At 63.0% G+C, this 53,895-nt stretch carries 50 protein-coding genes, 1 tRNA gene and 2 pseudogenes; 28 read left to right on the top strand and 25 right to left on the bottom strand.

Features of this window, described 5'->3' with window-relative positions:
* The first annotated feature begins 452 nt into the window (after positions 1-452).
* Entirely contained in the window at positions 453-1,094 is a 642-nt protein-coding gene (locus tag BQ8482_RS20005; RefSeq protein ID WP_123149190.1) for a peroxiredoxin-like family protein, read from the top strand.
* A 578-nt stretch (positions 1,095-1,672) separates the two neighbouring features.
* Here BQ8482_RS20005 and BQ8482_RS20000 read toward each other — a convergent pair.
* The 7 genes from BQ8482_RS20000 to BQ8482_RS19970 form a co-directional block, all read right to left on the bottom strand.
* Positions 1,673-2,551, bottom strand: a complete 879-nt coding sequence (locus BQ8482_RS20000; protein ID WP_029348585.1) for a 3-hydroxybutyryl-CoA dehydrogenase — start codon at positions 2,549-2,551, stop codon at positions 1,673-1,675.
* Between the two features lie 117 nt (positions 2,552-2,668).
* Complete coding sequence (locus BQ8482_RS19995) at positions 2,669-3,598, bottom strand: electron transfer flavoprotein subunit alpha/FixB family protein (RefSeq protein WP_123149189.1); 930 nt, start codon at positions 3,596-3,598, stop codon at positions 2,669-2,671.
* A 156-nt stretch (positions 3,599-3,754) separates the two neighbouring features.
* The gene (locus BQ8482_RS19990; protein ID WP_023797241.1) at positions 3,755-4,504 is read right to left on the bottom strand and encodes an electron transfer flavoprotein subunit beta/FixA family protein; all 750 of its coding nucleotides are present in this window, start codon (positions 4,502-4,504) and stop codon (positions 3,755-3,757) included.
* Positions 4,505-4,816: 312 nt separating this feature from the next.
* On the bottom strand, positions 4,817-5,617 hold the full coding sequence (locus BQ8482_RS19985; protein ID WP_123149188.1) for a rhomboid family intramembrane serine protease: 801 nt from the start codon (positions 5,615-5,617) through the stop codon (positions 4,817-4,819).
* A 25-nt stretch (positions 5,618-5,642) separates the two neighbouring features.
* The gene (locus BQ8482_RS19980) at positions 5,643-6,224 is read right to left on the bottom strand and encodes a cob(I)yrinic acid a,c-diamide adenosyltransferase (protein ID WP_123149187.1); all 582 of its coding nucleotides are present in this window, start codon (positions 6,222-6,224) and stop codon (positions 5,643-5,645) included.
* A gap of 28 nt (positions 6,225-6,252) precedes the next feature.
* On the bottom strand, positions 6,253-6,444 hold the full coding sequence (locus BQ8482_RS19975; RefSeq protein ID WP_123149186.1) for a twin transmembrane helix small protein: 192 nt from the start codon (positions 6,442-6,444) through the stop codon (positions 6,253-6,255).
* A gap of 23 nt (positions 6,445-6,467) precedes the next feature.
* On the bottom strand, positions 6,468-7,334 hold the full coding sequence (locus BQ8482_RS19970; protein ID WP_123149185.1) for an SDR family oxidoreductase: 867 nt from the start codon (positions 7,332-7,334) through the stop codon (positions 6,468-6,470).
* Positions 7,335-7,391: 57 nt separating this feature from the next.
* Here BQ8482_RS19970 and BQ8482_RS19965 point away from each other — a divergent pair, with 57 nt between their 5' ends.
* Positions 7,392-8,243 carry a YihY/virulence factor BrkB family protein gene (locus BQ8482_RS19965; RefSeq protein WP_095493464.1) on the top strand — a complete coding sequence of 284 codons (852 nt, stop codon included), beginning with the start codon at positions 7,392-7,394 and terminating at the stop codon, positions 8,241-8,243.
* On the opposite strand, the gene BQ8482_RS19960 is transcribed toward BQ8482_RS19965, so the two are convergent.
* Positions 8,213-9,115: a DMT family transporter gene (locus tag BQ8482_RS19960; protein ID WP_123149184.1), complete on the bottom strand. Its 903-nt coding sequence runs from the start codon at positions 9,113-9,115 to the stop codon at positions 8,213-8,215. The two genes, BQ8482_RS19965 and BQ8482_RS19960, sit on opposite strands and share 31 nt — an antisense overlap.
* A 634-nt stretch (positions 9,116-9,749) precedes the next feature.
* Positions 9,750-10,625, bottom strand: a complete 876-nt coding sequence (gene gluQRS, locus BQ8482_RS19955) for a tRNA glutamyl-Q(34) synthetase GluQRS (RefSeq protein WP_123149183.1) — start codon at positions 10,623-10,625, stop codon at positions 9,750-9,752.
* 92 nt (positions 10,626-10,717) lie between these two features.
* On the opposite strand from gluQRS, the gene BQ8482_RS19950 reads away from it, so the two are divergent.
* Together BQ8482_RS19950 and BQ8482_RS19945 are read left to right on the top strand one after the other, a co-directional pair.
* On the top strand, positions 10,718-11,359 hold the full coding sequence (locus tag BQ8482_RS19950) for a DNA-3-methyladenine glycosylase family protein (RefSeq protein ID WP_123149182.1): 642 nt from the start codon (positions 10,718-10,720) through the stop codon (positions 11,357-11,359).
* A gap of 228 nt (positions 11,360-11,587) precedes the next feature.
* Entirely contained in the window at positions 11,588-12,145 is a 558-nt protein-coding gene (locus BQ8482_RS19945) for an HNH endonuclease (RefSeq protein ID WP_029348574.1), read from the top strand.
* A gap of 151 nt (positions 12,146-12,296) precedes the next feature.
* Here the strand turns inward: BQ8482_RS19945 and BQ8482_RS19940 are convergent, their stop codons facing one another.
* Positions 12,297-12,815 carry a disulfide bond formation protein B gene (locus tag BQ8482_RS19940; RefSeq protein ID WP_123149181.1) on the bottom strand — a complete coding sequence of 173 codons (519 nt, stop codon included), beginning with the start codon at positions 12,813-12,815 and terminating at the stop codon, positions 12,297-12,299.
* A gap of 57 nt (positions 12,816-12,872) precedes the next feature.
* A complete protein-coding gene (locus tag BQ8482_RS19935; protein WP_123149180.1) occupies positions 12,873-13,460 on the bottom strand; it encodes a YqaA family protein in 588 nt (195 codons plus the stop codon).
* Between the two features lie 268 nt (positions 13,461-13,728).
* Between BQ8482_RS19935 and BQ8482_RS19930 the strand changes: the two genes are divergently transcribed.
* Both BQ8482_RS19930 and BQ8482_RS19925 read left to right on the top strand, forming a co-directional pair.
* Positions 13,729-13,813 (top strand) — tRNA-Leu (locus BQ8482_RS19930).
* Between the two features lie 94 nt (positions 13,814-13,907).
* The gene (locus tag BQ8482_RS19925) at positions 13,908-14,900 is read left to right on the top strand and encodes a hypothetical protein (protein WP_123149179.1); all 993 of its coding nucleotides are present in this window, start codon (positions 13,908-13,910) and stop codon (positions 14,898-14,900) included.
* Positions 14,901-15,861: 961 nt separating this feature from the next.
* Here the strand turns inward: BQ8482_RS19925 and BQ8482_RS19920 are convergent.
* The 9 genes and pseudogenes from BQ8482_RS19920 to secA all read right to left on the bottom strand — a co-directional run bounded on the left by BQ8482_RS19920 (position 15,862) and on the right by secA (position 24,951).
* A complete protein-coding gene (locus BQ8482_RS19920; protein WP_123149178.1) occupies positions 15,862-16,470 on the bottom strand; it encodes a hypothetical protein in 609 nt (202 codons plus the stop codon).
* 362 nt (positions 16,471-16,832) lie between these two features.
* On the bottom strand, positions 16,833-18,113 hold the full coding sequence (locus tag BQ8482_RS19915; RefSeq protein WP_123149177.1) for a GNAT family N-acetyltransferase: 1,281 nt from the start codon (positions 18,111-18,113) through the stop codon (positions 16,833-16,835).
* Positions 18,113-19,513 (bottom strand): lipopolysaccharide biosynthesis protein, encoded by a 1,401-nt coding sequence (locus tag BQ8482_RS19910; RefSeq protein WP_123149176.1) that lies wholly within the window; start codon positions 19,511-19,513, stop codon positions 18,113-18,115. Before BQ8482_RS19910 ends, BQ8482_RS19915 begins: the two co-directional genes overlap by 1 nt.
* Positions 19,514-19,748: 235 nt before the next feature.
* Positions 19,749-20,017, bottom strand: a pseudogene (locus BQ8482_RS40615) (DUF7002 family protein); the annotation flags it as partial.
* A gap of 128 nt (positions 20,018-20,145) precedes the next feature.
* A complete protein-coding gene (locus BQ8482_RS19905) occupies positions 20,146-20,496 on the bottom strand; it encodes a hypothetical protein (protein ID WP_123149175.1) in 351 nt (116 codons plus the stop codon).
* Positions 20,483-21,121, bottom strand: coding sequence for an SH3-like domain-containing protein (locus BQ8482_RS19900; RefSeq protein WP_123149174.1), 639 nt, complete (start codon positions 21,119-21,121; stop codon positions 20,483-20,485). Before BQ8482_RS19900 ends, BQ8482_RS19905 begins: the two co-directional genes overlap by 14 nt.
* Positions 21,121-21,768, bottom strand: a complete 648-nt coding sequence (gene nthA, locus BQ8482_RS19895) for a nitrile hydratase subunit alpha (RefSeq protein WP_123149173.1) — start codon at positions 21,766-21,768, stop codon at positions 21,121-21,123. The genes BQ8482_RS19900 and nthA overlap by 1 nt, the downstream gene beginning before the upstream one ends.
* Before the next feature lie 212 nt (positions 21,769-21,980).
* Positions 21,981-22,189, bottom strand: a pseudogene (locus BQ8482_RS19890) (IS630 family transposase); the annotation flags it as partial.
* A 35-nt stretch (positions 22,190-22,224) separates the two neighbouring features.
* The gene (gene secA / locus BQ8482_RS19885; protein WP_123149172.1) at positions 22,225-24,951 is read right to left on the bottom strand and encodes a preprotein translocase subunit SecA; all 2,727 of its coding nucleotides are present in this window, start codon (positions 24,949-24,951) and stop codon (positions 22,225-22,227) included.
* Between the two features lie 250 nt (positions 24,952-25,201).
* Here secA and BQ8482_RS19880 point away from each other — a divergent pair, with 250 nt between their 5' ends.
* Complete coding sequence (locus BQ8482_RS19880; protein ID WP_123149171.1) at positions 25,202-26,131, top strand: peptidylprolyl isomerase; 930 nt, start codon at positions 25,202-25,204, stop codon at positions 26,129-26,131.
* Positions 26,132-26,513: 382 nt separating this feature from the next.
* Here the strand turns inward: BQ8482_RS19880 and BQ8482_RS19870 are convergent, their stop codons facing one another.
* A complete protein-coding gene (locus BQ8482_RS19870; RefSeq protein WP_123149169.1) occupies positions 26,514-27,161 on the bottom strand; it encodes a TetR/AcrR family transcriptional regulator in 648 nt (215 codons plus the stop codon).
* Between the two features lie 109 nt (positions 27,162-27,270).
* On the opposite strand from BQ8482_RS19870, the gene BQ8482_RS19865 reads away from it, so the two are divergent.
* The 6 genes from BQ8482_RS19865 to BQ8482_RS19840 all read left to right on the top strand — a co-directional run bounded on the left by BQ8482_RS19865 (position 27,271) and on the right by BQ8482_RS19840 (position 30,805).
* Positions 27,271-27,501, top strand: a complete 231-nt coding sequence (locus tag BQ8482_RS19865; protein ID WP_123149168.1) for a putative antibiotic biosynthesis monooxygenase — start codon at positions 27,271-27,273, stop codon at positions 27,499-27,501.
* A 118-nt stretch (positions 27,502-27,619) separates the two neighbouring features.
* Entirely contained in the window at positions 27,620-28,861 is a 1,242-nt protein-coding gene (gene argJ, locus BQ8482_RS19860) for a bifunctional glutamate N-acetyltransferase/amino-acid acetyltransferase ArgJ (RefSeq protein WP_123149197.1), read from the top strand.
* Positions 28,861-29,640 (top strand): GNAT family N-acetyltransferase, encoded by a 780-nt coding sequence (locus BQ8482_RS19855; RefSeq protein ID WP_208867779.1) that lies wholly within the window; start codon positions 28,861-28,863, stop codon positions 29,638-29,640. The genes argJ and BQ8482_RS19855 overlap by 1 nt, the downstream gene beginning before the upstream one ends.
* On the top strand, positions 29,637-30,059 hold the full coding sequence (locus tag BQ8482_RS19850; protein ID WP_123149167.1) for a (deoxy)nucleoside triphosphate pyrophosphohydrolase: 423 nt from the start codon (positions 29,637-29,639) through the stop codon (positions 30,057-30,059). The genes BQ8482_RS19855 and BQ8482_RS19850 overlap by 4 nt, the downstream gene beginning before the upstream one ends.
* A gap of 120 nt (positions 30,060-30,179) precedes the next feature.
* Positions 30,180-30,527: a hypothetical protein gene (locus BQ8482_RS19845; RefSeq protein ID WP_123149196.1), complete on the top strand. Its 348-nt coding sequence runs from the start codon at positions 30,180-30,182 to the stop codon at positions 30,525-30,527.
* A 98-nt stretch (positions 30,528-30,625) separates the two neighbouring features.
* Positions 30,626-30,805: a Flp family type IVb pilin gene (locus BQ8482_RS19840; RefSeq protein WP_123149166.1), complete on the top strand. Its 180-nt coding sequence runs from the start codon at positions 30,626-30,628 to the stop codon at positions 30,803-30,805.
* Here BQ8482_RS19840 and BQ8482_RS19835 read toward each other — a convergent pair whose 3' ends face one another.
* Positions 30,806-31,711, bottom strand: coding sequence for a methyltransferase domain-containing protein (locus BQ8482_RS19835; RefSeq protein ID WP_123149165.1), 906 nt, complete (start codon positions 31,709-31,711; stop codon positions 30,806-30,808).
* 53 nt (positions 31,712-31,764) lie between these two features.
* On the opposite strand from BQ8482_RS19835, the gene BQ8482_RS19830 reads away from it, so the two are divergent.
* The 4 genes from BQ8482_RS19830 to BQ8482_RS19815 are packed head-to-tail and all read left to right on the top strand — an operon-like array spanning position 31,765 to position 34,161.
* Positions 31,765-32,550 (top strand): ComF family protein, encoded by a 786-nt coding sequence (locus BQ8482_RS19830; RefSeq protein ID WP_123149164.1) that lies wholly within the window; start codon positions 31,765-31,767, stop codon positions 32,548-32,550.
* Positions 32,551-32,577: 27 nt separating this feature from the next.
* Positions 32,578-32,847, top strand: coding sequence for a glutaredoxin 3 (grxC, locus tag BQ8482_RS19825; RefSeq protein ID WP_023797293.1), 270 nt, complete (start codon positions 32,578-32,580; stop codon positions 32,845-32,847).
* 10 nt (positions 32,848-32,857) lie between these two features.
* The gene (locus BQ8482_RS19820) at positions 32,858-33,739 is read left to right on the top strand and encodes a carbon-nitrogen hydrolase family protein (protein ID WP_123149195.1); all 882 of its coding nucleotides are present in this window, start codon (positions 32,858-32,860) and stop codon (positions 33,737-33,739) included.
* A complete protein-coding gene (locus tag BQ8482_RS19815; protein ID WP_123149163.1) occupies positions 33,736-34,161 on the top strand; it encodes a DUF1178 family protein in 426 nt (141 codons plus the stop codon). The genes BQ8482_RS19820 and BQ8482_RS19815 overlap by 4 nt, the downstream gene beginning before the upstream one ends.
* A 4-nt stretch (positions 34,162-34,165) precedes the next feature.
* Here the strand turns inward: BQ8482_RS19815 and BQ8482_RS19810 are convergent, their stop codons facing one another.
* Positions 34,166-34,651: a MarR family winged helix-turn-helix transcriptional regulator gene (locus BQ8482_RS19810; RefSeq protein ID WP_123149162.1), complete on the bottom strand. Its 486-nt coding sequence runs from the start codon at positions 34,649-34,651 to the stop codon at positions 34,166-34,168.
* Between the two features lie 97 nt (positions 34,652-34,748).
* On the opposite strand from BQ8482_RS19810, the gene BQ8482_RS19805 reads away from it, so the two are divergent.
* Positions 34,749-35,678 carry a DMT family transporter gene (locus tag BQ8482_RS19805; protein WP_123149194.1) on the top strand — a complete coding sequence of 310 codons (930 nt, stop codon included), beginning with the start codon at positions 34,749-34,751 and terminating at the stop codon, positions 35,676-35,678.
* Positions 35,679-35,684: 6 nt separating this feature from the next.
* Here BQ8482_RS19805 and ubiG read toward each other — a convergent pair whose 3' ends face one another.
* The gene (ubiG, locus tag BQ8482_RS19800) at positions 35,685-36,434 is read right to left on the bottom strand and encodes a bifunctional 2-polyprenyl-6-hydroxyphenol methylase/3-demethylubiquinol 3-O-methyltransferase UbiG (protein WP_123149161.1); all 750 of its coding nucleotides are present in this window, start codon (positions 36,432-36,434) and stop codon (positions 35,685-35,687) included.
* A gap of 271 nt (positions 36,435-36,705) precedes the next feature.
* On the opposite strand from ubiG, the gene BQ8482_RS19795 reads away from it, so the two are divergent.
* The 10 genes from BQ8482_RS19795 (at position 36,706) to BQ8482_RS19750 (ending at position 51,529) form a co-directional block, all read left to right on the top strand.
* Positions 36,706-37,311, top strand: a complete 606-nt coding sequence (locus tag BQ8482_RS19795) for a putative glycolipid-binding domain-containing protein (RefSeq protein ID WP_244602890.1) — start codon at positions 36,706-36,708, stop codon at positions 37,309-37,311.
* A 208-nt stretch (positions 37,312-37,519) separates the two neighbouring features.
* Positions 37,520-38,773, top strand: coding sequence for an aspartate kinase (locus BQ8482_RS19790; protein ID WP_123149160.1), 1,254 nt, complete (start codon positions 37,520-37,522; stop codon positions 38,771-38,773).
* A gap of 181 nt (positions 38,774-38,954) precedes the next feature.
* On the top strand, positions 38,955-41,225 hold the full coding sequence (gene ptsP / locus BQ8482_RS19785; protein ID WP_123149159.1) for a phosphoenolpyruvate--protein phosphotransferase: 2,271 nt from the start codon (positions 38,955-38,957) through the stop codon (positions 41,223-41,225).
* 306 nt (positions 41,226-41,531) lie between these two features.
* A complete protein-coding gene (prfA, locus tag BQ8482_RS19780) occupies positions 41,532-42,611 on the top strand; it encodes a peptide chain release factor 1 (RefSeq protein ID WP_123149158.1) in 1,080 nt (359 codons plus the stop codon).
* The gene (prmC, locus tag BQ8482_RS19775; RefSeq protein ID WP_123149157.1) at positions 42,604-43,494 is read left to right on the top strand and encodes a peptide chain release factor N(5)-glutamine methyltransferase; all 891 of its coding nucleotides are present in this window, start codon (positions 42,604-42,606) and stop codon (positions 43,492-43,494) included. The genes prfA and prmC overlap by 8 nt, the downstream gene beginning before the upstream one ends.
* Positions 43,495-43,795: 301 nt before the next feature.
* Complete coding sequence (locus BQ8482_RS19770) at positions 43,796-44,788, top strand: DUF4167 domain-containing protein (protein WP_123149156.1); 993 nt, start codon at positions 43,796-43,798, stop codon at positions 44,786-44,788.
* Positions 44,789-45,011: 223 nt separating this feature from the next.
* Positions 45,012-47,618, top strand: a complete 2,607-nt coding sequence (gene clpB / locus BQ8482_RS19765) for an ATP-dependent chaperone ClpB (RefSeq protein ID WP_123149155.1) — start codon at positions 45,012-45,014, stop codon at positions 47,616-47,618.
* Positions 47,619-47,662: 44 nt separating this feature from the next.
* Positions 47,663-48,025, top strand: a complete 363-nt coding sequence (locus tag BQ8482_RS19760; protein ID WP_123149154.1) for an MmcQ/YjbR family DNA-binding protein — start codon at positions 47,663-47,665, stop codon at positions 48,023-48,025.
* A 250-nt stretch (positions 48,026-48,275) separates the two neighbouring features.
* Positions 48,276-49,763: a L,D-transpeptidase family protein gene (locus BQ8482_RS19755; protein WP_123149192.1), complete on the top strand. Its 1,488-nt coding sequence runs from the start codon at positions 48,276-48,278 to the stop codon at positions 49,761-49,763.
* 200 nt (positions 49,764-49,963) lie between these two features.
* Positions 49,964-51,529 (top strand): MFS transporter, encoded by a 1,566-nt coding sequence (locus BQ8482_RS19750; RefSeq protein ID WP_123149153.1) that lies wholly within the window; start codon positions 49,964-49,966, stop codon positions 51,527-51,529.
* 21 nt (positions 51,530-51,550) lie between these two features.
* Here the strand turns inward: BQ8482_RS19750 and BQ8482_RS19745 are convergent, their stop codons facing one another.
* Positions 51,551-53,512 carry a M23 family metallopeptidase gene (locus BQ8482_RS19745; protein ID WP_165848637.1) on the bottom strand — a complete coding sequence of 654 codons (1,962 nt, stop codon included), beginning with the start codon at positions 53,510-53,512 and terminating at the stop codon, positions 51,551-51,553.
* Between the last annotated feature and the right edge of the window lie 383 nt (positions 53,513-53,895).

The following is a 53,895-nucleotide window of genomic DNA, read 5'->3' as shown; positions in this document are numbered from 1 at the left end:
GTCGCCACCTGGTACACGATCGCGATTGCCATCCTCGCCGGGCTCGGCGCGCTCGGCGGGCGGGTTTTTGTGCGCTGGTAGCGACGGCCCGCGATCGGAGACCATGATGCTCTAAGGTCAAAACTCATTCATTCTGAACGACCTAGTTCGACCCGTTGACGACCTTGGGCGTTGCAGACTTGAACCTCCAAATCGAGGTCGGGAACCTGACCTTCAGCGCAAGAGCATTCGGGAGTGCGCTCGCGTAAGGTAATTCACCACATTTGGCGGCACCCGCAGATGCTTTTTCGTGTTATGATGGGCTTGCAACGCGCGTAATCTCGACCTCGGCAATATGGCAGAGGTCGAAAGCTATTGCCTTGGCACAGGAAGCTTTCGCCCCAGCACTTGATCGCCTCCGAAACGCTGGGTGTGCTGCTTTCCCTGACTGACCCGGGGCGAGGAGGTTGTCCATGTCCACGAGTAGTATCGACCGCCCGCTGCAGCCCGGCGACCGGGCACCGAATATTGTGCTCGACGCGATCTCGCGCGAAGGCAAGATCGCGCTCGACGATTTTCGAGGCCGTAGCCCGTTGTTGATCGGTTTGTTCCGAGGCCTGCACTGTCCGTTCTGCCGGCGCCATGTCGCGGCGATGGCGCAACTCAAGCCGGCCCTGCGTGATAAAGGCGTCGAATGCCTGGCGGTGGTCAATACGCCGGTCGAGCGGGCGCGGCTCTATTTCCGTTACCACCCGTCACCCGATCTTCTCGCCGCATCCGACCCGGAGCGGGCCTCGCACCGTGCTTTCGGCTTGCGCGAGGTCGGGATGGACACGGTCATGGCGATACGGATCCATCTCCCGGGCGAGTTGCCCAAGCCTATGGACGTCATGGCAATGGACGAGTTTCTTAATAAGAAGGAAGGATATGAGATTACGGAAGCGGATCAACAGATGATGGCCACCGGCATGGGGCAGCCCGTCGGCCAATTCCTGCTCGACCGCGACGGTGTCGTTCGCTGGACCTCCACTGAAGTTCTGGAGGATGGCCTCAACACCTTCAGAGCGCTGAATCCCGAGGAATTGATGTCGGCAGCTTCCCAAGTTGCACATTAATAGGCTGCGGAAATGGGCTGCTGAAAACTCGCTCGACGGCCACCGTCCTGTGGTGATTCTTTGGATTTAACAATCATCGAAATGCTCAGCGCAGGAGGCTAAGGTCTGCCCGTGGGCTTCGTAGCGATTTCGTTTCAACGGTCTGCGGACCGCCCCGACGCTAGAGTGAGCAAGCCGCATAGGCGGGGCGACGTCCGCTCCTTGCCGCAATCACGTCGTTCCGACAGGCGCGCATACGGCAAGTTTCCACCCATCTCGGCCATTGGCGGCAGCCCGCTGATTGAGTTTTGACCCTAAAGCGGAATGCGTTTGGATTGAACCGGCATTCCGCTCTATCTCTTTGTTTTAGCCGCATTTGTGCGACGCCAAGTGATTCCACTTGGCTGCAAATGCTCTACGTGAAACGCTCTGCCGGGCTGGTTTAAGCCAAATCCATCGGGCTTCGGCGGTCGGCGAGCAAACGGGCAAGGATCGGCCTGATGCGGTCTTCGATCAGCGGCCAAGAAGCTGTCGACAGACAGCCGCATGGTCTTCACTCAGCGCGACCGCGCGCGATGTCCGTGAGCTCGTATCGCCGGTCAGCGCGTCGGAACGGGATGCTCGCCGCGATAATCGTAGAAGCCGCGTCCGGTCTTGCGGCCGAGCCAGCCGGCCTCGACATATTTCACCAGCAGCGGGCAGGGGCGGTATTTCGAATCCGACAGGCCGTCATGCAGCACCTGCATGATCGACAGGCAGGTGTCGAGGCCGATGAAATCGGCGAGCTGCAGCGGTCCCATCGGATGGTTGGCGCCGAGCCGCATGGCGGTGTCGATCGCGTCGACCGAGCCGACCCCCTCATAGAGCGTGTAGATCGCCTCGTTGATCATCGGCAGCAGGATGCGGTTGACGATGAAGGCCGGAAAATCCTCCGAGACGGTGATGGTCTTGTCGAGATGGTTCACATAGGCCTTTGCCGCTTCGAAGGTCTGGTCCTCGGTGGCGATGCCGCGCACCAGTTCGACCAGCTTCATCAGCGGAACCGGATTCATGAAATGGATGCCGATGAAACGCTCCGGCCTGTCGGTCTGCGCGGCGAGACGTGTGATCGAGATCGACGAGGTGTTCGTTGCCAGGATGGCTTCGGGATTGAGCTGCGGGCAGAGCTGGGCGTAGATCTTGCGCTTGACCGTCTCGTCCTCGGTCGCCGCTTCAATCACCAGATCGGCACCCGCAAGATCGGCCATGGTGGGCGCTGCCGAAATGCGCGCCATCGCCTCGTTGCGCAGCTTTTCCTCGAGTTTGCCGGAGCCGACCTGGCGGGCCATGTTGCCGCTGATCGTGGCGATGCCCTTTTCGATGCGGTCGGGTGAGATGTCGTAGACCAGCACCTTGTAGCCCGCAAGCGCGGACACATGCGCAATGCCGCCGCCCATCTGGCCCGCGCCGATGATGCCGATCGTCTCGATCTTGTTCATTACACCGATCCCGTCAAAAGGCCTTTGCGGCCTGCTTTTTGTGCGGTGCAAACTAAAAGGGCGGGGCGACTTCGTCTACCCCGCGCTTCACAATTTAATACGCTTTGCCAGAAGGCGTCAAAGCGCCTTTTGCAGCTCCGGCAGAATGACGAAAAGGTCGCCGACGAGGCCGTAGTCGGCGACCTGGAAGATCGGCGCTTCCTCGTCCTTGTTGATGGCGACGATGACCTTCGAATCCTTCATGCCGGCAAGATGCTGGATGGCACCGGAGATGCCGACGGCGATGTAGAGATCGGGTGCGACCACCTTGCCGGTCTGGCCGACCTGCCAGTCGTTCGGCGCGTAGCCGGCGTCTACGGCGGCACGCGAGGCGCCGACGGCCGCACCGAGCTTGTCGGCGATCGGCAGGATGACTTCCTGGAATTTCTCCGAAGAGCCCAGCGCGCGGCCGCCCGAGATGATGATCTTGGCCGAAGTCAGCTCCGGACGATCGGTCTCGGAAAGCTTGTTCTCGACGAAGCTCGACAGGCCGGGATTGGCCGCCGCCGGAACCGTCTCGACCGGGGCGGAACCGCCCTCGGGTGCGGCCTGGAAGGAGGCGGTGCGCACGGTGATGACCTTCTTGGCGTCGCTCGACTGCACCGTCTGGATGGCGTTACCGGCATAGATCGGCCGCTTGAAGGTGTCTGATGACACCACTTCGATGATCTCCGACACCTGCGCGATGTCGAGCAGGGCTGCCACGCGCGGCGCGACATTCTTGCCCGATGAGGTTGCGGGCGCGATGATCGTGTCATAGGCGCCGGCTATGCCGACTACGAGCGCCGCCAGCGGCTCGGCGAGACGCTCGGTGAGTTCGTCGGCTTCGGCGAGCAGCACCTTGCTCACGCCCTTGAGCTTGGCGGCGGCGTCGGCTGCCGGCTTGGCGCCCTTGCCGGCGACCAGCACATGCACATCCGAGCCGATCTGCAGTGCTGCCGAAAGCGCCTTGGCGGTCTGGTCGGAAAGCGTAGCATTGTCGTGTTCGGCAATCAGAAGAATAGCCATTATGATATCCCTGACTTTCGTTTTCGAGACACCTGAAATCCGGTCAGGCCGAGTCGAAAACGGTTGGTTTCGAGAACCGGAGCGGAGCGTACTTCAGTACGTGAGCACCGGAAGCGGAGAAACCGGCCGTTTGCAGGCCGGCCTCATCGGATTTCCTTAGAGCACGCCGGCTTCGTTCTTCAGCTTGTCGACCAATTCGGCGACGCTCTTGACCTTGACGCCCGCCTTGCGGCCGCCCGGCTCCTCGGTCTTGATCACCTTCAGCCGCGGCTTGACGTCGGCGCCGTAGTCGGCCGGGCTCTTCTCGTCGAGCGGCTTCTTCTTGGCTTTCATGATGTTGGGCAGCGAGGCATAGCGCGGCTGGTTGAGGCGAAGATCCGCGGTGACAATCGCCGGCATCTTCAGTTCCACCGTCTGCAGGCCGCCATCGACCTCGCGCGTCACCTTGGCCTTGTCGCCATCGATAACGACCTTGGAAGCAAAAGTGCCTTGCGCCCAGCCCAGAAGTGCGGCCAGCATCTGGCCGGTCTGGTTCGAATCGTCGTCGATCGCCTGCTTGCCGAGAATGACAAGACCGGGCTTTTCCGCCTCGACCACGCCCTTCAGCACCTTGGCGACACCCAGCGGCTCCGTCTGCTCGTCGGTCTTGACCAGGATGGCGCGGTCGGCACCCATGGCCAGCGCGGTGCGCAACGTCTCCTGCGCCTGCTGCGGCCCGATCGAGACAACGATGATCTCTTCCGCCTTGCCGGCCTCCTTCAGCCGGATCGCCTCTTCGACCGCGATCTCGTCGAACGGGTTCATCGCCATCTTGACGTTGGCGAGTTCCACCGCCGAACCGTCAGCCTTCACACGAACCTTCACATTCGCATCCACAACCCGCTTCACGGGCACAAGGATCTTCATTTGCCTGTCACCTCTTTCACGATAGCCACCTCTTTCAAGATAGTCGGGCGCGCTATAGCAGTGTGCGCCTCTTCAGAGTTGTCGAAAGCCGACATTCCGGACGGAATTCTGGTCTCCGACCGCCTAAAGCGCGTCGCGTTTGACCGGCCTCACGCGACGCGCTTTAGGTTGTTGTTTTATGCATGTCGTTATCGCAAAACCGCTGCACACTTTTGCGCGACATGCATTGTGGGAAAGCTTCCGTAGTTGCGGCGACCCCGCACGTCAATATCCGGGGCGCGCCCAAATCATCCGCGACGCACTCAAATCGGTTCAGTCCGGACTGGAGGCGCTTCCCCGGCCCCAGCGCGGCGCCGGCTGCGCTAGCGGGTCGCTTGCCGTGGGCTCTGCAGCAGCGGGTGCCGGGCCGACGACCAACGTGGTTTCTTCCTCAGCACCGGCAAGCAGTGGTACGGCGCGGTTGCGCAAGACGAGCACCAGCACGGCCCCGGCGATGATGCCGCCGACATGGCAGGCCCAGGAAATCTGATCCTCGCCGCCGGCGGCGAACATCACGATCTGGAACAGGATCCAAAGGATGAGCGGGATGAAGGCCGGGATGCGCAGTGGGATGCGGGCGAAGGCCAGCACCCATACCTTCACCCTGGGGTAGAGGATCAGATAGGCGGCGACCACGCCGGCGATGGCGCCTGACGCGCCGATCAGCGGAACCTGCGAGTCCCACGCGATCAGGCCCTGGAAGAAGGCGCCGGCAATGGCGCAAAGCAGATAAAAGATGAGAAAGCGGACATGGCCGAACGCGTCCTCGACATTGTCGCCGAACACCCAGAGGAACAGCATGTTGCCGGCGAGGTGGAAAATATCGGCATGCAGGAAGGAATAGGTGACGTAGCTCAGGCTCTCCGGAATGACGACAAACTGCGGAGCCAGTTCGACGCTGTCGTGGACGACCGACGGAATGAAGCCGAGGCCCAGCACAGCGGCGTTGGTGAACTGCTCGCCGCCAAGCGCGGTGGCGAAGTAGATGAGCGTGTTGAACGCGATCAGGCCGATCGTCACATATTGCAGCTTGATGTGGCGCAGCCGGTTGGTGTCATAAAGCGGGATGAACATCGGACCCCCTCCCGCCTCGGCAGATTCAGCGGTTCTTGCCGGGAACCCATAGCACGTCGGCGTTTCCATTGTCATTGACTGCGCGCGCGGCGACGAACAGAAAGTCCGATACGCGGTTGATGTATCTTATCGCCTCGCGGTTGACATGCTCGCCTGGGTCCTGCGTCAAAGCCACCATGATGCGCTCGGCCCGCCGTGCAACCGTGCGGGCGAGGTGAAGGGCAGCCGCCGCCGGCGTGCCGCCGTTGAGCACGAAGGATTTGAGCGGCTGCAGGTCCTTGTTGAGCAGGTCGATGTCCTTTTCGACACGGTCGGTCTGCGCAGCGGTGATGCGCAGCGGCTCATAGTCGAGCGGCTTGCCGTCGTCCGGCACGGCCAGATCGGCGCCGAGGTCGAAAAGGTCGTTCTGGATGCGGCCGAGCATCGCATCGATCGCCGGATATGTTGCTGCGGTGTGGATGCGGGCCATGCCGATGCAGGCATTGGCTTCGTCGATCGTGCCATAGGCGTCGATGCGCAGATCGGATTTCAGCCGCCGTTCACCGGTGCCGAGGCCGGTGGTGCCGTCGTCGCCGGTGCGGGTATAGATCTTGTTGAGCTTGACCACGCTCTGCCTCCCGAACTCGCCACCCTCGTCACTTGCGGGTGAAATACACCGCCAGCATGATCAGCACCAATGCCACGAACTGCAGCAGCACGCGCGTCTGCATCAGCTTGTTGGAGGTCATGCCGGAGCCGCCGCGCATCATGTTGACGAGGCCGCGGATCAGCACGATCACCACGGCGACCATGACGAGGACAGCGAGGATGTTGAAGACGGTTGCCATAGTGTGTTTCCAGTCGATTGCGTTCAGGCGCGTTTGGCAAGCAGGCGGTAGAGCATTGATGCCGGCAGCATGCGTTTGAGGATAACGCCGATCCTGGCCGGCACCGTTACCACATAATGCGGATGCGGGCGCCGCGACAGAAGCGCATGGCGCAAGGCCGCATGAACCACCTCCGGCCCAGGCTTCAGCCGTGACGTGCTGCCGCCGGCCTGCAGCCGTTGCAGCTGCGCCTCGTAGGCGCGGCGGTGGACGGAATTCTCACGGTCGATATTCCTGAGAAACCACACAAGGCCGTTGCTGGCGATCTTCGATGTCACCGGCCCCGGCTCGATCAGCGAGACATGGATGCCGCTGCCCTGAAGTTCCTGCTGCATGCACAGCATCAGCCCTTCGATCGCGTGCTTCGACGCCGAATAGGCGCCGCGAAAGGGCAGCGGCGCCAGGCCGAGGATCGAGGAGCAGTGGACAAGACGGCCATGGCCCTGGCGCCGCATCACCGGGACGACGCGGCGGGTAAGGTCATGCCAGCCAAAGACATTCGCCTCGAATTGCTCCCTGAGTGCTGCCACCGGCAGGTCCTCGACGGCGCCGGGCTGTGCGTAAGCGCCGTTGTTGAACAGGGCATCGAGCCGTCCGCCCGTCCGCTCCAGCACTGACGCCACCAGGGTCTCGATGGATCCGGTCTCGCGGTAGTCCAGATAGAAGGCCTCGATACCATCGACCTCGAGGGCGGCGATATCCTCCGGCTTGCGTGCCGTCGCGAACACCCGCCAGCCTTCCGCCTTCAGCGCCCGGGTGCAATAGGCGCCTATCCCGGAAGAAGCTCCGGTGACGATGATGGTGCGCAACTCTCCTCCAGGAGGAGGCGTGCTTTGACCTAGGCTTGCCATTTGCCGCAATCCCTTCCCATATTCTCGGCGTCGAGACAATCGAAGGGAACGCGGTTCGTGTTGCGGAAGATCGTAGCCGTCAAACGCGTGCTCTATGACGCGTTCGGCCATTTCGATGCAGACGATGGCTGGGCGATGGCCAGTCATCTGGCGATCACGGCGCTGATGGCGCTTTTCCCCTTTCTGATTTTCGCCACGACGCTGGCCAGCTTCCTCGGCGCACAGGCTTTTGCCGACACCGCCGTGCATCTCGTCTTCGACACCTGGCCCGAGCAAATCGCCAAGCCGATCGCGCGCGAAGTGCTCAACGTGCTCACCGTGCAGCGCACCGACTTGTTGACCTATGGCGTGCTGCTTGCCGCCTTCTTCGCCTCGAACGGCATCGAGGCGCTGCGCACCTCGCTCAACCGCGCCTACCGCGTTTCCGAAACGCGCGGCATCATCTATCGCCGGGTGCAGAGCATCGTCTTCGTGCTGATCGCCACGGCAGGTTTTCTGGTGATCAGCGTGCTCGTGGTTTTCGCGCCCTTACTGGGGCGGCTGGCCGAGGCCAATTTCGAATGGATAAAGCCCTATATGGGCACGATCACGCTGTGGCGTTACATCATCGCCTCCGCCGTTATCGTCGGCGGGCTGTTCGCGGTGCATTACTGGCTGCCTGCGGGCAAGCGCCGCTTCGTCTCGATCATACCGGGCATCATCTTCACGCTGATTGCCTGGCTCATCGGGTCGACCATCTTCGCCGCCTATCTCGACCGTTTCTCGTCCTATGTGACGACCTATGCCGGGCTTGCCTCGATCATGGTCGCGGTCGTCTTCCTCTATATCGTCTCGGCGATCTTCATCCTCGGCGGTGAGCTCAATGCCGCGATCAGCCGCTATCTGGAGGCACGCGCCCGCGTCGGCTGATTCTTGGTCGGCTGAGCGGTTGCCAGCCCGACGCCGAGCGTCGCGATCGCCATGCCGACGATCTGGACCAGGTTCAACTGTTCGCCGAACAATATCCAGGCGATGACCGCGGTGACGGCCGGGACCAGATAGAACAGCGAAGCGACCTTCGACATCTCGCCGTCGCGGATCATCACCATCAAAAGGAAGATGGCGCCGATCGACAGCACCAGCACCAGCCATGCCATGGCAAAGATCAGCTCGCCGTTGACGACGACCGTTCGCGTCTCGAAGGCGAGCGAGGCCAGGACCATCACCGACGCGCCGCCAACATATTGCCACGTCGTGGCCGCCACCAGATCGCCGCCCGAGGCGAAGCGCTTCTGCCAGATCGTGCCGGCGCTCATGCCGAGCACCGAGACAAGCGAGGCGGCCAACGTCTCGGCCGTCACGCCGCCGCCGAGGGCACCGAGCTTCGGCCACAGCACGATGACCACACCGACCAGGCCAATGCCGAGACCGGCCCAATGGCGCGGCAAGATGGCCTCGCCAAGAAACCGGCCGGCCATCACCGCCGTGATCAGCGGCTGCAGCCCGACGATCAAGGCCGAAAGCCCGGCCGGCATGCCTCGATGGATGGCCCAGAACACGCCGCCGAGATAGACGCCATGCATCAGGATGCCGGCGCCGGTCGCGTGGAGCGCTTCCGCTCGGGTCGCCCGCCTGGAACCGAATGCTGCCATCAAGGCGGCCAACAGGACGGCTGCCAGAACGAAGCGCGCGGCCAGGAAGGTGAACGGCTCGGCCCACGGCATGGCGTAACGCGCGCCAATGAAGCCGGTCGCCCACAGGACGACGAAAGAGGCGGGGATGAACCGCTTGATGCTGTGCATTTTCGGAAGGCTGCCGCGTGATCGGTGAGGGTTGACTGTCGCGACTGCTCTAATGCGGTTCAACCCGGCAAGCAAAACCGAACGGTTGATCCATAGGCTCATCCAAATTGAAGGATGCGCTCTGGGTCAGGGAGGTTTCAGATCAAACATAATCCAGTTCCTCTGCACAGAGGATTTGGTTCTTAGACCGAGCCTGAAAGCGACTGTGGACGATCGCTGTCAGCCGGCCTCCAGCCGCCATCCCTGACGCTGGCGATTAGCCGTAAGCCCCCGCGCCTTCGTCATCCCAGGGCGGAGCAAGGAGCGAAGCGACGCGGCGCAGACCCTGGGATCCATGCCGTGACATCAGCCGAAGAATGCAGCGGCTCAGGATAAATGCTCATCTGTAGTGATCCTTCGCGCCCCCCTCTGTCCTGCCGGGCATCTCCCCCACAAGGGGGGAGATCGGCAGCTTTGGCGCACCGCTCGCTCCTGCGACAGTGGCGGTTCGCGAAGGCGGTGGTGACGGCCGATCTCCCCCCAAGTGGGGGAGATGTCCGGCCTCCGCCATAAAAGGGTCTGCACCGCCGTGACGCCGCGTCGCTTCGCTCCTTGCTCCGCCCTGGGAACGACGAAGCGACTATGCGCTTGGCCCCTAAATCCCAATCAGCCGCCTGACGTCGGCCGGTGATGCGCCGGCCTCGCGCAGGGCGGCAAGGCCGGTATCCGCAAAACTCTTCGACAGCTTTCTTCCGTCCGGGCCGAGGACGAGACGATGATGAAAGTAGCTTGGTTGCGGCAGGCCGAGGATCTCCTGGAGCAGGCGCTGCACGCCGGTGGCGGAATAGAGGTCCTGGCCGCGCACCACATGGCTGACGCCTTGCAGCGCGTCGTCGACGACGACGGCGAGATGATAGCTTGTCGGGATTTCACGGCGCGCCACGATCACGTCGCCCCAGTCCTGCGGCCGGGCGTCCACCGCATGTGTTGCGGAAAGCATCTCATCCGAAAATTCCATCCATGCCAGATTCTTGCCGACGCGCGCCATCGCAGCATTGACGTCGAGCCGCCAGGCGAAATGCGCGTTCTCGGCAATCCGACGTTGGCGTTCCCTCATCGGCAATGCCTTGTCGACGGCGGGATAGAGCGGTACACCGTCCGGGTCGCGCGGCCAGTCGCGGCCGCGCTTTTCTCTGTCGGCAATGAAGGCGCGGATTTCGCCACGGCTCATGAAGGCTGGGTAGACGAGTTCTTCCCTGATCAGCCGGTCGAGCACCGCCTGATAGTCCGCGAAATGCTCGGACTGACGGCGCACCGGTTCTTCCCAGCCAAGCCCGAGCCATCTCAGGTCGCGAAAAATGCCGGCCTCGAATTCCGGCGTGCAGCGCGTCGTGTCGATGTCCTCGATGCGCAGCAACAGGCGCCCGCCGGTTGCCCTCGCCAATTTTTGATTGAGCAGCGCCGAATAGGCATGGCCGAGATGCAGTTCGCCATTTGGGCTCGGCGCGAAGCGGAATGTCAGGAGTGTCATCCTTCGGCGGCAATCGGATTGTGCGGCGCTTTCGCCAGTTGCTACTTTGCGCCTGATTACGAATTGCTATTTTGCGCTGGGAACAAGCAAGCATGCAACGCATCGCCACGCTCGACGACATCGCGCAAGGGCTCGACGCGCTCTGCCTGCTCGACCCGCGTCTTGCAAAGGTGCGCGGCATGGCCGGCGAGGTGCCGCTTCGGCTCTCCGAGCCGGGGTTCAGAAGCCTTGCCTCGATCATCGTCTCGCAGCAGGTTTCCCGCGCCAGCGCCGACGCCATCTTCGGGCGGCTGACAAAACTCGTCGATCCGCTGACGCCGCAAGCCATTCTTGCCGCCGACAAAGCCATTTTTCGCGAGGCCGGACTGTCGCGGCCGAAGCAGCGCGGCCTGATCGCCGTCGCCCAGGCGGTGGTCGATGGCCTCGACCTCGATCATCTCTGCTTGCTCGACGCCACTGAGGCGATCGCGGCGATGACCAAGGTGTCGGGCATCGGCCCGTGGACGGCGGAAGTCTATCTTTTGTTCGCCGCCGGCCACCCCGATGTCTTCCCGGCACGCGACGTTGCCCTGCAGAGCGCGGTCGGCCACGCGCTCGGCATCGACCCGCGTCCGCCCGAGAAAACACTGATCCAGCTCGCCGAATCATGGAGCCCGTGGCGAGGTGTCGCATCAAGGCTTTTTTGGGCCTATTATCGTGAAACCCGGGGCAGGGACGCCGCGCCTCCTGCCTGAATCCGCAAAAAAGCATGAAAATCCTGCATTTTTAGCGCTGCGTTTGATCGACAAGCCGCTTCACATCCCTGTCATGTCGGGCTTACAGTATCCGCGCCGACAGGTTACAGCGCCGCGCATCCGATTGGATGCGCAAAGGACGCTGTAAGACTTTTGAATCTGTGCATGATCCTTTCCGAAAATCAGTCGATTTTCGGGGTCATGCACTGGACCAAGGAGGTCAATGACGTGACGGTTGCCGTATCTCCGGATGGGCTTCCAGCACTGGTGCTGAACGCGGATTACCGTCCGCTCAGCTATTACCCTCTGTCGCTCTGGTCATGGCAGGACGCCATCAAGGCGGTGTTCCTCGAGCGGGTGAACATCGTCGCCGAATATGAGCACGCCGTATCGTCGCCGACCTTCTCGATGAAGCTGCCGAGCGTCGTCAGCCTGAAGGCCTATGTGAAGCCATCGCGGCATCCGGCCTTCACCCGCTTCAACGTCTTCCTGCGCGACCGTTTCCAGTGCCAGTATTGCGGCACACCCGAGGATCTGACCTTCGACCATGTCGTTCCCCGCCATCGCGGCGGCGCGACGACGTGGGAGAATGTCGTCGCCGCCTGCTCGCCCTGCAATCTGAGGAAGGGCGGCATGATGCCGGCGCACGCCAAGATGTGGCCACTGCAGAAGCCCTATCAGCCGACGGTGCATGACCTGCACAACAATGGCCGCCTGTTCCCGCCCAACCATTTGCATGAAAGCTGGATGGATTATCTGTACTGGGATGTCGAACTCGAGCCGTAGAGTTCGGCAGAATCCGCCATGCCGGTCGCCTGACGCAGCTTTCTGCGCTTCCGGTGCTCACGTACTGTAAGTACGCTCCGCTCCGGTTCTCGAAACCCACGTCATGCGCTCCGGCCTGACGAATTTCTGGACGAACTCTGCGCTGTGCAGCTCAGTCGCGGGCAAAGGCGCCGCGGAAGGCGATGACCGCCAGGACAAAACTGGCGATGGCGTTCCAGCCGGCCAGTGACAGGCCGAGGATGCGCACGGCGGCCTTGTCGCAGGAGGGCGGGACGAATCTGTCGAGCGCGTCGAGCACGCCCTTGCCGCCGGTATCCACCGGTCCTGCCGCCGCCGCACAATCGGTCGGCCCCGGCCACCACGCCCATTCGACGCCGGAATGATAGACGCCGAGATAGACGCCGTAGGCCATCAGCAGGCCGCCGACGGCCAGCAGGCCGCGGGTCACCCATGCGGGGGCACGCAGTGTCGACGCAAGCGCCGCCAGCAGCATCAGCGGCACGCCGATGTAGTAGGGGGTGCGTTGCTCCAGGCAGAGCTTGCAGGGGATGTAGCCGCCGAGGTGCTGGAAGGCCAGCGCCGAGCCGACGGTGGCGGCCATGGCGACGGCGAGAAACACCGCCGTTCGCAAGCGCTGGCGTCCAGTGTCGGCATTCACGGTCGCTGTCATTGATCTACCGTCCATTCCCGTCAGAGCAAAGGATGGTTCAACTTGAATATCCTTGCTCTAAAACGCGTATTTGACGACGATATAGAGCGAAATCAGGGCAGCGGCGCCGGCGCCCGCGATCATGCCAAGGCGCTTTTCGATGAACTCGCGGATCGGTTCGCCATAGCGGCGCAGCAGCCAGGCCAGGAACAGGAAGCGGGCGCCGCGCGCCACGATCGCCAGCGCGATGAACAGCAGGAGATTGACGCCGATGACGCCGGACAGGATCGTCACCACCTTGATCGGCGGCAGATGGGCGAGGCCGGAGGTGATGAGCATCAGGATGATGAAGCCGACGCCCGACGAGACGCGCAGTGTCTCGAAGTCGTCATATTTGCCGTAGAATTCGAGGATCGGCCGCGCCACCGTGTCGTAGGCATAGTGGCCGATGTACCAGCCGGCGATGCCGCCCAGAACGGAAGCCAGCGTGGCGACCAGCGCGTAGCGATAGGCGCGATCCGGCCGCGACAGCGCCATCGGCAGATACAGCACGTCGGCCGGCACCAGGAACACCGAGCTTTCGACGAAAGCGATGATGGCCAGCCACCATTCGGCGGATTTCTTTGCCGCCAGCGACAAGGTCCAGTCATAAAGTCCGCGAAGCATTGGCACTCCTGATGCACTCACCCAAAATGCGCAGCGGTTTTGGTATGACAATGCATAAAAACAAAGACCAAAAGCGCGCCATATGAATCTCTCCAGACGCGACGCGCTTCAATGCGCTGCCTGTCTAGAAAGATTTTTGGCGCCGCACAATGGCCGCCGCTTCACGAAATCGAAAGGTCGTGGCCGAGCGAAGGCCGCATGTCGGGAATTGGCCAGTTGACGAACAGGCCTCCAACCGTATAGTCCGCGCCCAGGCCGCCCGGCCTGAGCCCCTATGGCGGAATTGGTAGACGCGCTCGACTCAAAATCGAGTTCCGCAAGGAGTGCTGGTTCGATCCCGGCTAGGGGCACCACTGACCGCCGACAAAGCCCAGTAATTCAAGGCTTTCAAGGGCTTAGACATCCCCCGAGGTACATCGTTGAGGTACATTAAGGGGTCCAAACTAAATGAGCAGCGTGACCGTGGACTACTGGCAAGAGCGCAAGAGCAAGAAGCTGGGCAGCTCCAGCTATCGTTACCGGCGCGTCGTTGAACGAGAGCTGCGACCGATATTAGGCAAGGGTGAGATCACCATTGCGTTGGGGAATGCCAAGGGTGATGCGCTGGTGAAATACCGGCAGGCGCATCGCAAGGTCGAGCAGACGCTGGCAGCGGCATGGGATGAGGTGCGCGGCATCAAGAAGCCCAAGACCGCGCGGGAGTTGTTTCAAGAGACCGTCGAACAGGTTAAGGCGCTGGGGCTCAATCCCTACCGGCCGCCGACGGATGATGACGGGGGCGGCGACGATCACCACGACGAGATGCGCGACTGGATGGAGCGTAGCGCTGTGGCCGAGGGCATCGCAGCTAAGTACCCGACCGACCCGGAGACGGATCATCCGATAGGGATGCCGCCTCATACCAGAAGGCGCTGGCCGAGACTCTGGCGCTACACGGCTACAAGGCTCCCAGGTCTTTTCAGAAAGCTCGTTAAGCCAAGACAATCCGCCCCTCATAATAACGCCGAGGGGTCGGACGCTGGCGAGCAGAACGACGAAGGCGACGATGACCTGAGCGAGGAGGAACGCAAGGCAAAGGCCGAACAGGCCGAGTATGACGAGATGGTCTCGACCACCGATAAGATACTTGGCGAGTGGACGGCAGCCCAGCCCGAGGAAGCAAGGCAGGCTGTGATTGACAGCTACATCGAAGGCGGCGTGATCGACGCGGCGGCGGCTGGCGTTCACGATGTTGAAGCCCTGATCGTCGAGGCATCATTCACCAAACACATCGAGCGGCAAATCCTTGGCCCGCTTGGCCTGACCACGAACCAGTGGCAAGAGCATATCGACGAAGCGGAGTTGCCAGCCTTCCGCAGGGCAGTCGTCAAGGGCGATTGGCAGCTTCTCACTACCCATGCCCGAGCAGCCGCCAAGATGCGTCTCGACCTCGGCATATAGCAGTACCACCTCGCTTCCCCGGAGAGGGCCAGGTCGCCAACCAGGTGAACCCGTTGCCCCAAGCTCAAAGCCCTCTCCGGGTCTTTCATCAAACACCATCAGAACACTGTGCGGTAGGACCGCCAGAGCGCGTTCGCTGCCTCGTCGGTACAAATCTACCGTCCAGAAACAAACGCCCCTCAGCGGGCCAAACTCTAAGGAGCAGATGCTACAAATTGAAGTGACAGGATCGTACACTGCCGCCACCACTCTACGGGGCGAGGAAATCGAGACGACCACGACGCGCAAGGACCTGCTTTAGAATGTAAACCCACGAACATACAGCAAATAGATCATCATAATAGCTAATAACAACGAGACAAGCCAAAAAATAATCATCAAGACAAACTTAAGTTTGTTATTTTTTCTGCGCTGTATCCAATGGCCAACCTTTGTCAATATAAAGTCTAATAATACATCCACTATAAAGTCCTTCCTGTGGTCTTTTCCTTTAAAAGGACGTCACGGAAAGCGACGTGACCGGGCTGCGGGTTGTGAAGTGCCGACCATTTCCGGCCCACGCAGCAGCAAGTAACGTGGCCGCAGCCGTAATTTCCTCAATACCCCAGTTCATAGCCGATGGGTCCCAATGGTTCCGGTCGACGGACTATGAAGCAGGACGTTCTGCCGCGCCAGTGTCGCGCTGGCGGCTTGACCAGAGGTACAGCGCCTGATACCCACTGAGGTACATTGAGGCTATCGGACTTCGGGGGCGATAAGCCCGTAAGGTCTTGTGATTGCTGATAGATTGTTCGGTCTGGACGTCAGTTCGATTTAGTCCAGGGACCCCGGCTAGGGGCACCACCCGAGACGCCTTGAAAGCTCGGTTGAATGTTATCCCAGGAACATCCTGGGATAACCATAATTCAGGCCCAGGCCGGGTGCTTCCTGATTAGATCAGACTCCGTACCTCAGGTCGCTATTACATCGGCCCCGGCACCATCTTGGTCGGCTGCTCCGGCATCGGAAACGCGTAATTGTCGCATTTCACGTCGGGGTTCGTCGGGCTGAACATTCCGAGCGGGTTGTCCTTGAACAGCCAGACGTGAAGATCGTAATGGTAGAACTCCACCGGAATAAGCGGATAATGCCCCTCCATCGGCCCCTGGAACGTCTGTCCAAAGAGTTTCGGCGGCTCTTTGGTGTCGGGCGTCAGCGGAACAAGCCATTCCACGGCCACCAGGCGCAAGCCGCCGTCGACCGGCTCATAGATAAGGACATTGGGGCGCGCTGGATCTGGTGTCGGGCTGACGCTCGCGACGTTGACGAAATGAATGCCCATCGCGCCCTTCGGGTAATCCATAGCTCCAGCCACTTTTTCGCCGCTGTAATAAACGCATCCGACCGTCGACAGATAGAGGTCGCGAATGGCGGCCTTATAGTCTTCGTACTTTGATAGCGATTGTTTCAGGGCATCGATCTCGACCTTGCCGGGCTCGGCGGCCTGACCTGCGGCCGCAGTCAGGCAGGCGCCGATGAGGCCGGTCAAAGCGAGAATACTGCGACGCCTGAGGTAAGTGGTTTTCGTCATGCATTCCTCCCAGTTTTTTGTTCTGCCGTTCTGCCGTGCAGGACCGAGGCGGCAATGATGCTGGTTGCGCGGCCGATCGCCGATGCTAATCCTTTCCGCTGCTTGTGAGAATTAATCCTCACGACCTAGGCTCTGGTCTTCGACTGAGCCTGAAGGGGGCTGTCGACGGTCGCTGCCAACCGGCCTCCATCTGCCAATCTCCAACGTCTGGTGATTAGCTAAGTCCCACCGCGCCTTCGTCATCCCAGGGTCTGCGCTCCGCTTCGCTGCGCTCCTTGCTCCGCCCTGGGATGACGAAGTGGAGGGATGCTTCGGCTATTGGCCCGACCTGTCAAACCAGGTCCCTAGCAGGACCGCCAACGCTACCGCCGTCCCAGCAAGCTCTTCATCCGGTTGCGCAGCAGGCGCGCCATGTTGCGGGTTTCGCGGTAGAGGTGAAGCTGCGACGCCGCCTGGCGGGCGAGGCGGTCGGCGTCCGGCGTCAGGCCGATGACCAGCGTGCCGATCGGCCTGCGCTCCGTCCATAGCCGGCTCATCACCGGATGGTCGGGCACGGCGCAGGAATCGGTGATCATGATGTTGGGATCGTCGAGATGCTGCCCGGTCACCTCGATCATCAACAGCGTGCCCGGCGAATAGGCGGCGAGCGTCTCGTCATAGGCCGTCTTCCAGGTGTAGGCGACGCCGGCCTCGACGAAGACGACCAGGCTGGCGATGGTGCGGTCGTCGAGCGTCAGCGAATGGATGCGGCACAGATCCTGTTCGGCCAGCCGGTGCACGGCCTCGCGAGCGAAGGCGGCGCGGTAGCGGTCGATAGCCATGGCGGTGCGCTCGCGACCTTTCCAGCCTGCTGCTTCCAGCGTCAGGAAGCGTTCGATGGCATAGCGGATATTTTCCGGTCCGCGCGCCACCAGATGCTCCAGCCTGCCGAGGTCGGCAAGGCGGCGCTTCAGGCGGCGGAACTCACGATAGTGGTGCGAGCGCAGCGAGGCCTTCAGATAGTCATCGCCGTCGATCTCGCTTTCGAGCATCGGGCGTTCGGCCTTGCCGGTGGTGACCAGCGTCAGGCCACGCGTCTCGGCGACGGTGGCCAGCAGGCTGGCCACCGGGCCGTCGAGCCGGATGTCGGGCAGCATGAAGACTTTAGGCAGCTTGAGATGCGGCCGCGACAGCATCGAGAAGAAATCCTCGATGACGCCGACGGGATCGTCACGGTCGACCAGCGGCGTGCCGATCGGGCCGAACGGGCTCGACCATGTGCGCATGACCCGTACCCCGAGCGGCATCGCCGGCCGCTCCACCGAGAACGGCACCAGCAGGCGCAGCCGGTTGCGGTATTCGTCGCCGTCGCGGATGACCGCCAGCCGCACCTCGCGGTCTTCCAGCCGCGGCATGGCGGGCGCCAGGAAGCGCGGGTTGAAGAAGACGTTGGGCTCGATCGTGCGGGTGCAGAGATAGTCGAGTTCCTCGACCAGGTCGAAGCCGGCGGAAGCCGGGTAGATCGCCAGCTTGCGCTCGGGCCGGTCGTTGGCCAAGAGTTCGATATGGGCGGGATCGGCTTCGCGGGCCAGCCCTGCGAGGCCGGACACCATGGCGCCGGCCGGGCCGCCGCTGGTTTCCTCGAGCAACGGGATGGCGGCCATCACGCGGCTCCTTCGGCGGCTGCGAAAATCGCCATGACGATGCCGAGCCTGCGCCAGACCGTGAAGGACAGCGCGCCGGCCTCGAAGATCATGGCGAAGGCAGTCGCCATCGCCGCGCCCCACAAGCCGAAAAGCGGGATCAGCACCAAATTGAGGCCGATATTGAAGACCAGCGTCATGGCGTAAACGGCGGCGCAGATGTTCTGGTTGCCGCTCATGGTGAGCAGGCTTTCGCAAGGGCCGACGGCGGCGCGGGCGACGACGCCGAAGACCAGCAGGAACAGCAGGGGATAGCCGGCAACGAATTCGGCGCCGAACAGGCTCAGCATCGGCTCGCCCAGCACCAGCACCAGCAGCGCCATCAACAGCGACGGCCAGAACGTCCACGACACCGTTTCGCGGGCGAAGGCTGCGAGCTTTTCCGGCTCGCCATGGGTGAATTGCGCGTAGCGCTGGGCGACGCCCGCCTTGACCGCGAAATAGACGAAATGCACCAGCGCCAGCGTTTTCACCGTGGCGAAATAGACGGCGACGTCGTTGGGATTCATATAGGCGCCGACCATCAGCACGTCGGCATTGGTGAGCAGAAAGAAGAAGCCTTCGACCAGGAAGATCGGCAGCGACACCAGGAACCACTGCGCGAAATGCACCTTCATCGGCCCGGCCGGGATTTTTTTGTCGATGCGCGTGGTGATGCCGATGAGTTGGCCGAGCGTGGTGGCATAGGCGGCGGCGATCGAGGCGAAGATCGCGGTCCTGGCGTCGGGCGCAAAGCCGACCACAAGCATCAGCGCCATGAGCGCCAGGATCAGCATCGGCCGCACCAGATAGGTCGGCGCCAGCGCAAACAGCGCCCATGAGTTGGCCCGCGCCAGCCCCTGCAGCAGGTCCGACATGGCGATCATCGGCATGCAGATGAGGCCGAGAATGAACGGCACGACATAGTAGTTTTCGATAAACGGCGAGAGCAGCCAGACGCCGAGCGCGCCCAGCCCGGCAATCGCGGTCGAGGCAACCAGCACGAACAGGCGGCTGGTCAGCACGATGCCGCGCAATTCGGCCAGCATGTTGCGCTCGCGGTATTCGGGAATGAAGCGGATGACCGAAGTGTGGAAGCCGAGGCAGGCGAGATTGCCGACGATGACCATCGTCACCCAGACGAGGACGAAAATGCCGTATTCGAACGAGCCCATCCAGCGCGCCATCAGCACCTGGCTGACGAAGGCGATGACGGCGCTGACGATGCGGATGGAAAAGGCGATGAGCGACATGCGGCCGGCTTCGCCGCGCTCGTCGGCGGTGAACAGCACGGCGTCGATACGGCCAAGCAGCGGCTTTACGCGCAGCGCAAGGCGCTGCGGCAGGAACCGCCCGGCTGTCGTCGCCGCGGAAAAGCGCACTCACAACTCTCCGTTTTCCGCCTCTTTTTCGGGTCTGGGTCTAGCGAGAACACATTAAGAAACGGTTGGGTGGGGAGGTGGAGGCGCGGCGCGCGGGATGCGCATTCGTCATGCCGGTGGCATGACGAATGGCGAGCGAACGCCGGGGAGCATGCGACAGGCCCCCGGCCGATCGGCGCGCCTATGCCGTAAGGTGAGACGTAAGAAAACGAATCTTTCGTTTCCGCGAAAGCCCCTATGCCGGGAAAATTGACGCGGTCTCTTCCGTGCTTCTCATCCGGACAACTCGTCGTACATATTTTGCGACGTCCTCGACAGCATAATCAACCGCAAGCTCTATTACTCGTTCGCCCTTCTTTCTCTTCGTTTTCCAGTGCTCGTACGGGTATTCCGATATCCGCCGAAAAGTCGAATTGCCGCGAGGTGAGGAAAGAGTTTGGTACAGCCGCTGTTGATCGGACAGAACCAAATGCGATCGGCATAGTCTTTGACGAGAGCTTTCGCATCTAAGTCTAGTGGTCTGAGTCCGACGCTTCAAACCCGCACCTGCGGCCCGCGCCGGACTCGGCACGTCTGACGGCAATTCGGACAAAGCGGGCTATCCAGCGTGACGCCCGTTATAGGTCCGCTGACTAATCTGCCAGGGCCACTGGCTTGCCATGCGGTGTATTCAGGTAGGCGTTTCGCCAATCCTGTTCGCGTCTGTCCACCTCGGCCTGTAGGGCGAACTGGCTCCTGCCCAGTATCTGCTCCAAAGCGCTGAGAAAGGCGCTGTAATAGGTCGCGTCGGTGTCGATAGCAGTATCGGTCACCCGTCGGTCAAGCTCGGCGCCCAGGGTCTGAGACCAATCCTCGGCTTCGATCTTTCCATCGGCGATGAGCAGCTCGACCATCGCAATGACCTGAGCGTGCCATTGCTCGAACAAGACCGGTTCGCCATCGCGATGGCGCCGCGCGTGACGGGCAATCTCAGGCCGGCTCAAGATAGCTGTCCCACATGTCAATCAGCAGGCTGTCTGCGGTGTCGCCGGCTTCAGGCCAAAGATCCGACATGCGAAACCGCACGACGTATGTCTGCTCGCGCCGTATCGTGCCGACAGCTTTCTCGTCGGGCAAAGGCTGTGGTCCGATCACGCTGTCGACGACCCCGGGCCGGCCCCGGACATATCCCGTCAGCCGCGTGTGCATTGTGGCGATGTCGCGCCGTACCACAACCTTGTTGCCAGGTTTGAACCTTGCCCGTGTGGGCGGGGCCTCCGCCGTAGGCCTGAGCGATTCGTATTCGAAGGTTCGACTCGAGGCCCTGCCATCGAAGAACTCCTGAACGCCCGCGACGCCTTCATCCACAGACGTGACCATCATGGCCAGAATCCATTTCTCGAAATAGTCGAGGCCGAAGTAGGCGTCCGGGGGAAGCCTTTCCAAGACGTGGCGATACCAATCGAGCGTCCAGCCCGTGCGATCTGTCGTCAGCTTGCCCATCGACATCATGGCGATCGCCCATGTGCGCGCCTTCCATTCATCGGAAAACAGAGCCGAGTCATCTTCTGCGACGTTCGGGATCGGTCTGAACCCTTGTCTGCCGCCGAGGTCGTGTACCGTATCCACTACCCCGCCTCCTGTTTTGGCGACAGGTCCCTCGTCGTCCCGATCATTGCATTGCGCGTCACGAGGCCGGCGAGGTCCTCTTCGGTCCAGCCGTCCGTCCCCTCTGGACGCTCCGGGACCACCATGTACCGCCGGTCTGAGGTCGAGTCCCACACCTTGACCTCAACCTTTTCCGGCAGGTCGGTTCCGAATTCGGCGAGGACGCCGCGCGGATCGCGGACCGCTCGCGCCCGGTACTCGGTCGACTTGTACCAAGATGGAGACATTCCCAAGATTCCAAGTGGATAGCAGGAACACAAGGTACAAACGACAACGTTGTGGACATCAGGCGTGTTGAACACTGCGACAAGGGGGTAATCCTTATCGACGCTTGGGACGATTTCCGAAAACGCCTCGGCCGCATGTTTCGCGAGGCGTTCGGCAAACTCGGGATCAGTCCACGCCCGCGCGATGACCTTGGCTCCATTCATCGGACCTACGTTTTCCGAGTAGTTGTCGAGCCACTTGTCCACGGCGTCGGCCGCCAGAAAGCCTTTCTCGACCAGAACCGTCTCCAGTGCTTTCAGGCGAAGAGCCGGTTCAGGCGGAAGATGGCTGTGCAATTCCCGATGAAGTTTGGCGACCTTGTCGGAATCGTATGAACTCATTGCTTGCTCTCCCTGAGAATCATTCTTGCTCCGCTTCGCGCCGCGCTGGGTGGGCCTCAAGGGTTGCGGGGCCAACTCCCGCTGACCATCAATGACCAGACTATAGGGGCAGTGCACTCGAGTCATTGACTTTCTGACCTTACGTCAGCTGCGGGCTCGAAACCGCCGTTATCCACGTCCTGTCGGGCCGCCCAAAACGCGCGGCGTGAGCATTAGCCGGTCGCCTCCAACGCTTGGAATCCTCGGTATCGGCTGCGATGATGGTGTCCGGATCTGCGCGCCAGACAAAAGGCTTTGCCTCGACCTCGTTGTGTTCAGCTATGAAACGATTGATCGCCGCCTGCAGCTCGACGACAGAGCCGAAGACGCCCTGCTTCAGCCGCCGGCGCGAGAGTTTGGCGAAGAAGTCCTCGACTGCGTTCCCCGTATAGGGAGGGGGAGAAGGAAAGCTGACGCTTACGCAAACGCCCCATGGCAATGCTTGTACTTTTTCCCTGAACCACACGGGCAGGCCTCGTTGCGGCCGACCTTGCCCCAGGTGGCGGGGTTCTTGGGGTCGCGGTTTTCGGGGGCGACGGTGGCGTGGGTCTCCTGGCGGACCAGAAGCCCGGTCTCGCCGAAATCGTCCTCGCCGGTGGTGCCGTCGAGATGGCTGCCGAACATGTCGGGCGTCTCGGGCGGCGGCGCTTCGGCGGCCTGGCGGACCAGCTCGACGCGCATCAATTGTGCGGTGACGGCCTGGCGCAGATTGCCGAGCATCGCCTGGAACAGCTCGAACGCCTCGCCCTTGTATTCCTGCAGCGGGTCACGCTGGGCATAACCGCGGAAGCCAACGACCGAGCGCAGATGGTCGAGGTTGACGATGTGCTCGCGCCACAGATGGTCGAGCGTCTGCAGCACCACCGAGCGCTCGACATAGGTCATCACGTCCGGGCCGAAGCGCTCGGCGCGGTCCTTGGCGGCGGTGTCGGCGGCCTGGGTGATGCGTTCGCGGATGTCGTCCTCGGCAATGCCCTCTTCCTTGACCCAGTCCTCGATCGGCAGGTCGAGATTGAGGAATTCGGCGACCTCGGCCTTGAGGCCGGCGACGTTCCACTGCTCGGCATAGGCGTTTTCGGGAATAGCCTTGGCGACGATCTCGTCGATGACGCCCTCGCGCATCTCGGCGATGGTCTCGGACAGGCCTTCACCGTCCATCAGCTCGAGGCGCTGCTCGAACACCACCTTGCGCTGGTCGTTCGAGACGTCGTCATATTTCAGCAGGTTCTTGCGGATGTCGAAGTTGCGCGCCTCGACCTTCTTCTGTGCTTTTTCCAGCGCCTTGTTGATCCAGGGGTGGATGATCGCCTCGTCTTCCTTGAGGCCGAGCTTCTGCAGCATGCCGTCCATGCGCTCGGAGCCGAAGATGCGCATCAGATCGTCCTGCAGCGACAGGAAGAACTTTGACCGCCCAGGATCGCCTTGGCGGCCCGAGCGGCCGCGCAACTGGTTGTCGATGCGGCGCGACTCGTGGCGCTCGGTGGCGAGCACGTAGAGGCCGCCGGCGGCCAGCGCCTTTTCCTTCAACCGGGCGACGTCGTCGCGGATTTCCCTTTCCCTGGCTTCGCGCTCGGGACCAGCCGGCATGTCGCCAAGCTCCTCGGCGATACGCATGTCGGCATTGCCGCCGAGCTGGATGTCGGTGCCGCGGCCGGCCATGTTGGTGGCAATGGTGATGGCGCCGGGTTTTCCCGCCTGGGCGACGATCGCCGCCTCACGCTCGTGGTGACGGGCGTTCAGCACCTCGAAATCGGTGAAGCCTTCCTTGCGCAGGCGCGCGGCCAGCAACTCGGATTTCTCGATCGAGGTGGTGCCGACCAAGGTCGGCTGGCCCTTGGTGCGGGCTTCCTTGATCTCCTTGACGATCGCCTTGTATTTCTCCTCGACGGTCCGATAGACCTCGTCGTCTTCGTCAGTGCGGATCACCGGCAGATTGGTCGGGATCTCGGTGACATCGAGATTGTAGATGTTGCCGAATTCCTCGGCCTCGGTCAGCGCCGTGCCGGTCATGCCGGCGAGCTTCTTGTAGAGGCGGAAATAGTTCTGGAAGGTGACGGAGGCGAGCGTCTGGTTCTCCGGCTGGATCGCCACATGTTCCTTGGCTTCGAGCGCCTGGTGCAGGCCTTCCGAATAGCGGCGGCCGGGCATCATGCGGCCGGTGAATTCGTCGATGATGACGATCTCGCCGTTGCGCACGATATAGTCCTTGTCCTTCTGGAACAGCTGATGCGCCTTCAGCGCATTGTTGACGTGGTGGACGATGGCGACGTTCTCGACGTCGTAGAGCGACTCGCCCTTGAGCAGGTCGGCGTCGCGCAGAAGGTTTTCCAGCTTCTCGGTGCCTTCCTCGGTGAAGATCGAGGTCTTCTGCTTCTCATCGATCTCGTAGTCGGCCGGCTCGAGCTTCAGCATGAAGGCGTCGATGGTGTTGTACATTTCCGAGCGGTCCTCGAGCGGACCGGAAATGATCAGCGGCGTGCGCGCCTCGTCGACCAGGATGGAGTCGACCTCGTCGACGATGGCGTAGCTGTGGCCGCGCTGCACCATCTGGGCGCGCTCGTATTTCATGTTGTCGCGCAGGTAGTCGAAGCCGAGCTCGTTGTTGGTGGCGTAGGTGACGTCGGCGGCGTAGGCGGCGTGGCGTTCCTCGTCGGACAGGCCATGGACGATGACGCCGACGGTAAGGCCGAGGAATTTGTAGACGCGGCCCATCCATTCGGAGTCGCGCGTGGCAAGATAGTCGTTGACGGTCACGACGTGGACGCCTTTGCCGGCGAGCGCGTTGAGATAGACGGGCAGCGTGGCGACCAGCGTCTTGCCCTCGCCGGTGCGCATCTCGGCGATACCGCCATTGTGCAGCACCATGCCGCCGATCAGCTGCACATCGAACGGGCGCATGCCGAGCACGCGGCGCGCCGCCTCGCGCACGGTGGCGAAGGCCGGCACCAGGAGATCATCGAGGCTGGCGCCGTTGGCGACGTCCTGGCGGAATTTTTCCGTGCGGGCCGTCAGCTCGGGGTCGGAGAGCGCCCGCATCTCGTTTTCCATGGCGTTGATCGCTTCGACGCGCGGTCGGGTCGACTTGACCCGACGATCGTTGGAGGAGCCGAAAACCTTACGGGCGAGACCGCCAAAACTGACCATTCAATGGTCCTTTCGATAGCATTCCAAGTCGTTGCGACGGGTGCCGGCGGCCCCATCAAATCCACGTGAAACGCGGACAAACGCAAAAAGCGCCCGGAAAACGGTTCTGGACGCAAAGTCGTTGGACAGATAAGAGGGGGCTCAATCGATGTCAACGGCGCGCTCGCCCTGACGACCGTGCCAAATTCCGCCACAATCTGGCTGGTCTGGAAGCCATCCCGCTCTAGCTATCCCCTATTGGAGTTATCGTATGTCCTTATTGTTCCGCCGCGCGTCGCTCGCCAGCCTCGGCCTGGCATTCGGGCTGTCGGCTCTGCCGCTGTCGCCGCTGATGGCGCAGGACACCGCGCCTGCCCAACCAGCCCCGGCCCAACCGGCCGCTCCCGCCCAACCGGCGCCGGTCGATCCGAACGCCGTGGTCGCCACGATCAACGGCCAGACGCTGACCGAGGCAGACCTTGCGCTTGCCGAAGGCGAACTGTCGCAGCAGTTCGCGCAGATGCCCCCCGAACAGCGCCGCGCCGCAGCACTTTCGGCGGCGATCGAAATCAAGGTCATGGCCGCCCAGGCGGTCACCACCGGCCTCGACAAGGATCCAGACTTCCAGCGCCGCATGGCTTTCCTGCAGCAGCGCGCGCTGCATGGCGAAATGGTCGAGAAGGATGTCGTCGGCAAGGTTACGGATGCCGAGGTTCGCGCCCGCTACGACCAGGAAATCGCCAACACACCGCCGAGCAACGAGGTGCATGCCCGTCACATCCTCGTGAAGTCGAAGGAAGAGGCCGATGCGATCATCAAGCAGCTCGACGGCGGCGCCGATTTCCAGAAACTCGCCAACGAGCACACCAGCGATCCGAGCGGCAAGACCAGCGGCGGCGATCTCGGCTGGTTCGGACCCGGCCAGATGGTGCCGGAGTTCGACAAGGCGGTCTTTGCGATCGCGGTCGGCAAATACACCGAACAGCCGGTGCAGTCGCAGTTCGGCTGGCACGTCATCCAGGTCGAGGACAAGCGCGCCAAGCAGCCGCCGGCCTTCGATCAGGTCAAGGACCAGGCCCGTCAGGCGGTCATCCGCGACAAATACATCGCGCTGGTCAAGTCGCTGCGCGCCGAGGCGAAGGTCGAGATCCCGGACGAGAAGCTGAAGAAGACGGTCGACGCGCTGGAAAACACCAAGTAGGCGCGCCATCGGTGAAGCTGCCGATCTCCCCCCTTGCGGGGGAGATGCCCGGCAGGGCAGAGGGGGGTGCTGTCCCTCCGACCTCTCAAGACTTGGGTTCCTCGCCCACCGCGAAGCGGGGGAGAGGTGGCCGCGAAGCGGCCGGAGAGGGGGCTTCGTAGAGCGCGGTCCCCCTCTCCGTCTCGGCTTCGCCGAGCCACCTCTCCCCCACTTTCGTGGGGGCGAGGAACCCAAGCTGGAATGAAGCCGAGATCCTTCCCCTGCTGGACATCTCCCCGCAAGGGAGGAGATTGGATGCCGCGTCGGCTTTCGCCAGCCACCAACGCTGGAGAGCAGCCAACAGGCGCGCAAATGTCGACAACGGATAGTTCTGCTTCTCTACCTATCCTACGATGCGTCGACGCCTTGAACGCTGCCGGATCGCCGGCGGCGAGTTCGCCGGTGGAGCGATGCCTCGTACCACATAGCGGACCGCCCTGCGCAGCGTCGCTTCGTCTTCGTCGAGGCGATTGGTCAAAAGATGCGTCCAGGCAAAGGAGGCGACCAGGTCGGCGACGAGCGTGGCATCGACGTCGGCCGCCACTTCGCCTCTTGCCTTGGCGCGCTCGATCATCTGGCCGGTATGGGCATGGCGTCCTTTGGTGTATTCGACAAGCACGGTGGCCACCGTCGCATCCGACTGCGCCTCGGCGATCAGCGATCTGAAGACGCTGCCTGACGACGTGTCATGCCAGTGCGAGAACAGGTTCTTGAGGAAGCCGACGAGATCGTCCTCGAGGTTTCCGGTATCGGGATTTTCGACGCGCTTTAGCCGCTGATAGACGTCGAACAGCAAGGCGGCCTTGCTCGGCCACCATCGATAGATCGTAGGCTTTCCAGCACGCGCCCGCCGCGCCACCGCTTCGATCGAGAAGCCGGAATAACCGGCCTCGACCAGCACCGCCTCGGCGGCGTCGAGAATGGCGTCGGCGCTGTCGGGATTGCGCCGCGCGCCAGTTGATTTGCGGGCCCGATCTGCGTCCTCAGCCATCTGCTTTTTCCTTATCGGTAGTTTCCTCAACGTGCATATACGACCTCTTGACGAAACGGAACGGCCCGTTTTATATAACGGAACGTTTCGTAACGATAAGGAAAAGCCATTGACCTCGACCGCCGTCCGCTACTCGCGCCTCCGGTTTGCCCTGCTGGTGCTTGCCGGCGTCTATCCGCTGATCACCGCCATCCTCTATGTGGTGTTCCCGCTGACCGAACAGTGGGAGATATGGCAGCGCACGCTGGTCATCGCGCCGCTGATGGTCGCGATCATGATCTGGGGGCTCATTCCGGGCGTGCAGAAGATGTTCCGACGGTTCCTCAATCCTGCCCAGTGAGGTAAGCGTGGTGCGGCAGTTCGGTGTCGTCCGCAACGGTCGGGAAAACGCCCTTGCGCCGGCGCCCGCTATCGGGCAAACCGGCGTTCCCCTTGCGATTTTCCTGCCCGAGGTCTTCATGTCAGCCACGATTTCGCCGCTCGCGCCGAAAAAATATCCTAAAATGCCTGACATCGAGGGCGTCCGCATCGCCACTGCCGAGGCCGGGATAAAGTACAAGAACCGCACCGACCTGCTCGCCATGGTCTTCGATGCCGGCACCACGGTCGCCGGCGTGTTCACCAGGTCGAAATGCCCATCGGCGCCGGTCGATTTCTGCCGGCAGAATCTTGCGCAAGGCAAGGCGCGCGTCCTGGTCGTCAATTCCGGCAACGCCAATGCCTTCACCGGCAACAAGGGCCGAGCCTCCACGGCAATGACCGGCGAGGCTGCAGCCAAGGCTGCGGGCTGCACGCCGGACGAGGTGTTTCTGGCCTCGACCGGCGTCATCGGCGAGCCGCTGGATGCCGGCAAGTTCAGCCACCTGCTCGCCGGACTGGTCAAGGAGGGCAGGCCGGATCTGTGGACCGAAGCCGCCAAGGCGATCATGACCACGGACACCTATCCGAAACTGGCGACCGCGACGGTAAAACTCGGCGACGCCGACGTCACCATCAACGGCATTGCCAAGGGCGCCGGCATGATCGCGCCCGACATGGCGACGATGCTCTCCTTCATCGCCACCGATGCGCCGATCGCAGCCCCAGTGCTGCAGGATCTTTTGTCGCGCGGCACGGCCAAGACCTTTAATGCGGTCACCGTCGACAGCGACACCTCGACCAGCGACACGCTGCTGATGTTCGCCACCGGCACGGCATCCAGGCGCGGCGCGCCTGACGTCACCGATGCCGGGGATGCGCGCCTCGGCGCCTTCCGCCGCGGGCTCGGCAAGGTGCTGAAATCGCTGGCGCTGCAAGTGGTGCGCGACGGCGAGGGCGCGCGAAAACAGGTCGAGGTCACCGTCACCGGCGCGAAATCGGCCCGCTCGGCCAAGCGCATCGCGCTGTCGATCGCCAATTCGCCGCTGGTCAAGACGGCGGTCGCCGGCGAGGACGCCAATTGGGGTCGCGTCGTCATGGCCATCGGCAAGGCCGGTGAACCGGCCGACCGCGACCTTCTGTCGATCTGGTTCGGCGATATCAGGCTGGCGCATGAGGGCGAGCGCGACGCCGCCTACTCCGAGGAGGCGACATCGGCCTACATGAGGCGCGACGAGATCCGCATCCATGCCGATATCGGCATCGGCCGCGGCAAGGCGACGGTGTGGACTTGCGACCTCACCAAGGAGTATGTCGCCATTAACGGCGATTATCGGAGCTGATGGCGTTGGTTTCCAGACATCCGGCAAGCGTGCTTGCCATCGTGCGCCGCTATGAGGCGGCCGGCTTTCGCGCCTGGCCGGCGGCGGCGGTCCATTATGACGGCACCTGGGTGGTGCGGCTGACGGCGGGTCATCCGGCCAAGCGGCTGAATTCGGTCAACCCGCTCGATCCCGGCGACATCCAGCACATTGCCGAGCGCATCGGCCGCGCCAGCCGCCGTTTCGACGCCTACGGCCGGCCGCTGACCTTCCGCATATCGCCGTTGTCGGGGTCGGTCCTTTCCAAACATCTCGACAGTGAAGGCTGGAGCACATTCGACGAATCGCTGGTGATGCGGCTGCCGCTCGCGGACGCCCAGCTCGACGCCGCCATGGACCAGATTCCGCTGAAGGACATCAGCCGCTTCATCGGCGCGTCGCTCAAGGTAAGCGGCTCGGATGTGTCGCTGCGGCCGGGCCTGTCGGAGATCATCGGCGCCATCCAGCCGGAAGCCGGGCTGTTCGCGCTCGAAAAGGGCACCGAACCGCTGGCGACGCTGATCTGCGTCCATGATGGCGATCTTGCCGGACTGTTCGAGATCGCCACCGACAGATCGGTACGCAACCAGGGCCACGGCCGTCACCTCATCCTGTCAGCGCTGAAATGGGCACGGCTGCGCGGCGCCCGGGAAGCCTGGCTGCAGGTCGAGGCCGATAATGCGCCGGCGCTGGCGCTTTATCGTTCGCTCGGGTTCGACGAAGTCTATCGTTACCATTATCGCCGGCCGCCCGGCGCATGACCGGCCCGAACCCTGTCGGCAAACGCCTGCTCCTGGTCGCAGCCTGCGCGCTGGTCGATACCGACGGCCGCGTGCTGCTGGCGCAGCGGCCCGAAGGCAAGCAGCTCGCCGGCCTGTGGGAGTTTCCGGGCGGCAAGGTCGAGCCCGGCGAGACGCCGGAAGAATGCCTCATCCGGGAGTTGTACGAGGAGATCGGCATCGAGACCGACATCCCCTGCCTGGCGCCGTTCACGTTCGCCAGCCATTCCTACGATGATTTTCACCTGCTGATGCCGCTGTTCGTCTGCCGTCGCTTCCGCGGCATCGCGCGGCCGAAGGAAGGGCAGGTGCTTAAATGGGTGCGGCCGCGCCAGATGCGCGATTTTCCGATGCCGCCGGCCGACGCGCCGCTGATCCAATTCCTCATCGATCTTCTGTGATTGTGCCGTCACTGCCCGATTTAGACAGCGTTAATGGAAGATTTATCTCGCTGTGAGAAATTGACGGCATAGAAAATCGAAGGGAAGGCCGTGTTCAGGCCTTCGCCGGAAGGCGGTTGCATGAGCCTCGACAGGGACTGGGAATCGATCCGACCCGACCGCAGCTTTAGCGCTGTCCATGCCGGCATTGGCATATTGCGGATCACGCTGCTGTTCGGCTCGGCCGCGGTGGCGCTGGCCTTGATCGCGACGCCCCTGCTCGACAGCCGGACGCGATCCGCCCGCGACCATTTTGCCGGCGGCCTCGACGGAATGAGCACAGGATCGGTCGGGAGCACAGCCTCGATTGGAAGCACAGGCTCGATCGGCCGTCGTGTTACCTACACGCTGCGCAGGAGCGTGCTGCAGCCGCTGCCCAGTTCGATCTGCGTGATACGCGACAATGGCAAGCGCAGCGGCGACTGCTGAGATGGTTTAAAGCGGTCGTTTCATCGCCTGTTAAGCCTGTGCCGTTAACCTTTCTTAACAGGTCGACGCTAGGGTTCCGGCAAGCGGGATCGACGGTCATGAAAACAGTGCTGCAACGATTTTTGGAAGACAAGACCGGCGCGACGGCCATCGAATATGGGCTGATCGTGACCGTGCTGTCGCTTGCCATCATAGGCGGCATCGGCCAGGCCGCAGACGCAATGGCGTGGCTGTTTAGCGACAATTCCAGCAAGCTTGTGAACGCTTTCGCGCAGTGATCACGGCCGGCCAGCCGCATCCGTAGAATCCGGCCAACGCCCGCCGGGATCTTCCAGTATCGTCTTCAGCGATATTTTCGCCGAGCCGGGCTTCAGCGGTTCTTGCTGCGAGGCGTCGGGCGCCCAGCCTGACATCCATACGATCGGAAAACTCGCCCTGACGCGACCATCGGCATCCGAAAACCGCTCGGCGTAGATTTCGGCGACGCGGGCAAACAGCCTTCGTGTGCCCGGTCGCCTGCTGCGGTCGATGAGCGCGCTGGTCTCGCCCATCGCCCGCAGGTCCGCCATCAGGCCGAACAGGGAATCGTAGCGCACCGTCACCGTCTCGACATCGGCGACGGGCAAGGCCAGGCCGGCGCGTTGCAAAAGCGCGCCGGCGTCGCGCACGTCGGTGAACGGGATGACGCGCGGGCTGGCGCCGCCGTAAAGCTCGGTCTCGGCGGCGAGGAGGCTTTCGCGCAGCTCGGAAAGCGTACCGGCGCCGGCGAAAGCGCCGAGGAAAAGACCGTCCGGCTTCAGCGCGCGGCGGATCTGAACCAGCATGCCGGGAATGTCGTTCATTGCCTGAAGGGACAAAAGAGACACCGCGAGGTCGAGGCTTTCCGGCTCGAATGGCACGGTCTCCAGCGGCGCCACCAGTCCGGCGGCATCGCCCAGGAACATAGCGTCCGCCTCCACGCGTATGATGTCCTTCACCTTGCCGCTTGTCGCGAGCACGTCGACCGCCGCCGGCGTCTGGCAAAACAGCACGGCCGCTCTGGCGAATTTGCGTTCGACGGCGCCCAGCCGCTCGGCAAGCTCCTCGGCCGCCCGCCGCATCAGGAAATCTGCGCCGGCAGTCGGTCGGGCGAGCGCCCGGCGCTTGTGCGCCAGCCAGAGAGAAGTGTCGACTAAAGGTTGCAACTGACGGTTCCTGCTTTCCGCTGTCTGATATAGGGTGGCGGAGGAGCAACCACGTGGCCGATCCAATGCCAGATATCAAGAGTACCGCTCGAAAGGCATTGGACTGGCCGGCGCGCATCCTGTTTCCGCCGGTTTGCGCCGGCTGCCGCCGGCATGTCTCGCAGCCCGGCGTGCTGTGCGGCGCCTGCTGGCCGAAGCTCAGGCTCCTGGAGCGGCCATGGTGCCCGGTGATGGGCACGCCGTTCATCCATCACATGGGCGAGGGGTTCCTGTCGGCCGAGGCGATCGCCGACCCGCCGCCGTTCGAGCGCGCGCGGGCCGCGGTCGCTTATTCCGGTGTCGCCCGCCAGATGGTGCAAGGGCTGAAATACCAGGATCGCACCGACCTGGCGCCGTGGATGGCGCGCTGGATGCTGCGCGCCGGTGCCGAACTGATCGCGGAGGCCGATGTGGTCGTGCCGGTGCCGCTGCACTGGCGGCGTTTCTTCAGGCGCCAGTTCAACCAGTCGGCGGAACTGGCAAGGGCGGTATCGCAACTTGGTGGCCTGCCTTTTGCGCCCTCGGCGGTCAGGCGCGTCAAACTCACCCGCCAGCAGGTCGGGCTGGAGCGGCGGGAACGCGAGGAGAATGTGCGTGCCGCCTTCAGAGTGCCGGAGGAGGCCGAGATCGAGATCGCCGGCCGCCGGGTGCTCTTGATCGACGATGTCTATACCACCGGCGCTACTGTCCGCGCGGTCGCCAAGGCGCTGAAGAAGGGCGGTGCCGGGACCGTCGACGTGCTGACCTTTGCGCGCGTGCTGCCGGGGGACTTTCGGGCCGACGAGTCCGCGACTATATAGATTGAAGAAAGGCAGGATTGCTGACCGATGGTCGACGTGACGATCTATACACGGATGATGTGCGGCTATTGCGTGGCGGCCAAGCGGCTGCTCGAGCGCAAGGGCGTTGCCTACACCGAGCACGACGCCTCCTTCTCGCCGGAACTGCGCCGGGAAATGATTTCCCGTGCGAATGGCCGCTCGACCTTTCCGCAGATATTCATCGGCGATACCCATGTCGGCGGCTCCGACGATCTCCACGAACTGGAGGCGGAGGGCCGGCTGGACCGTCTGCTCGCCAATGGCTCGACGAATTGAGGATATGACGATGGGTACTTTCAAGGCGGCGGCGATCCAGATGCGTTCGGGCACCAGCCCCGAGCGCAACGCGGTCGATCTGGAGCGGCTGGTGCGCGAGGCCGCGGGCCAGGGTGCGACCTATATCCAGTCACCGGAAATGACCGGTGCGCTGATCCGCGACAGCCAGGCGCGGGCCGCCTCGTTCACGTCCGAGGACAAGGACATCATCGTCTCGACCTCGCGCAAGCTGGCGAAAGAACTTGGCGTCTTCCTGCATATCGGCTCGACCGCCATCCTGCGCGCCGACGGCAAACTCGCCAACCGTGCGCTTTTGTTTGGGCCGGATGGCGCGACACTAGCCATCTACGACAAGATCCACATGTTCGACGTTGATCTCGACAATGGCGAAAGCTGGCGCGAATCCGCCGCCTATGAGCCAGGCACCGAGGCCGTCGTCACCGAGATCAGCGGCGCCGGGATCGATGGGGCGAGGCTGGGTTTCGCCGTCTGCTACGATCTGCGCTTTCCGCAGCTCTTCCGCGCCGAGGCGCTGGCCGGCGCCGACCTGCTTTCGGTGCCCGCCGCCTTCACCCGCCAGACCGGCGAGGCGCACTGGCATGTGCTGCTGCGGGCGCGCGCCATCGAGAACGGCGCCTATGTTGTCGCCGCGGCGCAAGGCGGACTGCACGAGGACGGCCGCGAGACCTATGGCCATTCGCTGATCGTCGATCCGTGGGGCCGCATCGTCGCCGAAGCGGCACATGACGTACCGGCGGTGATCATCGCCGAGATCGACCCGGCACAGTCGGTCGCTGCCCGCAAGAAGATCCCAAATCTGAAAAATTCACGCGACTTCGCCGTGAACGTCACTCCGGTCGAGGCGCAAAGTCTCAGGGGTGCGGCGTCTTGATTCGCTTTTCGCTGATCTGCGACCACGAGCATGAATTCGAAGGCTGGTTTCGCAGCAACGACGATTTCGACACCCAGAAGAAGCGTGGCTTCGTCGATTGCCCGACCTGCGGCTCGCACAAGGTCGAGAAGGCGTTGATGGCGCCGGCCGTCTCGACCGGGCGCAGCCGAGAAAAGATCGCGCTCGCCATGGGCGAGGCCCAGAAGCAGGCGCTGGCGCAATTGAAGGCGATGGCCGAGAAGGTGCGCGAGAACGCCGACTACGTCGGCGACAAGTTTGCCGAGGAGGCACGCAAGATCCATTTCGGCGAGAGCGACCCGCGCGGCATCTATGGCGAGGCGACGCTGGAGGAGGCCAAGAGCCTGGTCGAGGACGGCGTCGAATTCATGCCGATTCCAAGTTTCCCCGACGAGCGGAACTGACTGGCTAGGTTACGCTGCCGATCAATTTCTCAAGCAGGCGAGCAAGCGTCTCTTGTTCGGCGCGCGTCAGACCGGAAAGTATCTCGTGTTCGTTGGCGACGTGGGCGGCGACAGCCTCATCGATCAATGTCAGGCCTTTTTCGGTCAGTTGCACGACAACCCCGCGCCGGTCGTTGGGATGCGGCCCACGCTTGATCAATCCTGACTTTTCGAGCCGGTCGAGCCGGTTGGTCATGGCGCCCGACGTCACCATCGTCGCTTCGTAGAGAGCGGTTGGCGTCAGCGCGTAAGGTGATCCGGAACGGCGCAGCGTCGCCAGCACATCGAATTCCCCGGACTGCAAACCGAAACGCGCAAACAGCGGAGCGAGGCGTTCTCGTGCTATCAGCGACGAGGCTTCGTTCAACCGTCCAAGCACGGCCATCGGAGAGACATCCAAATCCGGCCGCTCTCGTTTCCACTGCTCGATGGCCTTCGCGGCGCGATCCATCTATATCACCGTTAAATATCTTGACGTTAAGAATCTTTGCATTATCTTACCTCAAGACACAGTGCTGGCCAAGAGCCGCAAAGACAATAGGTTCGTTATGAAATTTCTCTGGGATTCAGCGCTCGGCCTTTTGGTCGTCACCGGCGGCCTGCTCGGCCTGACGCTGCCGTTCGGCAAGATCGCAACGGCGGCCGGTGTTTCGGCCATGGTCTGGGCCCTCGTCATCTCGCTCGGCGCCGGCAGCGTGCTTTTGTGCGCCTTGCTGCTGCGCGGACAGCGCATCCGGCTCACCCTGCACAGACTGCGTTATTTCTTCGTCACCGCGGCGGTGTCCTATGCCTTCCCCAATCTCTTGATGTTCTCGGCCATTCCGCATCTCGGCGCCGGCTACACCGGTATCATGTTCACGCTGTCGCCGGTGGTTACACTGGTGTTTTCGATCCTGCTCGGCGTCCGGCGTCCCAATTTGCTTGGTATCGTCGGCATTGCCGTCGGCTTCCTCGGTGCTGTCATGGTGGCGGTGACGCGCGGCGAGGCTGGCCAGCCGGCCGAATTTTTCTGGGTGGCGGTGGGCCTGCTCATCCCGGTCAGCCTTGCCGCCGGCAACATCTACCGCACGGTCGACTGGCCCGAAGGGACCGGACCGATCGAGCTTGCCGTCGGCAGCCATCTGGCATCGGCTGCGCTGCTTGTTTGCGGCATCTTCACGCTGCAGGGCGGCGGCTCGCTCGCCCTGCTCGGCGGCGTGCCGCTGGTGGTCGTCGGGCAGGTCGCCTCAGCCGCGGCGATGTTCGCCTTCTTCTTCCGGCTGCAGGCGGTCGGCGGCCCGGTCTATCTCAGCCAGATCGGCTATGTCGCGGCCGCGGTCGGGCTGTTTGCCGGGACGATCTTTCTCGGCGAGCACTATCAATTGCTGACCTGGGCGGGTGCTGCCATCATCATCGCCGGCGTGTTCATCACCACCAAAGCGCAAAGCCAGATCACCACGAAGGCGCAAAGCCAGACAGGTGAGAAGGTGGCGGCGTGAGAAGGTTCAGGCGGGTGCCTTCTCCGCCAGCACCATGTAGTTGACGTCCATGTCCTTCGACCGCTGCCAGCGGTCGGCGAGCGGATTGTAGGCGACGCCGGTGCGGTCGATGATGGTCAGACCAGCGCCGGCAAGCGCCTTTTCCAGCTCGTCTGGCCGCACCAGCTTGCCGAACTGGTGGGTGCCGCGCGGCAACCAGCGCAGCACATATTCGGCGCCGATGATGGCCAGGCCCAGCGCCTTCAGCGTGCGGTTGATGGTGGCGACGAACATGATGCCGCCGGGCTTGAGCATCTCGCCGCATTTGGCCACGAACAGGTCGATGTCGGCAACATGCTCGACCACTTCCATGTTGAGGATGACGTCGAATTTCTCGCCGGCGTCGGCCAGATCCTCCGCTGTCGTGGCACGGTAATCCACCGTCACGCCGACCTCCGCCGCATGTAGCTTGGCCACTTCGATGTTGGTGGCGGATGCGTCGGCGCCGAGCACTTCGGCGCCAAGCCGCGCCATCGGCTCGCACAACAGCCCGCCGCCGCAGCCGATGTCGAGGAAGCGCAGGCCCTCGAACGGCCGCGCCGCACGCGGGTCGCGGCCGAAGCGCGCCGCCACCTGGTCGCGTATATAGGCAAGCCGGATCGGATTGAACTTGTGCAGCGGGCGGAATTTGCCGTTCGGATTCCACCATTCGGCGGCAAGCGCGGAAAAGCGCTCCACTTCTCCGGCATCGATCGTCGACCGTCGGGGTTCTGGCATGGCGTGTCTCCCGCAGACTCAAAAGTTCAGAGCGCGATCGGGCGCAAAACCGGATACCACTTTTGCTGATCGCGCTCTGGTGCGCTAGGAAGTCGGTCGCGAGGCAGCGAATGTCAAGGCAGCAATTTCGCCTGTCGACAGAGCAGTGCTGATGATGCCGGGCGGTGCCGACTGCGATCTGTCAGCATGTGGCAGCTCGATACGCCTCACGGCGGAAACAAAATTATTCCGGCGGACGAAGGAGAGGCGTTGCTTTCAACGGGAGGAGACCATGATGCGAAGCGTAGCTTCGATCCTTTGGCGCCGACTTGACCTCGAGGGCCATGACGCCTGCGTGCTGTCTGAAATTGGCCTGCTGTCTGAATCTGGCCAACCTTCGGAAACGGACGGTGGGCGCAGCCTCAGAGGGCAAGCGCTTTTCGTCCAGGACGGCAAGCCGTGCAGCATTGCCTACGAGGTGACCTGCGATGCCGGCTGGCATGCACGATCGGCGCACATCGAGGGCTTTCTCGGCACACAAGATCTGCAATATGCGATTGAACGACTTGCCGACGGCGGATGGACGCTGAACGGCGAACGCCAAGGAGAAGTCGCTGGCCTCATCGATGTCGATCTCGGCTTCACGCCCGCTACCAACCTGCTGGCGATCCGCCGTTTCGACCTGGAGGTCGGCATGTCGACACAAGCTCCGGCTGCGTATCTGACATTTCCCGAACTCAGGCTGGTGCGCCTCGAACAGACCTATCGGCGTCTCGACGAGGCCCGTTACGCCTATGCTGCGCCCATGTTCGGCTACGATGAGATCCTGAAAGTCTCGCCGGCCGGCTTCGTTGTCGACTATCCGGGCCTGTGGAGAGGCGCAGCGCACCTGGCCTGAAGCCACCGCATGTCGTCGATAGGCATGCGGGCACGCGCTGCCGCCCTCGTCTGTCGCCTTCGTCGCCAGCTGCAACCGGCAGCACGCCTTGCGAAACCCAAAGCATTTGGCTAAGGAGGCCGCGAATTCAGCGGCCGGCCCAGTCGGGCGCTCCCTTTCCGTTTTTTCGGCAGCCGGTCCGGCACCCAGTCAAAGGCATTTCGCTTCCATGGCGCGCATCGTGATGAAATTCGGCGGAACCTCCGTCGCCGACATCGCCCGCATCCGCAATGTGGCGCGCCATGTCAAACGCGAGGTCGATGCCGGCCATGAGGTTGCGGTGGTCGTCTCGGCGATGGCCGGCAAGACCAACGAGCTCGTGCAATGGACGCGCGAAGCCTCGCCCATGCACGATGCACGCGAATATGACGCCGTCGTCGCCTCCGGCGAGCAGGTGACCGCCGGCCTGCTGGCGATCACGCTGCAGAACATGGGCGTCCATGCCCGTTCCTGGCAAGGCTGGCAGATCCCGGTCAAGACCGACAATGCGCATGGCGCGGCGCGCATTCGCGACATTGACGGCGCGTTCCTGATCAAGCGCTTCGGCGAGGGCCAGGTGGCCGTGGTCGCCGGCTTCCAGGGCATCGGGCCGGACAATCGCATCGCGACGCTCGGCCGCGGCGGCTCCGACACCAGTGCTGTCGCCATCGCGGCGGCGGTCAAGGCCGACCGCTGCGACATCTACACCGATGTCGACGGGGTCTACACCACCGACCCGCGCATCGAGCCGAAAGCGCGGCGGCTGGCCAAGATTTCCTTCGAGGAAATGCTTGAGATGGCCTCTCTCGGCGCCAAGGTCCTGCAGGTACGCTCGGTCGAGCTTGCCATGGTGCACAGGGTGCGTACTTTCGTGCGGTCGTCCTTCGACGATCCCGACGCGCCCGGAATGGGGGATTTGCTCAATCCGCCCGGAACGCTTATTTGCGACGAGGAAGAGATCGTGGAACAGCAGGTCGTCACCGGAATTGCCTATGCCAAGGACGAAGCGCAGATTTCATTGCGCCGTGTCAGCGACCGGCCGGGCGTCGCCGCCGGCATTTTCGGGCCGTTGGCCGAGGCCAACATCAACGTCGACATGATCGTTCAGAACATTTCCGAGGACGGCAAGTTCACCGACATGACCTTCACCGTGCCGTCCGGCGATGTCGACAAGGCGCTTGCCGTGCTCGAGCGGCTGAAGACCACGATCGGCTACGACGTCGTGCAGTCGGAAGCCGGCATGTCGAAGGTCTCGGTCATCGGCATCGGCATGAGGAGCCATGCGGGCGTCGCCGCCACCGCCTTCAAGGCGCTGGCCGACAAGGCGATCAACATCCGCGCGATCACGACCTCCGAGATCAAGATTTCGATCCTGATCGACGGTCCCTACACCGAACTTGCGGTTCGCACTTTGCATTCCGTCTACGGTCTGGATAAGCAGTAGCAGACTGCATCGGCCCGAGAATCGGAGTCGATTTTCGGAAAGCACGATGCAGCAGATCGAAAGTCTCAGAGCGTCCTTTGGCGTCCAATTGGACGCACGGCGCTCTAATTGAGTTGTTGCGTGAGCGCCGGCCGCGGGAGAAACTGCGGCGGGCAAAATGTCCATTGGAGAACAAGCCGCGATGCGTGATACGGCCAGTGGCCCGCGCGTTTTGCTGAAACGGCTCCGCGAGCTCATGCAGGAGCCGCTGGAGCCGCAGGAGCGGCTCGACCGCATCGTGCGCGATATCGCCGCCAACATGGTCGCCGAGGTGTGCTCGCTCTATGTGCTGCGCGCCGATTCGGTGCTCGAACTCTATGCCACCGAGGGTCTGAACCCGAACGCCGTCCATCTGGCGCAGCTCAGGCTGGGGGAAGGCCTCGTCGGCACGATCGCGGCGTCAGCACGGCCGCTCAATCTCTCCAATGCGCAGGAACATCCAGCCTTCGCCTACCTGCCGGAAACGGGGGAAGAGATCTACAATTCCTTCCTCGGCGTGCCAGTGCTCAGGGCAGGGCGCACGCTTGGTGTTCTGGTCGTCCAGAACAAGACCATGCGCCACTATCGCGACGACGAAGTCGAGGCGCTGGAAACGACGGCGATGGTGATCGCCGAGATGATCGCCACCGGCGACCTTGCCCGGCTGACCCGGCCCGGGCTCGAACTCGACCTGCGCCGCCCGGTGAGCTTTACCGGCCTGTCCTTCAACGAGGGTGTCGGGCTCGGTCATGTCGTGCTGCACGAGCCGCGCATCGTCGTCACCAATCTGTTCAACGAGGACAGCGATGAGGAGATCAAGCGGCTCGATGCATCCCTTGGTTCGCTCCGGCTCTCCATCGACGATATGCTGGAACGCCGCGAAGTCGCTTTCGAAGGCGAGCACCGCCAGGTGCTCGAAGCCTATCGCATGTTCGCCAACGACAGCGGCTGGGTGCGCCGGCTGGAAGAGGCGATCCGCAACGGCCTGACGGCGGAAGCGGCGGTGGAAAAAGTGCAGAGCGACATGCGTGCCCGCATGCTGCACATGACCGATCCGTATCTGCGCGAGCGAATGAGCGATTTCGACGATCTCGCCAACCGGTTGCTGCGCCAGTTGATGGGGCGCGGGCCGGACGATGTTGCGGCCTCGCTGCCGAAGGACGCCATCATCGTCGCCCGCTCGATGGGGGCCGCCGAACTGCTCGATTATCCCAGAGACAAGCTGCGCGGGCTGGTGCTCGAGGACGGCGCGGCGACCAGCCATGTCGTTATCGTGGCGCGGGCCATGGGCATACCGGTCGCGGGCCAGATGAGGGGCGCCGTTTCCATGGCGGAAAACGGCGACGCCATCATTGTCGACGGCGAGGAAGGCGCGATCCATCTGCGCCCTCAGCCCGACCTCGAAGCCGCCTATGCCGAAAAGGTCCGCTTCCGGGCGCGGCGGCAGGAGGTCTACCGCGAACTGCGCAAGAAGCCGTCCGTGACCAAGGACGGCGTCCAGGTCGACCTTTTGATGAATGCGGGCCTAGCCGTCGATCTGCCGCAGCTTGCCGAGGCTGGCGCCGCCGGCATCGGCCTGTTCCGCACCGAGCTGCAATTCATGGTCGCCTCGACCTTTCCACGTGCGGAAGCCCAGGAACGGCTCTACCGCGACGTGCTCGACACGGCGCGCGGCAAGCCGGTGACCTTCCGCACCATCGATATCGGCGGCGACAAGGTGCTGCCCTACTTCAAGGACACGATCCAGGAAGAGAACCCGGCGCTCGGCTGGCGCGCCATCCGCCTGACGCTCGACCGGCCGGGCCTGTTGCGCACCCAGATCCGCGCGCTTCTGAAGGCCTGCGGTGGGCGTGAACTGAAGCTGATGCTGCCGATGGTGACGGAGCTCGGCGAGATCGCACAGGCGCGCGAGATCATCGATCGCGAGGTGCGGCATCTGTCGCGTTTTGCCCATCATCTGCCGACCAGCCTGAAGCTCGGGGCCATGCTGGAAGTACCGTCGCTGCTGTTCCAGCTCGACGAGCTGATGAAGGCCGTCGATTTCGTCTCGGTCGGCTCGAACGATCTGTTCCAGTTCGTCATGGCGGTCGATCGCGGCAACACGCAGCTCTCCGACCGCTTCGATGCGCTGTCGACGCCGTTCCTGCGCGTTCTGAAGCAGATTGCCGACGCCGGGGTGCGCAATCAAACCCCGGTGACCTTGTGCGGCGAACTGGCCGGCAAGCCGATCTCGGCGATGGCGCTGATCGGCCTTGGCTACCGGTCGATCTCGATGTCGCCGGCTTCGATCGGTCCGGTCAAGGCGATGCTGACGGAACTGCCGCTGGCCGAACTGGAGACGTTCTTCGACGACAATCTCATGGCGCCGGTCCAGGGGTTGCCGATGCGGGCGCTGCTGCAAGCCTTTGCCGACGACCGCTCCATTCCGTTATAGATTCACGTGAGGGCGGCCTGCAAATGTCGATTTTCTGCGCTTCCGGTGCTCATGTACCTAGAGCGATTCATCGTTTCACGGAAACGCCGAACCGCTCTATCTCTTTGTTTTTGCGCAATTTCGGACGGAAAACCGCTTCACACTTTTCCTGGAATTGCTCTAAATGTACATTCCGCTCCGGCCTTCGCCGGCCGAAGCCCTCATCGATGCCTCCGCCCTATGAAGGCTACGGCCGGCGTAGGCCGGTTCTCGAAACTCGCCGTTTTCGGCTCGCCCTGACGTGAATCTTATCTAAGTTCCAGGACTATGATCAACCTGCCCCGCGACCGTATGGATCAAGTCGTCAAGCGTTTCGACATGCTCGAAGCGCAGATGTCGGCCGGGCCGGCGGCGGACGCCTATGTCAAGATGGCGTCGGAATATGCCGACATCCAGGAGATGGTGGCAAAGATCAGGGCGCTGCGGACCGCCGAGGATGAACAGGCCGACTTGCAGGCGATGCTCGCCGACAAAAGCACCGATGCCGAGATGCGGGCATTGGCCGAGGCCGATCTGCCCGAGGTCAGGGAACGCATCGAGGCGCTGCAAAGGGACATCCAGATCCTGCTTCTGCCCAAGGATGCCGCAGACGACAAGAACGCCATCCTCGAAATCCGCGCCGGAACCGGCGGCGACGAGGCGGCTCTCTTTGCAGGCGACCTGTTCCGCATGTACGAACGCTACGCCGCGGCACGCGGCTGGCGTTTCGAGACGGTGTCGGCCAGCGAGGGCGAGGTCGGCGGCTACAAGGAAATCATCGCCACTATTTCGGGCAAGGGGGTCTTTGCCCATCTGAAATTCGAGTCCGGTGTGCATCGTGTGCAGCGCGTGCCGGCGACCGAGGCCGGCGGGCGTATCCACACCTCGGCGGCGACGGTTGCAGTGCTGCCCGAAGCGGAAGAGGTCGACATCGACATCAGGGCCGAAGATATCCGCATCGACACGATGCGCGCCTCGGGTTCGGGCGGCCAGCACGTCAATACCACCGATTCGGCGGTGCGCATCACCCATCTGCCGACCGGCATCATGGTGGTGCAGGCGGAGAAGTCGCAGCACCAGAACCGGGCGAAAGCCATGCAGATCCTGCGCGCCAGGCTTTACGACCTCGAGCGCAGCAAGGCTGACGAGGAACGCTCCGAATCGCGCAAATCGCAGGTCGGTTCCGGCGATCGCTCGGAGCGCATCCGCACCTATAATTTCCCGCAGGGCCGCGTCACCGACCATCGCATCAATTTGACGCTCTACAAGCTCGACCGGGTGATGATGGGCGAACTCGACGAGATCGTCGACGCGCTGATCGCCGATCACCAGTCGAAGCTGCTCGCCGATATCGGCCTCGATGGCTGACAGTCTGCCCGGGACGCTCGGGCCGCTGCTGAAAGCGGCGCGGGCACGCCTTGCCGCGGCGTCAGTCGCCGATCCGGCGCTGGATGCAAGGCTGATCGTCGAACATCTTTCCGGCACGACCCGCACACAAGCCATCGCCGATCCCGAATGCACGGTCGATGCCTGCGCGATTGCCGCGATCGATGCAGCCTTGAAGCGGCGGATTGCCGGTGAGCCGGTGCATCGCATCCTCGGCCATCGCGAATTCTACGGCTTGCGCCTGTCGCTGTCACCGGAAACGCTGGAGCCGCGACCGGACACCGAAACGCTGGTCGAAGCGGTGCTGCCCTTCGTTAGGGCGACAGCGGAACGGCAAGGCCAATGCCGCATCCTCGATCTCGGCACCGGCACCGGCGCGATCGCGCTGGCGCTGCTCAGCGCCGTTCCGGCGGCGGTCGCCACCGGTGTCGATATTTCGCAAGGCGCGCTGGCGACCGCCATGCGCAATGCCGGGGAATTGGGGTTAGCCGACCGGTTCCAGGTGCTCAAATCCGACTGGTTCGAAAAAGTTTTTGGCCGATACCATGTAATTGCCGCTAACCCGCCCTATATAGCGTCCATAGACATTGAAAATCTGCAGGACGAAGTCCGCGATTTCGATCCACGCCAAGCCCTCGATGGCGGCGTGGACGGTCTGAGTCCCTACAGGATCATCGCCGCCGAGGCGGCAGGTTTTTTGGAAGCCAAGGGCAGGATTGCGGTCGAGATCGGCCACACCCAACGCAAAGAGGTCACGGGCATATTCTCCGCAGCCGGCTATATGCCGGCGGGGGTATTCCGAGACTTTGGCGGAAACGAGAGGGTTCTGATCTTTGAACTGACAAAGGAACTGACAAAGCCGTGATGCAGTGCAAAAAAAGCGCTTGGCAATGCCGGGGAATGCGGCTAGGGTCGCCTTAACCGGATGAGACGAAGCAGGCAGTGCTCTTAGCGATTCGGTTTCCTTGGAAATAGCTGCCTTCTTGCGCAAACGACGCCCAAGCTTCGTGCGGGAATCGTCCGACAAGTGATGTAACCGGAACAGGATGAGACGTGGCGCCAACGCAATCGATGCGGGCGAACGCCGGTGAAGAACGAGACGGCTGGCTGCATGAGCGCCTCCGTGCGTGAACAATTTTCGAAAATTTCAAAATGAAGAGAGTCGAATGAGGCCACAACAGCAGAACAGGCGCATGCGCGGTCGCAACAACAATGGCGGCGGCAATAACAACAACAACAACCGCAAGGGCCCAAATCCCCTGACGCGCAACTACGAGAGCAACGGTCCGGACGTGAAGATCCGCGGATCGGCTCAGCAGATCGCCGAAAAATACGCAACCCTTGCCCGTGACGCGCAAAGCTCCGGCGACCGGGTGATGGCGGAAAACTATCTCCAGCACGCCGAGCACTACAATCGCATCATCGCTGCCGCGCAGGCGCAGCTACCGATCCAGAGCGCTCAGCAGAACCGCGACGATTTCGACGATGACGGGGACGAAGATCGCGACGAGTTCGACAATGCCGGCAACAGCAATGTCGGTGAGACTGCGGCTCCGGTGGTCAACCAAGGTGGCGGCCCGCAGCCGGTCATCGACGGCACGCCGGCCGAGTTGGCGTTCAACCAGGAAAGCGCCCGTGATAATCGCGATAACCGTGGCCGCGATAACGATGGACGCGACAACGGTGGGCGCGACAACAATGGCGGCCGCCATCGTGACCGTCGCCCCAATGGCGGCTACGGCCAGAACGCCCAGCGCGGCGAATACGGTGCGCGCGGCGAGCAGGGCGGACAACGCGACGATCAGAACCGGCGCGACGATCTGAACCGGCGCGGCGATCAGAGCCGGCGCAACGAGACACCGGTACAGAACGAGACGCCCGTACAGGCGGAAACTGTGTCTCCGGTCGAGCCGGTCTCTGTGACCGAACCCGCGCCGCAGTTCGAAAATTTTTCGCCGGCGGCTCTCGCTGCCCAGGCCGAGATGAACGAAGCAGCCGCCGAAAGCGGCGCTGCCCGCCGCCCCAGGCGTCCGCGCCGCCCGCGCGTCAATGCTGATCAGGTGGATGGCGGTAACGACAATGCTGGCGCTGATAACGTGAATGCAGCGCCGGCGGAAGACGCCGGTGGCGAGCCCGCCATCATCGACGTCAACAACTGATCGAGCAAGGCTTCAGACATTCTTGGACGGCGGAGAGAAATCTCCGCCGTTTTTGTTTTGCGCGCCCGGGCAATATTATGCATTCACCATTATTGGGACGTCTTGAGGGTCCGTGGCTTGCGCCCCATATCTCGCGTGAACAGGACCCGGCTCGAACGGGCGGGTCCGTCACCGCAATCTGATCCGGTGCCGCAAAGCGGGCCGGTGACGGAAGGAGACAGAGATGAACCTTGAAAAATATTCCGAGCGCGTGCGCGGCTTCATCCAGTCCGCGCAGACCTTGGCGCTCTCGCGCAACCACCAGCAATTCACCCCCGAACATATATTGAAAGTGCTCGTCGACGACGACGAGGGCTTGGCCGCGTCGTTGATCGAGCGCGCCGGCGGCAGCGTCCGCGACGTCAAGCTTGGCGTCGAGACGGCACTTGAGGCAATGCCCAAGGTGGAAGGCGGCAACGGCCAGCTCTATCTGGCGCAGCCGCTGGCCAAGGTATTCTCGACCGCCGAGGAACTGGCCAAGAAGGCCGGCGACAGCTTCGTCACGGTCGAGCGGCTGCTGACGGCGCTGGCGGTCGAGAAATCCGCCAAGACCGCCGACATCCTGACCAAGGCCGGCGTGACGCCACAGGCGCTGAACCAGGTGATCAACGACGTCCGCAAGGGTCGTACCGCCGATTCGGCGAGCGCCGAGCAGGGCTATGATGCGCTGAAGAAGTACGCGCGCGACCTGACTTCCGACGGCCGCGCCGGCAAGCTCGACCCGGTCATCGGCCGCGACGACGAGATCCGCCGCACCATCCAGGTGCTGTCGCGCCGCACAAAGAACAATCCGGTGCTGATCGGTGAACCCGGCGTCGGTAAGACGGCGATCGCCGAAGGGCTGGCGTTGCGCATCGTCAACGGCGACGTGCCGGAATCGCTCAAGGACAAGCAGTTGATGGCGCTCGATATGGGGTCGCTGATCGCCGGTGCCAAATATCGCGGCGAATTCGAGGAGCGGCTGAAGGCGGTCCTTTCGGAAGTTACCGCTGCCGCCGGCGGCATCATCCTGTTCATCGATGAGATGCACACGCTGGTCGGCGCCGGCAAGGCGGATGGCGCCATGGATGCGTCGAACCTGCTGAAGCCGGCGCTGGCACGCGGCGAACTCCACTGCGTCGGCGCAACGACGCTCGATGAATACCGCAAGCATGTCGAGAAGGACGCCGCCCTTGCCCGCCGCTTCCAGCCGGTCTTCGTCAATGAGCCGACGGTGGAAGACACCGTCTCCATCCTGCGCGGCCTGAAGGAAAAATACGAGCAGCACCACAAGGTGCGCATCTCGGATTCGGCGCTGGTCGCGGCAGCGTCGCTGTCCAACCGCTATATCGCCGACCGCTTTCTACCGGACAAGGCCATCGACCTTGTCGACGAGGCCGCGTCGCGGCTCCGGATGCAGGTCGATTCGAAGCCCGAAGCGCTGGACGAGATCGACCGCCGCATCATGCAGCTCAAGATCGAGCGTGAGGCGCTGAAGGTCGAGCAGGACGACGCGTCGAAGGACCGGCTCGCCCGCCTCGAACAGGATCTTTCCGCTCTGGAAGAGGAATCGACCGAACTGACCTCGAAATGGCAGGCCGAGAAGCAGAAGCTCGGGCTCGCCGCCGACCTGAAGAAACAGCTCGACGAGGCGCGCAACGAGCTCGCCATTGCCCAGCGCAAGGGTGAATTCCAGCGCGCCGGCGAGCTTGCCTATGGCCAGATTCCGGAACTGGAAAAGAAGTTGAAGGCAGCCGAAGCCCAGGACGGCAAGGTCGGCATGGTCGAAGAGGTGGTCACCCCTGATCACGTCGCCCATATCGTGTCGCGCTGGACCGGCATTCCGGTCGACAAGATGCTGCAAGGCGAGCGTGACAAGCTGCTGCGCATGGAAGACGAGATCGGCAAGCGCGTCGTCGGCCAGGGCGAGGCGGTGCAGGCCGTGTCGAAAGCCGTTCGCCGCGCACGCGCCGGCCTGCAGGATCCGAACCGGCCGATCGGCTCATTCATGTTCCTCGGACCGACGGGCGTCGGCAAGACCGAACTGACCAAGGCGCTCGCCAGCTTCCTGTTCGACGACGAGAGCGCCATGGTGCGCATCGACATGTCGGAATTCATGGAGAAGCACTCGGTCGCCCGGCTTATCGGCGCGCCTCCCGGCTATGTCGGCTATGAGGAAGGCGGCGCGCTGACCGAAGCGGTGCGGCGCCGGCCCTATCAGGTCGTGCTGTTCGACGAGATCGAGAAGGCGCATCCGGACGTGTTCAACGTGCTGCTGCAGGTGCTCGACGACGGCCGTCTGACCGACGGGCAGGGCCGTACGGTCGATTTCCGCAACACGCTGATCATCATGACGTCGAACCTCGGCGCCGAATATCTGGTCAATCTCGGCGAGAACCAGGACGTCGATGTCGTCCGCGACGAGGTGATGAGCGTCGTCAGGGCGTCGTTCCGGCCGGAGTTCCTCAACCGCGTCGACGAGGTGATCCTGTTCCACCGACTGCGCCGGCAGGATATGGGCCGCATCGTCGAGATCCAGCTCAAGCGGCTGGAAAGCCTGCTCGTCGATCGCAAGATCACGCTTTCGCTGGACCAGGAGGCGATCGACTGGCTGGCCGCCAAGGGCTACGATCCGGCCTATGGCGCGCGGCCGTTGAAGCGGGTGATGCAGAAGGACCTGCAGGATCCGCTGGCGGAGAAGATCCTGCTCGGCGACGTCCTCGACAGTTCGACCGTCAAGGTCACCGCCGGTTCCGACCGGTTGAACTTCCGCTCGAAGCCGACAGTCGTGGCGACCGAGGCGGCGGCCTGATTTCGAGCCCGCCACGTGATTAGACACTAAACGGTGGGGCGCAGATGACGCTGGATGACTACAACAGCTTCTGCGCCTCGCTGCCTGCGGCGAGCCACGTCGTCCAGTGGGGCGGCGCCCATGTCTGGAAGGTCGGAGCCAAGGTCTTTGCGATCGGCGGTTGGAGCGAGGGCAAGGAGCCGTTCGTCACCTTCAAATGCTCCGACATCGCTTATGACATCTTGAAGGAACAGCCGGGCCTTCGGCCCGCGCCCTATCTTGCCTCACGCGGCATGAAATGGATCCAGCGCCAGACAAGCCAAAGCATGGACGATGACGCGCTGAAGGACTATCTGCGCGAAAGCCATCGCCTTGTCGTGCTCAAGCTGACGAAGCAGGCGCGCAAGGAATTGGGACTCGCCACCTAGCTATGTTGCTCTCACCGCCAGAAATCCGCCATCTTCATGCCCGGTTCATGTTGGAACCTTATGGTCGGTAACTGATTTGCTGGCGAAGGGGTTCGCTGCCGCATAGGCCCTAAAATCGAATTCGATTTTCGGAATGCATGACGCGGAGATTTTAAGTGTTAGAGCGTCCTTGCGCGTCCGAAGGGACGCGCGGCGCTCCAAAGTGACAACGCCGGGCGGCGGCAATTATGGACTGGAGAATTTGCCCAACATGTTCCGCACGATCTTCACCCTTTCGGCGCTTGCCGCCGGGCTGCTTTCTTCGAGCGCAATGGCCGCGCCGACGGAAGACATCGCGCCGCGATCTGCCCGTGCGGCCGATGCCGGTGGCGTGCTGGTCGCCCAGAACGGCGATTTCGACGTCTATTACGACGCCAGGGGAAACCGCGTCATCGTCGATGCGGAAACCGGCAAGGTCCTCGCTATCCAGCCGCCGCAGACCAGGTTCGACCGCCGCGCGCTCCGCCGCGAGCGCTTGCGCAATCTCGGACCGGTCGAGGACGACCGCTATTATCTCGACGACCCGGAAGACGCGGCGCGCTTGCGCCGCAGGCAATTGGAGGAGGAAGGCCTGATCGTCGTACCGCCGGTCGACGAAGTCGTACCGCCGGTCGACGAATACGATCCCTACAGCGACAATTCGGTGGAAGCTTTTCCCGAAGCACCGCGCGATGACGGCAGCTATGGCAACGATTATCCGGAAGCGCCGCAGCCGATAGAGCCGCGCACCGTCAAGCGCCAGCCGCTCGACGAGGCTTCGATCGAACCGGTCGAGCCGACGGCGCCGGGCGACCAGGCGGCACTGCCGCCAAAGATCGGCGGCGAGACCGTTATTGATCCGTCGCTTTCACTCGGTGCACGCCAGGATGTTGCTGCGTTGCAAGTGCTGCTCGACCGCGCCGGCGCTTCGCCCGGCGTCGTCGACGGGCGCTTCGGCTCGAATGTCGACAAGGCGCTCGCCGCCTACAACGAGATCACCGGCGGCAATCTGCGGTCGACCGATGTGGTCGGCATCCAGGCGGCCCTTGAGCAGTCCGGCGGCGATGCCTTCGCCTCCTACAACATCACGCCCGAGGATGCGGCCGGCCCCTATGTCGCCTCGGTGCCGGAAGATTACAGCCAGAAGGCGCAGCTCGACCGGCTGAGCTACACCTCCGTCACCGAAGCGCTGGCCGAGCGGTTCCATATGGACGAGAACTATCTGAAGGCGCTCAATCCCGAAGCGAACTTCAACCGTCCCGGCACGGTCATCAAGGTCGCCAATTTCGGCAGGCTTGTGGCGAATCCGGTGGCAAGCATCATCGCCGACAAGGGCAAGAAGCAGGTCCGCGCCTATGACGCGTCGGGCAAGCTAATCGCGGCCTATCCAGCCACCATCGGCTCGGCGGACACGCCTTCACCCACCGGCACGCATGCGGTGTCGCGGGTCGCTCTCGACCCGAACTACACCTACAACCCGAACATCAATTTCAAGCAGGGCGAAAACAACAAGATCCTGACCATCCCGCCGGGCCCGAACGGCCCCGTCGGCTCGGTCTGGGTCGCACTGGACAAGCCGACCTACGGCATTCACGGCACACCCGACCCCTCCAAGATCGGCAAGACCGAAAGTCATGGCTGCGTGCGGCTGACCAATTGGGACGCGCGCGAACTGGCAAAAATCGTGTCGCCGGGCGTCACGGTGGAATTCATCGACTGAGCGCCCTATCCCAAATCATCGCGCAGCCCTGGGTCAACCCGGGAGCAGGCTCTTTGGGCGACGTATTAATCGGCCGATGATCCTTGGCAAGCGAAGGAGCCGCGATCCGGCGGCGCAGAAGTCCCCATCCTGTTCTGGTTTCAACGACAACAACCCTCTGGCTGGTTGTTGCCGGCGCAGAGGAGGTCTAAGCAAGCTTCATGCGTTCTCCAAGCGAAGTCGGCGCCGAAGCCGTCCCACTGGTCAGGCCGCTCCCGGCCGATACGTTTTGCCCGCAATCGCGGCGCAGCTTCGTGCTGATCGCGGCGATCCTGGCTTCCGCGCTCGGCTTCATCGACGGTTCGATCCTGGCCATCGCCACCCCGGCGATCCGCGTCGATCTTGGCGCCAGTTTCGCCGAGGCGCAGTGGATTTCGAACGCCTATGCGCTGACGCTTTCGGCACTCATCCTTGTCGGCGGCGCCGCCGGCGACCGTTTTGGCCTGCGGCATGCTTTCGTGGCAGGCATCGCGCTGTTCATTGCCGCCTCGCTTGCCTGCGCGGTGGCGCCGAACCCGCCGGTGCTCATTGCGTTTCGCGCCATTCAGGGCATCGGCGCCGCCATCATGGTGCCGGGCAGCCTCGCCATTATCGCCAAAGCCTATCCGAAGAAGGAGCGCGGCAGGGCGATCGGCATCTGGGCGGCGGCCTCGGCGCTGACGACGGCGCTTGGCCCGGTGCTGGGCGGCGTTGTCTTGTCGGCCTTCGGCGACGGCATCTGGCGGGCGATCTTCGCGGTCAATCTGCCGCTTGGTCTTGTCTCGATCTACCTTCTGCTCGCCAAGGTCCCGGCCGACGCACCGACGGAAAAGCGCAGCCTCGATCTCGGTGGCGCTGCCCTCGCCACCTTGGCGTTCGGCGCGCTTGCCTACGGTTTAACTTCGATGAGCAGCGAAGGCGAGGTGCAAATGTCCGGCCCGAGCATCGCCGCCGGCGCGGTGCTGCTCATCGTATTCATTGCCTTCGAGCGCCGGCAGCGCGAACCGATGATCGATCTCTCGCTGTTTCGGGTCGGCGCCTTCGCCGGCGCCAATGTGGCGACCTTCTTCCTCTATTTCGCGCTATCGGCCAATCTGTTCTACCTGCCGATGCTGCTGATCGCCGGATGGGGGCTGAGCGCCGCCGAGGTCGGCTTCATCTTCCTGCCGCTATCGGTCTTGATCGCGCTGTTGTCGGGGCCGGTCGGCCAGTGGTCCGACCGGATCGGTCCGCGTTTTCCGATCGCCAGCGGCAGCCTCGTCGTCGCTGTCGCCTTTGCCGGGCTTGCTTTGCTGGCCTATGCCGGCATCCACAGTTTCTGGTGGGGAGTGTTTCCGCTGATGGCGCTGATGGGGCTCGGCATGGCGCTGGTCGTGTCGCCGCTGTCGACGGCGGTGATGACGGCGGTCGGGGACAAGGATACCGGTGCTGCTTCGGGAATCAACAATGCCGTCTCGCGCATTGGCGGCCTGATCGCGGTGGCGGCGATGGGGTCACTGGCGGCCTGGATCTATGCGGCAGCGCTGAATAGCGGTGCCGCATCCGGCATTCCGGGTTTCGGCGAACCGGCGCCGGCGGGCCTGGCACCGGATCTCGATGCAGCAAGGCTTGCCGCCAGCGACGCAGCGTTCGCAGCCGTCGCCTTGGTGACGGCGCTGCTTTGCCTGCTCTCGGCAATCGTGGCGTGGACGACTGTTTCCGGCGAACGACTGCCATGGCCGCGTGGATCTGAAACTTCGCAGAGCTGAGGAACCCGGAAAGGCTCCGGCTCAGCCTTCGATTTTGGCGCTCGCGACCTTCAGCGAATCACTGTCTTCCTGCTTGAGCAGATCATCGATGCGCCCGCGCTCGCGCTTGAAGGCGACGAGGTCGTCGCCCTTCAGCACCTTGCCGACCGGCAGGCGAACGCGCATCGGATCGACCTTGGTGCCGTTGACGATCAGCTCGTAGTGGAGGTGCGGACCGGTGGCGAGGCCGGTCTGGCCGAGAAAGCCGATGGTCTGGCCTTGGCGGACGCGCACGCCCGGCGCGATGCCTTTGGCAAAAGCGCTCTGGTGATTGTAGGAGGTCTCGTAGCCATTGGCGTGGCGGATGATGATCTGTTTGCCATAGCCACCGGCCCATCCGGCCTTTTCGACGACACCGTTGCCGGAGGCGATGATCGGCGTGCCGATGGAGGCTGACCAATCGACGCCGGTGTGCATGCGCACATAGCCGAGGATCGGATGCCTGCGGGCACCGAAGCCGGAGCGAAATTTTCCCGCGGGCAGGGGATTGCGCAGCAGGAACTGCTGGGCGCTGCGGCCGTCCTCGTCGAAATAGTCGGTGCTGCCGTCCTGCATCTGGAACCGGTAGAAATTGCGCGTCGTACCGCCGAAGCTCGCCGAGACATAGAGCAGCTCGGATTCGTCGGATGCCCGGTCGTCGCCGTCCGGCTGCGAGAACAGGACCTCGATGCGGTCCGACGGACTGAGCCGCGACTGGAAATCGACACCGGACGCCAGGAGCTTGATCAGCCGCTTGGTCATCGCCTTGGACATGCCGTAGGAGTAGGCGGCGCGGTAGATGCCGTCATAGACGTTCGGCAGATTGCCGCGCACCACCACCGGCGGCGAATCATCGAAGGCAGTCAGCAATTCGGGATTGGGCTCCGGCTCCTGCGCCGGCACATGTTGGCCGTGATCATCGAGCGCGATGGTGACGATATGCTGGGCCCTGTCGTAGATGCCGGTGCGAACGACCTTGGCGGCGTCGCCATGGATCTCGAGGCCGACGCGCAGCACGGTTCCCGCCTTGAGCGCTGTCGCATTCAGCAATTTGGCGATCGCCTCGGCCATGCCGGTGGCGTCCTCGCCCGTATAGCCCGAATCGGCGAAGGCCTCGACTATGTCGCGGTCCCTGGTGAAGGGGATGATCTCCTCGGCGAAGGCCGGCGCCTGATCGTCGGGGGCAGCACGCGGCGACACCGAGACGTTTTCCGGGACGATCCTGACGTCGTAGGACCCGGCCATGCTCTCGGCGAATGCATCGCCGAATCGCTGCGGGTCGACATAATGCAGCGATGCGACCTGCACGGCGCCGTCGCTCAGGCCCGTGCCGGCCTGGCGCACCACCTTTTCCACCTCGTCGGCGGACAAATCACTCTTTTCGTCGAAGGCCGCCGTCTCGATCGGGAAATCGACCGTCTTCAGGCTCATCTCGCTTTCGACCTTGGCGCCATAGATCTGGCCGGCGGCGGCGGTCGCCGGCTGACCGGCATTGCCGTTGCGGTCGTCGCCAAACACCTGCATGGGGTTGAAAGGCGGATAGGCGCGGCTGGTCGTGTGCCCGGCGGCAAGCGCCATCTTGATCTGCACGAAAGGCATGGTGTGGATGACGTCGCGGTCACCGACCTTGGTCACCATCGACACTTCCATGCGCCGGCGGTCCTTGGCCTTGGCGATCTGGCGCGGCGCCACCAGCCTGGTGGTCTTGGCGATCTCGCCGGAATCGTCGCCTCTTGCAAGGCTGATCAGTTCGGCGATCTCGGGCGGCGTTGCCAATTGCTGACGGCCGTCAAGGGCTGCGAACAGCGCCACGCCCATCAGCACGCTCGACGTCACGCCCGTAAGAAAAGTGCCCGACAGCCAGCGCGCCGAAACCTCGCGCCGGTCGGGCGGGCCACTGCGACCGTCCGCAATCAGCGGCGGCTCGTTGCCGAGTTCGGCTATGACATTTTCCGTATCTGGCATCCAGAAAGGCTGCTTCTTCCCCGGGCGGGACGGCTTGTCGCTTTTGTTGTGGCCATGACATTTGCCTGTCACGGCGGGCGAAGTCAACGAAGCGCCTGGCTTCGGCCGAGATCCCCAGTCATACTTCTCTCTTAGTGGCTCTCTTACAGTCTCTTATAAGGCGCCGCGCCGGTGGTGCATGCGCCGGCTTCGTTGGCCTTGGTGTCAAACCGCAATGCGGCGGCAATAGGGCTCCGTGGCGGTGGTCGGCTTTGTTATCCCCATGCCGCCGCGGAAGTCGGCTACCGAAAATCGGCGCCGCAATCTTTCGTCGCAAAAAATTCAAAAAAGACGGAAATGGTTGTTGACACTTTGGACGGCTGCCGACTATATACGCCTCACCA

Source organism: Mesorhizobium delmotii (assembly GCF_900149755.1).
GTDB classification, from domain to species: Bacteria; Pseudomonadota; Alphaproteobacteria; order Rhizobiales; family Rhizobiaceae; genus Mesorhizobium; species Mesorhizobium delmotii.
Note: the sequence above shows the minus strand (reverse complement) of the source record. Positions and strands in the feature narration are given on the sequence as shown.

Excerpts from the sequence above, each read along its gene's own strand:
- BQ8482_RS20005 (WP_123149190.1), top strand. The coding sequence starts at position 453 with ATGTCCACGAGTAGTATCGACCGCCCGCTGCAGCCCGGCGACCGGGCA.
- BQ8482_RS20000 (WP_029348585.1), bottom strand. The coding sequence starts at position 2,551 with ATGAACAAGATCGAGACGATCGGCATCATCGGCGCGGGCCAGATGGGC.
- BQ8482_RS19995 (WP_123149189.1), bottom strand. The coding sequence starts at position 3,598 with ATGGCTATTCTTCTGATTGCCGAACACGACAATGCTACGCTTTCCGAC.
- BQ8482_RS19990 (WP_023797241.1), bottom strand. The coding sequence starts at position 4,504 with ATGAAGATCCTTGTGCCCGTGAAGCGGGTTGTGGATGCGAATGTGAAG.
- BQ8482_RS19985 (WP_123149188.1), bottom strand. The coding sequence starts at position 5,617 with ATGTTCATCCCGCTTTATGACACCAACCGGCTGCGCCACATCAAGCTG.
- BQ8482_RS19975 (WP_123149186.1), bottom strand. The coding sequence starts at position 6,444 with ATGGCAACCGTCTTCAACATCCTCGCTGTCCTCGTCATGGTCGCCGTG.
- BQ8482_RS19970 (WP_123149185.1), bottom strand. The coding sequence starts at position 7,334 with ATGGCAAGCCTAGGTCAAAGCACGCCTCCTCCTGGAGGAGAGTTGCGC.
- BQ8482_RS19960 (WP_123149184.1), bottom strand. The coding sequence starts at position 9,115 with ATGCACAGCATCAAGCGGTTCATCCCCGCCTCTTTCGTCGTCCTGTGG.
- gluQRS (WP_123149183.1), bottom strand. The coding sequence starts at position 10,625 with ATGACACTCCTGACATTCCGCTTCGCGCCGAGCCCAAATGGCGAACTG.
- BQ8482_RS19950 (WP_123149182.1), top strand. The coding sequence starts at position 10,718 with ATGCAACGCATCGCCACGCTCGACGACATCGCGCAAGGGCTCGACGCG.
- BQ8482_RS19940 (WP_123149181.1), bottom strand. The coding sequence starts at position 12,815 with ATGACAGCGACCGTGAATGCCGACACTGGACGCCAGCGCTTGCGAACG.
- BQ8482_RS19935 (WP_123149180.1), bottom strand. The coding sequence starts at position 13,460 with ATGCTTCGCGGACTTTATGACTGGACCTTGTCGCTGGCGGCAAAGAAA.
- BQ8482_RS19925 (WP_123149179.1), top strand. The coding sequence starts at position 13,908 with ATGAGCAGCGTGACCGTGGACTACTGGCAAGAGCGCAAGAGCAAGAAG.
- BQ8482_RS19920 (WP_123149178.1), bottom strand. The coding sequence starts at position 16,470 with ATGACGAAAACCACTTACCTCAGGCGTCGCAGTATTCTCGCTTTGACC.
- BQ8482_RS19915 (WP_123149177.1), bottom strand. The coding sequence starts at position 18,113 with ATGGCCGCCATCCCGTTGCTCGAGGAAACCAGCGGCGGCCCGGCCGGC.
- nthA (WP_123149173.1), bottom strand. The coding sequence starts at position 21,768 with ATGAGTTCATACGATTCCGACAAGGTCGCCAAACTTCATCGGGAATTG.
- secA (WP_123149172.1), bottom strand. The coding sequence starts at position 24,951 with ATGGTCAGTTTTGGCGGTCTCGCCCGTAAGGTTTTCGGCTCCTCCAAC.
- BQ8482_RS19880 (WP_123149171.1), top strand. The coding sequence starts at position 25,202 with ATGTCCTTATTGTTCCGCCGCGCGTCGCTCGCCAGCCTCGGCCTGGCA.
- BQ8482_RS19870 (WP_123149169.1), bottom strand. The coding sequence starts at position 27,161 with ATGGCTGAGGACGCAGATCGGGCCCGCAAATCAACTGGCGCGCGGCGC.
- argJ (WP_123149197.1), top strand. The coding sequence starts at position 27,620 with ATGTCAGCCACGATTTCGCCGCTCGCGCCGAAAAAATATCCTAAAATG.
- BQ8482_RS19855 (WP_208867779.1), top strand. The coding sequence starts at position 28,861 with ATGGCGTTGGTTTCCAGACATCCGGCAAGCGTGCTTGCCATCGTGCGC.
- BQ8482_RS19850 (WP_123149167.1), top strand. The coding sequence starts at position 29,637 with ATGACCGGCCCGAACCCTGTCGGCAAACGCCTGCTCCTGGTCGCAGCC.
- BQ8482_RS19845 (WP_123149196.1), top strand. The coding sequence starts at position 30,180 with ATGAGCCTCGACAGGGACTGGGAATCGATCCGACCCGACCGCAGCTTT.
- BQ8482_RS19840 (WP_123149166.1), top strand. The coding sequence starts at position 30,626 with ATGAAAACAGTGCTGCAACGATTTTTGGAAGACAAGACCGGCGCGACG.
- grxC (WP_023797293.1), top strand. The coding sequence starts at position 32,578 with ATGGTCGACGTGACGATCTATACACGGATGATGTGCGGCTATTGCGTG.
- BQ8482_RS19820 (WP_123149195.1), top strand. The coding sequence starts at position 32,858 with ATGGGTACTTTCAAGGCGGCGGCGATCCAGATGCGTTCGGGCACCAGC.
- BQ8482_RS19810 (WP_123149162.1), bottom strand. The coding sequence starts at position 34,651 with ATGGATCGCGCCGCGAAGGCCATCGAGCAGTGGAAACGAGAGCGGCCG.
- BQ8482_RS19805 (WP_123149194.1), top strand. The coding sequence starts at position 34,749 with ATGAAATTTCTCTGGGATTCAGCGCTCGGCCTTTTGGTCGTCACCGGC.
- ubiG (WP_123149161.1), bottom strand. The coding sequence starts at position 36,434 with ATGCCAGAACCCCGACGGTCGACGATCGATGCCGGAGAAGTGGAGCGC.
- BQ8482_RS19795 (WP_244602890.1), top strand. The coding sequence starts at position 36,706 with ATGATGCGAAGCGTAGCTTCGATCCTTTGGCGCCGACTTGACCTCGAG.
- BQ8482_RS19790 (WP_123149160.1), top strand. The coding sequence starts at position 37,520 with ATGGCGCGCATCGTGATGAAATTCGGCGGAACCTCCGTCGCCGACATC.
- ptsP (WP_123149159.1), top strand. The coding sequence starts at position 38,955 with ATGCGTGATACGGCCAGTGGCCCGCGCGTTTTGCTGAAACGGCTCCGC.
- prfA (WP_123149158.1), top strand. The coding sequence starts at position 41,532 with ATGATCAACCTGCCCCGCGACCGTATGGATCAAGTCGTCAAGCGTTTC.
- prmC (WP_123149157.1), top strand. The coding sequence starts at position 42,604 with ATGGCTGACAGTCTGCCCGGGACGCTCGGGCCGCTGCTGAAAGCGGCG.
- BQ8482_RS19770 (WP_123149156.1), top strand. The coding sequence starts at position 43,796 with ATGAGGCCACAACAGCAGAACAGGCGCATGCGCGGTCGCAACAACAAT.
- clpB (WP_123149155.1), top strand. The coding sequence starts at position 45,012 with ATGAACCTTGAAAAATATTCCGAGCGCGTGCGCGGCTTCATCCAGTCC.
- BQ8482_RS19760 (WP_123149154.1), top strand. The coding sequence starts at position 47,663 with ATGACGCTGGATGACTACAACAGCTTCTGCGCCTCGCTGCCTGCGGCG.
- BQ8482_RS19755 (WP_123149192.1), top strand. The coding sequence starts at position 48,276 with ATGTTCCGCACGATCTTCACCCTTTCGGCGCTTGCCGCCGGGCTGCTT.
- BQ8482_RS19750 (WP_123149153.1), top strand. The coding sequence starts at position 49,964 with ATGCGTTCTCCAAGCGAAGTCGGCGCCGAAGCCGTCCCACTGGTCAGG.
- BQ8482_RS19745 (WP_165848637.1), bottom strand. The coding sequence starts at position 53,512 with ATGCCAGATACGGAAAATGTCATAGCCGAACTCGGCAACGAGCCGCCG.